Annotated in this window: 65 protein-coding genes and 2 tRNA genes (1 of these 67 running past the window's edge); 48 read left to right on the forward strand and 19 right to left on the reverse strand. The window is 35.1% G+C overall.

The annotated features are described in order from the left end of the window. Positions 1-165: 165 nt before the first annotated feature. The 3 genes from V6E76_RS02765 (at position 166) to V6E76_RS02775 (ending at position 3976) form a co-directional block, all read left to right on the forward strand. Complete coding sequence (locus V6E76_RS02765; protein WP_247348735.1) at positions 166-1260, forward strand: carbohydrate kinase; 1095 nt, start codon at positions 166-168, stop codon at positions 1258-1260. Then, on the forward strand, positions 1260-2171 hold the full coding sequence (locus tag V6E76_RS02770) for a pseudouridine-5'-phosphate glycosidase (protein ID WP_247348737.1): 912 nt from the start codon (positions 1260-1262) through the stop codon (positions 2169-2171). The genes V6E76_RS02765 and V6E76_RS02770 overlap by 1 nt, the downstream gene beginning before the upstream one ends. Before the next feature lie 92 nt (positions 2172-2263). Then, complete coding sequence (locus tag V6E76_RS02775; RefSeq protein ID WP_247348739.1) at positions 2264-3976, forward strand: alpha/beta fold hydrolase; 1713 nt, start codon at positions 2264-2266, stop codon at positions 3974-3976. Between the two features lie 61 nt (positions 3977-4037). Here the strand turns inward: V6E76_RS02775 and V6E76_RS02780 are convergent, their stop codons facing one another. Beyond that, entirely contained in the window at positions 4038-4469 is a 432-nt protein-coding gene (locus tag V6E76_RS02780) for a MarR family transcriptional regulator (protein WP_247348741.1), read from the reverse strand. Between the two features lie 100 nt (positions 4470-4569). On the opposite strand from V6E76_RS02780, the gene V6E76_RS02785 reads away from it, so the two are divergent. Next, on the forward strand, positions 4570-5973 hold the full coding sequence (locus tag V6E76_RS02785) for an MDR family MFS transporter (RefSeq protein WP_247348751.1): 1404 nt from the start codon (positions 4570-4572) through the stop codon (positions 5971-5973). A gap of 21 nt (positions 5974-5994) precedes the next feature. On the opposite strand, the gene V6E76_RS02790 is transcribed toward V6E76_RS02785, so the two are convergent. Then, entirely contained in the window at positions 5995-6789 is a 795-nt protein-coding gene (locus tag V6E76_RS02790; protein ID WP_247348753.1) for a PEX28-32 family peroxisomal membrane protein, read from the reverse strand. Positions 6790-7002: 213 nt separating this feature from the next. Here V6E76_RS02790 and V6E76_RS02795 point away from each other — a divergent pair, with 213 nt between their 5' ends. Beyond that, the gene (locus tag V6E76_RS02795) at positions 7003-7530 is read left to right on the forward strand and encodes a YceI family protein (RefSeq protein WP_247348756.1); all 528 of its coding nucleotides are present in this window, start codon (positions 7003-7005) and stop codon (positions 7528-7530) included. Positions 7531-7712: 182 nt separating this feature from the next. Beyond that, positions 7713-9047 carry an FAD-dependent oxidoreductase gene (locus tag V6E76_RS02800; RefSeq protein WP_499797707.1) on the forward strand — a complete coding sequence of 445 codons (1335 nt, stop codon included), beginning with the start codon at positions 7713-7715 and terminating at the stop codon, positions 9045-9047. Positions 9048-9118: 71 nt separating this feature from the next. Here the strand turns inward: V6E76_RS02800 and V6E76_RS02805 are convergent, their stop codons facing one another. After that, on the reverse strand, positions 9119-9670 hold the full coding sequence (locus V6E76_RS02805; RefSeq protein ID WP_247348760.1) for a Maf family protein: 552 nt from the start codon (positions 9668-9670) through the stop codon (positions 9119-9121). A gap of 151 nt (positions 9671-9821) precedes the next feature. On the opposite strand from V6E76_RS02805, the gene V6E76_RS02810 reads away from it, so the two are divergent. The 4 genes from V6E76_RS02810 (at position 9822) to nfsA (ending at position 12625) form a co-directional block, all read left to right on the forward strand. Then, positions 9822-10178 carry a DUF6176 family protein gene (locus V6E76_RS02810; protein WP_247348769.1) on the forward strand — a complete coding sequence of 119 codons (357 nt, stop codon included), beginning with the start codon at positions 9822-9824 and terminating at the stop codon, positions 10176-10178. A gap of 83 nt (positions 10179-10261) precedes the next feature. Next, positions 10262-11392, forward strand: coding sequence for a tRNA epoxyqueuosine(34) reductase QueG (gene queG / locus V6E76_RS02815; RefSeq protein ID WP_247348771.1), 1131 nt, complete (start codon positions 10262-10264; stop codon positions 11390-11392). A gap of 11 nt (positions 11393-11403) precedes the next feature. Continuing rightward, positions 11404-11874 (forward strand): tRNA (uridine(34)/cytosine(34)/5-carboxymethylaminomethyluridine(34)-2'-O)-methyltransferase TrmL, encoded by a 471-nt coding sequence (trmL, locus tag V6E76_RS02820; RefSeq protein WP_247349432.1) that lies wholly within the window; start codon positions 11404-11406, stop codon positions 11872-11874. Positions 11875-11887: 13 nt separating this feature from the next. Further along, entirely contained in the window at positions 11888-12625 is a 738-nt protein-coding gene (gene nfsA / locus V6E76_RS02825) for an oxygen-insensitive NADPH nitroreductase (RefSeq protein WP_247348773.1), read from the forward strand. Positions 12626-12661: 36 nt separating this feature from the next. On the opposite strand, the gene V6E76_RS02830 is transcribed toward nfsA, so the two are convergent. Beyond that, the gene (locus V6E76_RS02830) at positions 12662-13360 is read right to left on the reverse strand and encodes a ferredoxin reductase domain-containing protein (protein ID WP_247348775.1); all 699 of its coding nucleotides are present in this window, start codon (positions 13358-13360) and stop codon (positions 12662-12664) included. A gap of 470 nt (positions 13361-13830) precedes the next feature. Here V6E76_RS02830 and V6E76_RS02835 point away from each other — a divergent pair, with 470 nt between their 5' ends. The 5 genes from V6E76_RS02835 (at position 13831) to V6E76_RS02855 (ending at position 21719) form a co-directional block, all read left to right on the forward strand. After that, positions 13831-14409, forward strand: coding sequence for a sugar phosphate isomerase family (locus V6E76_RS02835; protein WP_247348777.1), 579 nt, complete (start codon positions 13831-13833; stop codon positions 14407-14409). A gap of 75 nt (positions 14410-14484) precedes the next feature. Then, positions 14485-15873, forward strand: a complete 1389-nt coding sequence (fumC, locus tag V6E76_RS02840; protein WP_247348779.1) for a class II fumarate hydratase — start codon at positions 14485-14487, stop codon at positions 15871-15873. A gap of 10 nt (positions 15874-15883) precedes the next feature. After that, on the forward strand, positions 15884-17410 hold the full coding sequence (gene ppx / locus V6E76_RS02845; RefSeq protein ID WP_247348781.1) for an exopolyphosphatase: 1527 nt from the start codon (positions 15884-15886) through the stop codon (positions 17408-17410). Positions 17411-17449: 39 nt separating this feature from the next. Beyond that, positions 17450-19573, forward strand: coding sequence for an RNA degradosome polyphosphate kinase (locus tag V6E76_RS02850; protein ID WP_247348783.1), 2124 nt, complete (start codon positions 17450-17452; stop codon positions 19571-19573). A gap of 292 nt (positions 19574-19865) precedes the next feature. Then, positions 19866-21719, forward strand: coding sequence for an acyltransferase family protein (locus V6E76_RS02855; protein ID WP_499797699.1), 1854 nt, complete (start codon positions 19866-19868; stop codon positions 21717-21719). A 308-nt stretch (positions 21720-22027) separates the two neighbouring features. Here the strand turns inward: V6E76_RS02855 and V6E76_RS02860 are convergent, their stop codons facing one another. The 3 genes from V6E76_RS02860 to V6E76_RS02870 are packed head-to-tail and all read right to left on the reverse strand — an operon-like array spanning position 22028 to position 23775. Then, positions 22028-22846 carry an RluA family pseudouridine synthase gene (locus V6E76_RS02860; RefSeq protein WP_247348795.1) on the reverse strand — a complete coding sequence of 273 codons (819 nt, stop codon included), beginning with the start codon at positions 22844-22846 and terminating at the stop codon, positions 22028-22030. Between the two features lies 1 nt (position 22847). Then, positions 22848-23351 (reverse strand): thioredoxin family protein, encoded by a 504-nt coding sequence (locus V6E76_RS02865; protein ID WP_247348797.1) that lies wholly within the window; start codon positions 23349-23351, stop codon positions 22848-22850. Between the two features lie 16 nt (positions 23352-23367). Continuing rightward, positions 23368-23775, reverse strand: a complete 408-nt coding sequence (locus tag V6E76_RS02870; protein ID WP_247348799.1) for a disulfide oxidoreductase — start codon at positions 23773-23775, stop codon at positions 23368-23370. 113 nt (positions 23776-23888) lie between these two features. Here V6E76_RS02870 and V6E76_RS02875 point away from each other — a divergent pair, with 113 nt between their 5' ends. The 9 genes from V6E76_RS02875 (at position 23889) to yhaM (ending at position 34607) form a co-directional block, all read left to right on the forward strand. Further along, positions 23889-24998 carry a GAF domain-containing sensor histidine kinase gene (locus V6E76_RS02875; RefSeq protein WP_247348801.1) on the forward strand — a complete coding sequence of 370 codons (1110 nt, stop codon included), beginning with the start codon at positions 23889-23891 and terminating at the stop codon, positions 24996-24998. 1 nt (position 24999) lies between these two features. Beyond that, positions 25000-25632: a response regulator transcription factor gene (locus V6E76_RS02880; RefSeq protein ID WP_247348803.1), complete on the forward strand. Its 633-nt coding sequence runs from the start codon at positions 25000-25002 to the stop codon at positions 25630-25632. Between the two features lie 161 nt (positions 25633-25793). Continuing rightward, a complete protein-coding gene (locus V6E76_RS02885; protein WP_247348806.1) occupies positions 25794-27116 on the forward strand; it encodes a dicarboxylate/amino acid:cation symporter in 1323 nt (440 codons plus the stop codon). 229 nt (positions 27117-27345) lie between these two features. Continuing rightward, on the forward strand, positions 27346-27792 hold the full coding sequence (locus V6E76_RS02890; protein ID WP_247348808.1) for a helix-turn-helix transcriptional regulator: 447 nt from the start codon (positions 27346-27348) through the stop codon (positions 27790-27792). Between the two features lie 122 nt (positions 27793-27914). Beyond that, entirely contained in the window at positions 27915-29045 is a 1131-nt protein-coding gene (locus V6E76_RS02895) for a DUF445 family protein (protein WP_247348810.1), read from the forward strand. A gap of 54 nt (positions 29046-29099) precedes the next feature. Beyond that, positions 29100-29450, forward strand: a complete 351-nt coding sequence (locus V6E76_RS02900; RefSeq protein WP_035856116.1) for a YlbF/YmcA family competence regulator — start codon at positions 29100-29102, stop codon at positions 29448-29450. 78 nt (positions 29451-29528) lie between these two features. Beyond that, a complete protein-coding gene (locus V6E76_RS02905) occupies positions 29529-30722 on the forward strand; it encodes a DNA repair exonuclease (protein ID WP_247348812.1) in 1194 nt (397 codons plus the stop codon). A gap of 7 nt (positions 30723-30729) precedes the next feature. Further along, positions 30730-33657, forward strand: a complete 2928-nt coding sequence (locus V6E76_RS02910) for an AAA family ATPase (protein WP_247348813.1) — start codon at positions 30730-30732, stop codon at positions 33655-33657. Between the two features lie 11 nt (positions 33658-33668). Beyond that, on the forward strand, positions 33669-34607 hold the full coding sequence (gene yhaM / locus V6E76_RS02915; RefSeq protein ID WP_247348814.1) for a 3'-5' exoribonuclease YhaM: 939 nt from the start codon (positions 33669-33671) through the stop codon (positions 34605-34607). A 65-nt stretch (positions 34608-34672) separates the two neighbouring features. On the opposite strand, the gene V6E76_RS02920 is transcribed toward yhaM, so the two are convergent. From V6E76_RS02920 to V6E76_RS02930, 3 genes are all read right to left on the reverse strand, one after another. After that, positions 34673-35809, reverse strand: a complete 1137-nt coding sequence (locus V6E76_RS02920; RefSeq protein ID WP_247348816.1) for a peptidylprolyl isomerase — start codon at positions 35807-35809, stop codon at positions 34673-34675. A 95-nt stretch (positions 35810-35904) separates the two neighbouring features. Further along, on the reverse strand, positions 35905-36288 hold the full coding sequence (locus tag V6E76_RS02925) for a YtxH domain-containing protein (RefSeq protein WP_247348818.1): 384 nt from the start codon (positions 36286-36288) through the stop codon (positions 35905-35907). A 46-nt stretch (positions 36289-36334) separates the two neighbouring features. Beyond that, positions 36335-36766, reverse strand: coding sequence for an HIT family protein (locus tag V6E76_RS02930; RefSeq protein WP_247348819.1), 432 nt, complete (start codon positions 36764-36766; stop codon positions 36335-36337). Positions 36767-36856: 90 nt separating this feature from the next. On the opposite strand from V6E76_RS02930, the gene V6E76_RS02935 reads away from it, so the two are divergent. Both V6E76_RS02935 and V6E76_RS02940 read left to right on the forward strand, forming a co-directional pair. Then, positions 36857-37594, forward strand: coding sequence for an ABC transporter ATP-binding protein (locus tag V6E76_RS02935; RefSeq protein ID WP_247348821.1), 738 nt, complete (start codon positions 36857-36859; stop codon positions 37592-37594). Further along, positions 37587-38789 carry an ABC transporter permease gene (locus tag V6E76_RS02940; protein WP_247348823.1) on the forward strand — a complete coding sequence of 401 codons (1203 nt, stop codon included), beginning with the start codon at positions 37587-37589 and terminating at the stop codon, positions 38787-38789. Before V6E76_RS02935 ends, V6E76_RS02940 begins: the two co-directional genes overlap by 8 nt. On the opposite strand, the gene V6E76_RS02945 is transcribed toward V6E76_RS02940, so the two are convergent. Further along, positions 38786-39328 carry a hypothetical protein gene (locus V6E76_RS02945; protein ID WP_499797700.1) on the reverse strand — a complete coding sequence of 181 codons (543 nt, stop codon included), beginning with the start codon at positions 39326-39328 and terminating at the stop codon, positions 38786-38788. The two genes, V6E76_RS02940 and V6E76_RS02945, sit on opposite strands and share 4 nt — an antisense overlap. A gap of 171 nt (positions 39329-39499) precedes the next feature. Between V6E76_RS02945 and hemE the strand changes: the two genes are divergently transcribed. The 4 genes from hemE to lplA all read left to right on the forward strand — a co-directional run bounded on the left by hemE (position 39500) and on the right by lplA (position 43907). Further along, positions 39500-40525 (forward strand): uroporphyrinogen decarboxylase, encoded by a 1026-nt coding sequence (gene hemE / locus V6E76_RS02950; protein WP_247348827.1) that lies wholly within the window; start codon positions 39500-39502, stop codon positions 40523-40525. A 7-nt stretch (positions 40526-40532) separates the two neighbouring features. Then, positions 40533-41447, forward strand: a complete 915-nt coding sequence (gene hemH / locus V6E76_RS02955; protein ID WP_247348830.1) for a ferrochelatase — start codon at positions 40533-40535, stop codon at positions 41445-41447. A gap of 24 nt (positions 41448-41471) precedes the next feature. Next, the gene (gene hemY / locus V6E76_RS02960; protein ID WP_205710595.1) at positions 41472-42845 is read left to right on the forward strand and encodes a protoporphyrinogen oxidase; all 1374 of its coding nucleotides are present in this window, start codon (positions 41472-41474) and stop codon (positions 42843-42845) included. A gap of 69 nt (positions 42846-42914) precedes the next feature. Continuing rightward, entirely contained in the window at positions 42915-43907 is a 993-nt protein-coding gene (lplA, locus tag V6E76_RS02965; protein WP_026866591.1) for a lipoate--protein ligase, read from the forward strand. A gap of 85 nt (positions 43908-43992) precedes the next feature. On the opposite strand, the gene V6E76_RS02970 is transcribed toward lplA, so the two are convergent. Then, positions 43993-44190 (reverse strand): IDEAL domain-containing protein, encoded by a 198-nt coding sequence (locus tag V6E76_RS02970; protein ID WP_026866592.1) that lies wholly within the window; start codon positions 44188-44190, stop codon positions 43993-43995. 194 nt (positions 44191-44384) lie between these two features. Here V6E76_RS02970 and V6E76_RS02975 point away from each other — a divergent pair, with 194 nt between their 5' ends. The 3 genes from V6E76_RS02975 (at position 44385) to V6E76_RS02985 (ending at position 45286) form a co-directional block, all read left to right on the forward strand. Beyond that, a complete protein-coding gene (locus V6E76_RS02975; protein ID WP_247348831.1) occupies positions 44385-44993 on the forward strand; it encodes a competence protein ComK in 609 nt (202 codons plus the stop codon). A gap of 126 nt (positions 44994-45119) precedes the next feature. Then, positions 45120-45194 (forward strand) — tRNA-Asn (locus V6E76_RS02980). Positions 45195-45198: 4 nt separating this feature from the next. Beyond that, positions 45199-45286, forward strand: a tRNA-Ser gene (locus V6E76_RS02985). A gap of 157 nt (positions 45287-45443) precedes the next feature. On the opposite strand, the gene V6E76_RS02990 is transcribed toward V6E76_RS02985, so the two are convergent. The 6 genes from V6E76_RS02990 to V6E76_RS03015 all read right to left on the reverse strand — a co-directional run bounded on the left by V6E76_RS02990 (position 45444) and on the right by V6E76_RS03015 (position 49486). Beyond that, the gene (locus V6E76_RS02990; protein ID WP_247348834.1) at positions 45444-46481 is read right to left on the reverse strand and encodes a site-specific integrase; all 1038 of its coding nucleotides are present in this window, start codon (positions 46479-46481) and stop codon (positions 45444-45446) included. Positions 46482-46491: 10 nt separating this feature from the next. After that, the gene (locus V6E76_RS02995) at positions 46492-46941 is read right to left on the reverse strand and encodes an ImmA/IrrE family metallo-endopeptidase (RefSeq protein WP_247348836.1); all 450 of its coding nucleotides are present in this window, start codon (positions 46939-46941) and stop codon (positions 46492-46494) included. Positions 46942-47206: 265 nt separating this feature from the next. Continuing rightward, positions 47207-47416, reverse strand: coding sequence for a hypothetical protein (locus V6E76_RS03000; RefSeq protein WP_247348838.1), 210 nt, complete (start codon positions 47414-47416; stop codon positions 47207-47209). Between the two features lie 148 nt (positions 47417-47564). Further along, positions 47565-48098, reverse strand: a complete 534-nt coding sequence (locus V6E76_RS03005; protein ID WP_247348840.1) for a hypothetical protein — start codon at positions 48096-48098, stop codon at positions 47565-47567. 8 nt (positions 48099-48106) lie between these two features. Beyond that, a complete protein-coding gene (locus V6E76_RS03010) occupies positions 48107-49096 on the reverse strand; it encodes an SAP domain-containing protein (RefSeq protein ID WP_247348842.1) in 990 nt (329 codons plus the stop codon). A gap of 42 nt (positions 49097-49138) precedes the next feature. Continuing rightward, positions 49139-49486, reverse strand: coding sequence for a helix-turn-helix domain-containing protein (locus tag V6E76_RS03015; protein WP_247348844.1), 348 nt, complete (start codon positions 49484-49486; stop codon positions 49139-49141). 139 nt (positions 49487-49625) lie between these two features. On the opposite strand from V6E76_RS03015, the gene V6E76_RS03020 reads away from it, so the two are divergent. From V6E76_RS03020 to V6E76_RS03030, 3 genes are read left to right on the forward strand one after another with little or no spacing between them, the layout of a single operon-like run. Continuing rightward, positions 49626-49850 carry a helix-turn-helix domain-containing protein gene (locus tag V6E76_RS03020; protein ID WP_247348855.1) on the forward strand — a complete coding sequence of 75 codons (225 nt, stop codon included), beginning with the start codon at positions 49626-49628 and terminating at the stop codon, positions 49848-49850. Positions 49851-49861: 11 nt separating this feature from the next. Further along, the gene (locus tag V6E76_RS03025) at positions 49862-50059 is read left to right on the forward strand and encodes a hypothetical protein (protein ID WP_247348877.1); all 198 of its coding nucleotides are present in this window, start codon (positions 49862-49864) and stop codon (positions 50057-50059) included. Continuing rightward, positions 50031-50165, forward strand: a complete 135-nt coding sequence (locus tag V6E76_RS03030) for a hypothetical protein (RefSeq protein ID WP_499797701.1) — start codon at positions 50031-50033, stop codon at positions 50163-50165. The genes V6E76_RS03025 and V6E76_RS03030 overlap by 29 nt, the downstream gene beginning before the upstream one ends. On the opposite strand, the gene V6E76_RS03035 is transcribed toward V6E76_RS03030, so the two are convergent. Continuing rightward, on the reverse strand, positions 50152-50370 hold the full coding sequence (locus V6E76_RS03035) for a hypothetical protein (RefSeq protein ID WP_247348879.1): 219 nt from the start codon (positions 50368-50370) through the stop codon (positions 50152-50154). The genes V6E76_RS03030 and V6E76_RS03035 overlap by 14 nt on opposite strands. Before the next feature lie 50 nt (positions 50371-50420). Between V6E76_RS03035 and V6E76_RS03040 the strand changes: the two genes are divergently transcribed. From V6E76_RS03040 to V6E76_RS03095, 12 genes are all read left to right on the forward strand, one after another. Further along, positions 50421-51155: a BRO family protein gene (locus V6E76_RS03040; RefSeq protein ID WP_247348889.1), complete on the forward strand. Its 735-nt coding sequence runs from the start codon at positions 50421-50423 to the stop codon at positions 51153-51155. A gap of 136 nt (positions 51156-51291) precedes the next feature. Next, positions 51292-51795, forward strand: a complete 504-nt coding sequence (locus tag V6E76_RS03045) for a helix-turn-helix transcriptional regulator (protein ID WP_247348891.1) — start codon at positions 51292-51294, stop codon at positions 51793-51795. 2 nt (positions 51796-51797) lie between these two features. Next, positions 51798-52070 carry a hypothetical protein gene (locus V6E76_RS03050; protein ID WP_247348893.1) on the forward strand — a complete coding sequence of 91 codons (273 nt, stop codon included), beginning with the start codon at positions 51798-51800 and terminating at the stop codon, positions 52068-52070. Positions 52071-52074: 4 nt separating this feature from the next. Further along, complete coding sequence (locus V6E76_RS03055; RefSeq protein ID WP_247348895.1) at positions 52075-52212, forward strand: hypothetical protein; 138 nt, start codon at positions 52075-52077, stop codon at positions 52210-52212. Further along, positions 52212-52454, forward strand: a complete 243-nt coding sequence (locus V6E76_RS03060; protein WP_247348897.1) for a hypothetical protein — start codon at positions 52212-52214, stop codon at positions 52452-52454. The genes V6E76_RS03055 and V6E76_RS03060 overlap by 1 nt, the downstream gene beginning before the upstream one ends. After that, positions 52441-52587: a hypothetical protein gene (locus V6E76_RS03065; RefSeq protein ID WP_247348899.1), complete on the forward strand. Its 147-nt coding sequence runs from the start codon at positions 52441-52443 to the stop codon at positions 52585-52587. The genes V6E76_RS03060 and V6E76_RS03065 overlap by 14 nt, the downstream gene beginning before the upstream one ends. Further along, a complete protein-coding gene (locus tag V6E76_RS03070; protein ID WP_247348910.1) occupies positions 52572-53519 on the forward strand; it encodes a lambda-exonuclease family protein in 948 nt (315 codons plus the stop codon). Before V6E76_RS03065 ends, V6E76_RS03070 begins: the two co-directional genes overlap by 16 nt. A 2-nt stretch (positions 53520-53521) precedes the next feature. Further along, entirely contained in the window at positions 53522-54349 is an 828-nt protein-coding gene (gene recT, locus V6E76_RS03075) for a recombination protein RecT (protein WP_247348923.1), read from the forward strand. Further along, the gene (gene ssb / locus V6E76_RS03080; protein WP_247348943.1) at positions 54339-54815 is read left to right on the forward strand and encodes a single-stranded DNA-binding protein; all 477 of its coding nucleotides are present in this window, start codon (positions 54339-54341) and stop codon (positions 54813-54815) included. The genes recT and ssb overlap by 11 nt, the downstream gene beginning before the upstream one ends. Positions 54816-54850: 35 nt before the next feature. Beyond that, positions 54851-55417, forward strand: a complete 567-nt coding sequence (locus V6E76_RS03085) for an NUMOD4 motif-containing HNH endonuclease (RefSeq protein WP_247348945.1) — start codon at positions 54851-54853, stop codon at positions 55415-55417. A gap of 21 nt (positions 55418-55438) precedes the next feature. Next, a complete protein-coding gene (locus tag V6E76_RS03090; RefSeq protein ID WP_247348957.1) occupies positions 55439-56200 on the forward strand; it encodes a DnaD domain protein in 762 nt (253 codons plus the stop codon). 13 nt (positions 56201-56213) lie between these two features. Next, positions 56214-56846 carry the 5' portion of an ATP-binding protein gene (locus V6E76_RS03095; protein ID WP_247348970.1) on the forward strand. The gene runs 132 nt beyond the window's last position, so the window shows 633 of its 765 coding nt (coding positions 1-633); it begins with the start codon at positions 56214-56216; its stop codon lies off the right edge, out of view.

Genomic DNA, 56846 nt, shown 5'->3' on the forward strand with positions numbered 1-56846 from the left:
TTTATTTTTTTGTATAGAATTTTTATAGTTAAGTGTTTTATTCTCAAATTATTCATTATTTTTGTTAATAAATCACATAATAAGTCTTTATTTATGTTAAAATAAGTTTTTATTGCTTATTTCATATATAATATAAGCAGTAAAAAGTGAGTTGGGAGGATTAGGATGCATCCTAAAGAGAATGACGTTTTAGAACATATAAAGAAAAACCCTTTTATTTCACAGAATGAGCTGAGTAAAAAGCTCGGTCTGACTAATGCTTCAGTTGCTACAATAATCTCAGACTTAGTTAAAAAGGAATTTATACAAGGTCAAGCATATGTGTTGAATACGGAATTTCCAATTGTTTGTGTCGGTGCTGCTAACGTGGACCGCAAATTTTTTGTTAATGAAGACTTGATTCACGGGACATCTAATCCTATACAGTCGACTCAATCAGTAGGTGGGGTTGCCCGTAATATTGGTGAGAATTTAGGACGATTGGGTGAAAATGTGGCATTGATTACAACGCGTGGTGATGATAATGAATGGCAGTCTATATATGATTTAACATCTCCATATATTAATCTAGATTTTGCTGAACATATCTCTGGCCAAAGCACAGGATGTTATACAGCACTCTTAAGCCGTGAAGGTGATATGGAGTATGGCTTGGCTGATATGGATATATATGATCATCTAACACCAGAAGTACTGATAAAACAAACATACATATTAAAACGTGCTAAATGCATCATAGCAGATTTAAACACACCGAAAGTAACGCTCGAATTTTTATGTGCTTATGCTGATAAATATGATTTAAATCTTGTACTAATTCCCGTTTCCGGTCCAAAAATGAACCGACTACCTGAGAAACTTCATTCAGTAGATTGGTTAATCGTAAATAGGGATGAAACTGAGGCACAGTTCAATATTAAAATTGATTCTGATGAGGCATTGATGGAGTCAGCAGCAAAGTGGACTAAATTAGGGATTAGCAATGTCATTGTGACAAATGGCGTCAAATCTATAGCTTACAGCAATGCGGATGGAGAAAGTAAAATTTATAGTATTACAGCTTCAGACAATGTTGTCGATGTAACAGGTGCTGGGGATTCATTTTCTAGTGCAATTGTCTTTGGCTGGTTGAAAGGCTATGAAATCGATGATATTGTCAAAATGGCAATGACGAATAGCCGTAAGACTATTGAAACACCTTTTACCGTCCGTCAGGATTTATCGGAAAAACAACTAATAAAAGACATGGAGGAATTATAATGAATCATTTAATCGACTTACATCCAGAAGTTAAAACAGCTTTAGAGAATAATCAACCTGTTATTGCTTTAGAATCTACAATTATTTCACACGGTATGCCTTACCCACAAAATATTGAAATGGCTAAAACTGTTGAAAATATTATTCGTGAAGGTGGCGCTGTGCCAGCGACAATTGCAATCATGGATGGTCGTATCAAAGTTGGTTTAGATGGAGAATCACTAGAGAAACTGGGTAACTCTGAAGGTGTTGCTAAGGTATCTCGTCGTGATTTAGCTGAAGTTGTTGCAACGAAAAGAATTGGTGCAACAACGGTTGCTTCTACAATGATCTGTGCAGAAATGGCTGGCATTAAATTCTTCGTAACTGGTGGTATCGGTGGGGTTCACCGTGGTGTTGAAGAGACTATGGATATCTCTGCTGACCTAGATGAACTTGGTAAGACAGATGTTGCAGTAATCTGTGCAGGTGCAAAATCTATCTTAGACTTAGATAGAACAATGGAATACCTTGAAACAAAAGGTGTACCTGTTATTGGTTACCAAACAGAAGTATTACCAGCTTTCTTCACACGTACTAGTGACATTAAATTAAACACAGTTACTGAAACAACTGAAGAGATTGCAAGCATCATCAAAGCAAAACATGACCTTGAACTTGAAGGTGGCGTAGTAATTGCGAATCCAATTCCAAAAGAAGATGAGTTAGATAAAGATTACATTGACGGTATTGTTGCTGCTGCAGTTAAAGAAGCTGAAGAGAACGGTATCGGTGGTAAAGATTCTACACCTTTCTTACTTGGTAAGATCGTTGAAAAAACTGAAGGTAAATCACTTGATGCAAACATCAAATTAGTTTACAACAACGCTAAAGTTGGCGCACAGATTGCTGTAGATTACTTCAATAAATAAAATGTCTTAAAAAAAGCCCTAATCCTTACATTATGTTAAGGTTTAGGGTATTTTTATATATAAGATACTATTTACTTAAAGAAGGTGTAGCTTTGACAGAATTTACAAAGTATCTCTCATTGAAGTTAGATGAAGAAAAGAAAAATCTATATTTTATAGCTGACTCTACTGGTAAAAGAGAGTTATATAGTTACAGTTTGTATGAACAGACACATAAACAAGTCACAGATGAAAATGAAAACGTGAAGAATTTCTGGTTTGTTGACGACGGCTTACTATATGCTGTGGACCACAATGGTAACGAGCGTGAACAACTCAAGTTTGTTAAAGGTAAGACTCAGATTGAGTTAACAAATGACGATGATTTTTATAATCATTATGGTGTGTTTCTAAAAGATCATCTTGTCTTTTTACGAAATCATAAAGATGGAAAAGACTTTGAACTGATGAAATATACTGATCAGTCGCTTGAAGTAATGGCAACTTTTACTAGACCAACAAGTATTGTGTCTAAATTTGATGATGAGCGTATTTTACTGAGTCAGTCTGTAAACAATATTGATAAGGATATTTATCTTTTTAACGTACATACAGGCGCTCTAGATAAACTGCCTCTGCCCGTAGGACGATTTTCAAACTATCGTTCATTAAATGATGAAAGTGCAGTATTTACTAGTGATTACTTAGAAGGTCACCTTAACTTATATTTACTTAATAAGAACACCTTTGAGTTTAAAAAACTGACGTATTTTCATTGGGATATAGAGAAGGTCCTTGTCTTAGGGGATAAGGAAAATGTCGTATTTGAGTTAAATAAGAATGGGTTTAGTAAGCTATTTAAATACAATATTAAAGATGACCTTTTAGAGTCTTTAGACTTTTATCGAGATGGTGTTGTGCACTCACTGCAAAATAAAGATGACAAACTTTATATGATATTTTCAAGCATGACCTCACCGCACAGTATTTACGAATATGACTTGATGAGAAATACAACTACAAAATTATTTGGTAATGAGGCTTTAGAAGAAACTATAGCAACAACATATCAGACTTATCCATCGTTTGATGGTTTGGATGTGCCTTATTATTTATATGAACATGTTGGGGAAAATATACCGACTGCCATACAAGTTCATGGCGGTCCAGAGTCTCAGGCACGTCCAGAGTTTAATGAGCTGTATTATAAACTTTATAAGGAAGGCTTCCAAGTTGCTGTACCGAATATAAGAGGGTCAACAGGTTACTCTAAGTTTTATATTGGTTTAGATAATCAAGAAAAACGCATGGATGCGGCAAAAGATGTCGTAGAGTTACGGTCGCATTTAGTTAACAAGCATCATGCAAATGAGAATAATATATTCGTCATGGGCCGAAGCTATGGTGGCTTTATGACCTTACTACTCATCACTCAGTTCCCTAAATTATGGAAAGGTGCAGTCGATATCGTGGGGATTTCTCATTTTACGACGCTACTTTCAAATACGCCTGCCTGGAGAAGAGAACAACGTTCTTATGAATATGGCTTCATTGGAGAACATGATGAATTTATGCAGTGTATTGCACCGCTGAATAATTCACAACAAATTCGCAGTCCTTTAAAGATATTCCATTCCCATCATGATGTCAGAGTGCCATTCTCAGAATCAGAACAAATGTATGAGAAAATGAAAGAAGAAGACAAGGATGTTGAGTTAGTTGTCTATGGAAATGAAGGGCATCAATACCTTTATACTGAAAATCAAGACGATATGAATGACAGAATACTTAAATTCTTTAAGGACTTAAGTAATGAAGGAAATTAATATATAAAAACCATGGATCATCTATGTTTTAGATGATCCATGGTTTTGTTGTATAAAGATCTTATTTATTTCCAATATCATTAAATTTTTTCAATAGATGGGCAAAGGTTTCTATATCATTGTCATCCCATTCATCTGTTACTTTTCTAAACCGTTCTTGTCTATAGTGATGCGCCTTGTTTAATGATTCAATACCTTTACTTGTCAATTGATAGTCATAGGAACGACCATCTTTTTTAGATTGTTTCTTCTCGAGTTTACCTTCTTCTTGGAGTTCGGCTGCTTGTCTACTTACTGTAGATATATCTAAGTGAAGTAGTGAAGCAATCTGCTTAACACCCATTGGTCCGGATTCTGAAATCAGTAGAAGGATTAAATAACTTGCTGATTTTAACTGCTGTTCTTTGTTTACATTAGCAGTTTGTTTTTTAATACGCCTCACCATCATGGCAAGTTGTAGTTCTAATTTTTCAAGCGACTTATTTTTTGTCAATTTATGTCAAACCTTTCTTATATATAGTATGAAGATTGACATGATATATAGTTGTATAATACAATTAATCCTGTTGCTTGTCCAGGAAAGAAGGAATATTATGCCAAATACACAAGAAAATAAAAAATATTTAACGACTCGTAATCGTACAATCCTGATGGCTGTACTGCTATCGGGTGCTTTTGCTGCGATACTGAATCAGACGCTACTCGCAACTGCCATTCCTCATATAATGGACGATTTGAATCTTGAGGCTGATGTTGCACAGTGGTTACAGTCAGTATTCATGCTAGTTAACGGTATTATGATACCCATAACAGCTTTTTTAATTAATAAATTCTCTACCCGAACTTTATTTTTTACTGCCTTATCCTTATTTGGTTTGGGTACTTTAATCTGTGGAATTTCACCAAATTTTTCAATTCTACTAACTGGTAGAATACTACAGGCTGCTGGTGCGGGTATCGTCATGCCTTTAATGCAAACGATCCTATTTCTAACTTACCCACGAGAAGAACGTGGTAAGGCAATGGGAATGTTTGGATTAGTCATTAGTTTCGCCCCGGCAATTGGTCCAACCTTATCAGGGTGGTTTGTTGAAATTTACCCATGGAGAGGCTTATTCTTAATGGTATTACCGATTGTTATTATTGATATAATCGTGGCCTACTTCATTTTAAGAAATGTGACAGAACAAACGGATCCTAAGTTAGATATGACTTCGATTATTTTATCAACATTAGGATTTGGTGGCTTACTTCTTGGATTCTCAGTTGCAGGTAATAGCGGTTGGCTAAGTCCGATTGTACTTCTACCGATTATTATTGGCGCAATCACTCTATTCTTATTTATTCGTAGACAAAATCACTTAGAAGAACCTGTGCTAGAATTTAGTGTCTTTAAGGATCATATTTTTACGCTGTCCACTGTAATCGGAATGATTGTCTTTATGTCAATGATTGGTGGGGCAGTTATACTACCGATTTATATGCAAACCATGCTTGGATTTTCTGCTATGGAGTCAGGTATGATGCTACTACCAGGTGCCTTAATCATGGGGATTATGAGTCCTATAACAGGGCGTTTATTCGATAAGTACGGTGCCCGGTGGCTCGGGGTAATTGGGCTTGCTGTAGTGACAGTGACAACGCTTATGTTCTCTGTTCTAAATGATCAGACGACATTTTGGTACTTAGCTATAGTCAATGCTTTTAGAATGCTCGGGGTTGCAATGGTGATGATGCCAGCAACAACAGCAGGTTTAAATCAATTGTCAGACCAACTAGTCCCGCATGGTACAGCAATGAATAATACGATGCGTCAAGTTGCAGGAGCAGTCGGAACGGCTATATTGGTTTCAATCATGACAAATACTCAGAATCCAGCAGAAGGTGTTTCAGGAATGATTCACGGAGTGAATATGTCATTCTTATTTGCAGCAATTTTATCTTTTATAGGATTCATATTGGCCTTTAGACTAAAAGGTAATAGTAAAAGTGGTTAGGAAATTTTCCTAACCGCTTTTTTATGCCTTATTTTGTTTGCTTCTAAAGTATTGGAAGAGAATTATTACGATGATACCAATGAACATAAAGTAATTAACTATAAAATCCGACATACCATTTAAATAATCGAATGGGTATATGATTCTACCAAAACTATAAATAATTAATACTATAAAAATTATTCTTGTAGCTGTTGTTTTCGAAGTAAGTAAAAAGTATAGTGACGCGACAAAAACCAAGACAAAAAATGAGAACAGTATGGATTCGAAAATTGATTCGTCATAGCTCGCAATTTTAAATGCACTTAAATATTCAGAGTTAACGAAGATCACTAATAGGTTTGTGATTATAAATAAAATTAGAAATATCAAGGTCGAGAACATTTGATTATTACCGCGACTCGATGCCTGATGCTTAATGCCGTGATTCAAGAACGGTACCATGATGAATATCAAAATCAAACCAATAACTAAAGTAAACGATAGGGTGATGGCACCTGTTATAACTGTGATAGCTGTATATAAAACAGCGAAATAAAAGAGTAGGACAGAGAAGTCCACCCAGTAATTGCCACGTGTTTTCGGGAGTTTTTTAGCTTCTTTTTTTGCAAGATCAGTTGTTTTTTGACCGTAGTAATCGATATAGTCTTGATTGTGCTTACGCATTTCAGCTGCTAAATTATAAAGTTTTTCATATTTAGCATCTTCTGTGATATGTAATTTATCCAGTTCTTTGTTTAAAGAATCAAATGCAGTCTGATCATCATTAGACAGCATATTGTATATGTCAGAATAAAGTGTTTTGTAGTTAGTCATAGTGTCCCCTTTTAGAAAAGATATTAAATATAATTATAACAAATGTTTAAGGTTGTGATGTATGGATATAGTTAGTTATGAAGGAAGTAAAAAATTACTTAATTATTTATAGTTTCATACTTGCTTTTTGTAACTAAGTATATTATTATAATCATTGTGATACTTCGAATTTGAAACAATTAATTTAAATATACTATTGGAGGAGATTTAAAAATGGCTAAATTTGTAGCAGATACTGCCCACTCAGAATTAGAGTTCATTGTAAAACACATGATGGTAACAAAAGTAAGAGGTTCATTTGGAGAATGGTCAATTGATGTAGAAGTTGACGATATTGAAGATCTTTCAACTGCAGTAATTAAAGGTGAAGCAAACGTTGCAACAATCGACACTGGTGTTGAAGACCGTGACGCTCACTTACGTTCTGGAGACTTCTTTGAAACTGAAGAGTTCCCTAAAATGACTTTCGAATCAACTAAAATTGAAGGTTCTGAATCACAATACCAAGTAACAGGTAACTTAACTATTAAAGACGTAACTAAAGAAATCACAGTACCACTAACTTACAACGGTCACGGCGTAAGTCCATTTGGTCCAACTGTTTACGGTTTTGAAACAAACTTCTCAATTAACCGTGAGGACTTCGGTTTAACTTGGAACCAAACTCTAGAAACTGGTGGCGTACTTGTTTCTAAAGACGTTAAAATCAATGCTGAATTACAATTTAACCCTGCTGAATAAGAAAATATTTTTCTAAACCACATAAAGTAATGACTCGGTACCTCCTAAGTTTGCAGATGAAGTAATTTTCTGTAAACTTAGGAGATTTTTAAATTTTGATAATATTTTTCAGCTTTTTAAACTTTGTTTATGCTATGGAGTTAAGTGGTATATATAACTGTTTAATTTTAATTGTTAAGGAGATGCTAGATTTGTCACATTATGATGCATTAATCATAGGTTTTGGTAAAGCCGGAAAAACTTTAGCTGGAGCTTTGTCTAGCAAGGATTGGAAAGTAGCACTAGTCGAAGAGGATCCAAATATGTATGGTGGCACATGTATCAATGTTGCTTGTATTCCAACTAAACTCCTAATGCATGATGCTTTAGAAGGTAAGAAATACAGTGCAGCGATTGAACGAAAATTTAATACTATAGAGAAGTTAAATAAGAAAAACTACCACTCAGTTGCAGATTTAGACAACGCTGAAGTCATTGACGGTAGAGCAAAATTTGTAAATGAAAAGGAAATAGAAGTCAGCAAAAAAGATGGCGGAACTGAATCAATAACTGCCGATAAAATCTTCATTAACACTGGTGCAACAAGTGTTGTACCACCTTTAGATGACGATATGGATTCTGACAAAATATATACAAGTACCAGTCTACTAAATGAGGAAAAGTTACCTGAAACTTTAACCATTGTAGGTGGGGGGTATATCGGTCTAGAATTTGCAACGATGTACAACGCTTTTGGATCCACTGTTAACGTTATCGTACCAGACGATGGCATTTTAAAAAATGAAGACAAGGAAATTAGAGATGAAATCACTAAAGATATGCAAGAAAGTGGCATTAACTTTATCTTTGGTAAGAAGGCTGAGAAGGTGACTGATAATGGTTCAGATATCACAGTATCATTATCAGGTGGTGAAGCAGTATCCTCGAACGCTGTCTTATTTGCTACAGGTCGTAAAGCGAATACAGAAGGTTTAGGGTTAGAAAATACTAAAATTGATACAGATGATAGAGGCGCTATCGTTGTTGATGAACATCTACAAACCACTGTTGATAATGTTTATGCAGTCGGCGATGTTAAAGGTGGCATGCAGTTCACTTATACTTCACTAGATGACTTCAGAGTAGTAAAAAGTCATCTCTTAGAAGATGGTTCTTATACCAGCGACGACAGAAAAAATATCCAATATACTATGTTTATTGACCCACCGTTCTCTAGAGTCGGCTATACTCTAGATGAAGCAAAAGAAGCGGGATTCAATGCACAAGAGAAAAGCATGCCGATGAGTGGACACCCTAGATCTCATATAAATAATGAATTAAGAGGTATATTTAAAGCGGTTGTAGATACTGAATCCGGAGAGATTTTAGGTGCACATCTATACGGTGTGAACTCAGAAGAATTAATCAATATGGTTAAGCTGGCTATGGATCATGATATTCCATATGGTTTCCTAAGAGACATGATGTACAACCATCCAGGAATGTCAGAAGCGTTTAATAATCTATTTGATATCTAGACTTCAATATATAAATTAATTTAAATAAACTGTGTGGAATTCATCATATAATTCCACACAGTTTTAATTTCTTAAATATATTTTGAAAGAAAACGATATACTTCACCGAGTGGCAGGCCAACAATTGTGTTGTAATCACCTTGAATAGATTGAACAAATTGTACCCCCAATGCCTGTATACCATATGCACCAGCCTTATCTACATATTCGCCACTGTCTAAATATCGTTTGATTTCGTCAGAAGTTAATGTATAAAAAGTAACTTCAGTTTTTGAAATAATAATTTCTTCAAAGTCTCTTGACTTTAAGATTGCAGCGGAGTACACTTCATGAGTGTTGCCAGATAATGTTTCAAGCATGTTCCGAGCATCATTACGATCCTTCGGCTTTTCAAAAATTTCATTTTGATAGCTGACGATTGTATCTGCAGTGATATTGATTGTTTGGTCATGAATGGGTAAAGCTGTCGCTTTTAGTTTAGCAGTTTCGATAACTTTAGTGGCTGGATCTGTCGTAGTAATTTGTTTCTCATCAACATCTGGATCGACCACATCGAATTGGAGATTAAGTTGATTGAGTAGCGCTTGTCTTCTTGGGGATTTGGAACCGAGTACAAGTTTCATGAGAAAACCTCCAGTAAATTCTTGATATCCGTTGCACTAAATTATACAGTAGGTATAATAAATGCAAAATACTTATAAAATCATTCTATTATGGATTTTAAATACATAGGTTCAAACCTAATTATATTGATGATTGAAGAGGGGAGCAATAATGAAAGTTGAATTGACGAAGTACAGAGTTAAAGAAGGTAAAAGTGAATTAGTTGATGAGTGGATTGACTACATGCACAACCACATGGACGATGTGCTTATGAATTTAGAAGGCGAAAAGATGTTCGTAGAGACAATTTTTCGTGAAGCATTTAACGATGTTGAGTACCTGTATTGGTACAGTGTTCAAGAAGAAACTTCTGACATTCAAATTTCTGAGTCAGACCTTGATAAGAAGCATATTGAGTATTGGGAACAATGCATTGATAAAACATTCAGACCAGAAGATATGAAAGCAGAAATTGTAATGATTCCTGAGCGTATCAGAGAAGCAATGCATTACGACAAGAATAAGTAGATGAAGTCAGGGTAAAGCACCCTGGCTTTATTTTCTGTTGTTAATTAGAAATACGTTATAATAATTAGGATAGGGGTGATTCTATGGACCGTCATGAATTTAAACAAAAGGTGATTGATTATGCTAAAACAATAGGAATCGATGACATTGGTTTTACTACAGCAGAGCCTTTTACTGAGTTCAAAGCGAAACTTATCGACTACTACAAAAATGGCTATGAATCCGGTTTTGAAACAGGCACCATTGAGGAGCGAGCAAATCCCAAGCTAAGTTTACCGTCAGCTCAAAGTATTGTGTCGATTGCTGTCGGGTATCCTAATCGTTTAAGAAATGCGCCTAAGTCAAAGAAGGGTGAGCGTCGTGGGATCTTTGCCCGTGCTTCTTGGGGTATGGATTATCATACCTTGCTAAGATCTCGACTCGATAAGTTGCAAGCTTTCATTCAAGAACTTGATCCAGCAGTTGAGTGCAAATCTATGGTGGACACTGGCGTATTGAGTGACAGAGAAGTAGCGAGAAGAAGCGGACTTGGATTTATCGGAAAGAATGGTTTTGTAATTAATCCGAAACTTGGTACATACTCATATCTAGGTGAAATGATTGTATCTTTTCCTTTTCCTGCAGATGAAGAACTTCTAGATTCATGTGGGGATTGTAACATTTGTGTCGACCGTTGTCCGACAGGTGCACTCGTAGGAGATGGACAACTCGATTCTAAAAAATGTATCTCTTTCTTAACACAGACAAAAGGATTCATGCCAGTTGAGTATAGAGGTGTTATTGGTAATAGAATATATGGTTGTGATACATGCCAACAAGTTTGTCCTAGAAACCGTGGTATTAATACTGAGCACCATGAGGACATCGTCTTAGAACCGGAAATATTGAAACCAGAGCTCACTAGTTTATTAAAGATATCTAATAGAGATTTTAAAGAAACATATGGGCATCTTGCTGGCGTTTGGAGAGGAAAAAAACCGATTCAACGAAATGCAATTCTAGCCCTTGCCCACTATAAGGAAACAGATGCAGTTGACTTGCTTAAAGATGTTGCAGAAAGCGATCCGAGACCAGTAATCAAAGGAACGGCTTACTGGGCAATTGGACAAATTGAAGGTAATCAAGCATTAGAATATATTAATGAAAGATACAAGGAAGAATCTGACGAAAATGTAAAAAGAGAAATGCTCTTAGGTATCCAAGAAGCAGTTTAGGAAGAAGGAAAATTATGAATCATGTTGTGTTATACCAACCAGAAATTCCACAAAATACAGGCAATATAGCAAGGACGTGTGTTGCCACAGGCACACCTTTACATTTAATCAAGCCATACGGTTTTAGTCTAGAAGATAAGTACGTTAAGCGTGCAGGTTTAGACTACTGGAAAGATTTAGAACTATATGAGTATGATTCAATTGAAGAATTTTTTGAAAAAAATGAAGGCAAGTACTATATGATCTCTAAGTTTGGTGAGCAAACCTTTAGTGATATGGATTATTCTGATTTTGACAAATCGCATTATTTTATATTCGGTAAAGAAACGAAAGGTTTACCAGATTGGTTAAAAGATGAATACAAAGATTCATTGATGAGAGTACCGATGACAGACAAAGTACGTTCATTGAATCTCGCGAATACAGTCGGTATACTCGTTTATGAAGCACTAAGACAACAAAATTATCCAAACTTAAAGTAGGAGGTAGTCATCTATGAATGAAGTCATTAATTTGATTAATAATCACCGTTCGTTAAGAAAATTTTCAGATACCAAACTGACCGAAGATGAAATTAAAACCTTAGTTGGTGCAGCACAAAGCGCCAGCACTTCATCTTACGTTCAAGCTTATTCTATTGTTGGTGTAATGGATATTGAGAAGAAAAAAGCATTAAAAGATATTAGTACCCAAAGTTATGTCGAAGACAATGGTCATCTCTTTGTTTTTGTCGTTGATTTTTATCGTCATAAGGAACTTGCTAAAAAAGCAAATAAAGAAATATCTTACGATAAAACAGAAAATCTTATCGTAGGCGTGGTTGATGCATCGCTTGCGGCTCAAAATATGGCACTTGCTGCAGAAAGCATGGGCTTAGGAATTTGCTATATTGGTTCACTACGTAACGATGTAGAAAAGGTATCAGAGATTCTCGAGCTGCCTGAAGGGACTTTCCCACTGTTTGGCATGGTAACAGGACATCCTGAATCAGAAGGATCACAAAAAGAGAGATTACCATTTGAAGCGGTATACCATGAGAATACTTATAATAAAATTGATGAAGTTGAAGACGATATTGAAGCGTATGATCAGCGTATTAGTGACTACTATCGAAGTCGTACGAACAATGAACGAGCGGATAAGTGGAGTGACCAAGTCCTAAATATGCTAAGTAAAAAACAAAGACTTGATGTGGATGCGTTCTTAAAAGAACAAGGATTTTTAGGTCAATAAGTCAAAAAGAGAGCTCAGATCAATGAGCTCTCTTTTTTATATAAATGTTTCTCTTTGTCCAGGGTGTTTATCGAGAATCACTTGGTCTTTTGGAATACCATTTTTAAGTAGTATTTCGATGTTTTGTTTTAGAAATTCATCACTACCTACAACGTAGAATAGACCTTCTTTATCAGACATTAATTTGTCTGCTTCAATGTAATAATCATCGCGATTGTCTACAAATTGTGAAGAGATATTTTCAACTTCTTCATTATTGAAAATATCAGTAAAGAGATAATGACCTGTAGAATCAACGTTTAAGGATTGAATGCTATTGACGTTAGATTGATCTTGTAAAAATTTAAGTGCTAAGGGACGTAAAGTTGCTAAACCAGCACCAGCTGAGAGCATGTAGATTTTTTTATTCTCGCGTTTTAAAGGTACGTTTGTATGTGTTTTAAAAATAGCTGCTTTTCCACCGATAGGCATTTCATTTAACGTACGTTTGAAAATAGAGGGGTTTTCGTTAATACGTGTCGTTATACCAATATCTTTTTCATCGTTTGTTGTTGAAATGGACATATGTCTAATTAGACTACGATCTGGTTTCTCACCTGCATTAAAACCTTCAAAAGCTAGGTGAATATGTGCGCCTTCTTCCCAGTTATAATCACTAGGGCACTCAAAAACAAAAGTTTTAACTGTAGGGGATTCGTCGATAACCCTCTTAAGTGTCGTCCAATAAATTTGCATAGAATGTAACTCCTCATCATTATGTTAGCTCCATTATACATATTATTGATAAGGATTCTCAATTAATAGGATTTAAAGATTTAGAATAAAAAGAAAAACAGCCAAGTTTGAACACTTGGCTGTTAGTAATATAGCATTGCTATTTAACTATTCTCTAATTTTTGTTTCCCCGTCATCCTTGTAGCCCCATGTAGTTTCGCGGCCAGCAGTAAGAATTGAAGTTAGGAAAGCAATACAAACCATCAGAATTAAAAATGCTTTCATTGTAGATTTGCCCCCATTACTTTTACTTGAATTATCTTTATTATAAACTAAAATGACAAGATTAAAAAGGACAACTTGAAAAAAAGAAGTTTTATCGTGTAAATCAAATAATATTGTATAGAATAGGTTATATTGTTTTGATTTTGGGGTAAGATAATTTTAAATGACCTTATTTTTGAAGCTGAACATTACTGGAGGAAATTAAAATGGCAATGAATTTTAAAATATTTGAATCTAAAGAAGTCGCAGATTTGTTTTTAGCAGATCTAATCAGAAAACAAATCCACAATAATCCTGAAAGTATTTTAGCATTAGATACTAATGAAGAATTATCGAGAAGCTATGAAAAACTAGTTGGTGAACTACGAAATCACCCTGCAGATTTATCTGAAATTCAACTCTATGCAGTGGGTAAAGATGGCTTAGAGGTATTTAAAAAATTAGATTTACCTTCTTCACAAATTGATGAAGGTGGTACAGCTGATGATTTAGATAGTATAGGTAAGAAAAAAGTTAATGTTGCTGTCTTAAATTTGAATGATAATAAGAAAGTCGGCTTTAACAATGATAATGAAGACTTATTTAAGGCTAAAGAACTGTTCGTTTATGCCTCAGGTTCAAATTCAAGTGATGCAGTCAGAGCTTTATATGAAGCGGCACTTGATGGTGGTAGTAGTTTAAGTGAAATTAAGAATCACCGCATGGTGACAGTTGTGATTGATATAGATGCAGCTGCTGATTTAGATAGTGATATCGTCGATTACTACACATATAAATTTGCATAATATATTTGTTAATGAATCCTTTTGAAATATAGTATAAACTAGTAACTGAATACTATATTTCGGGGGGATTTTTTTATGTCATTTAGAATTGAGCACGATACAATCGGTGAAATTAAAGTACCAGCAGATAAATACTGGGCAGCACAAACAGAAAGAAGTCGTCAGAACTTTCCAGTAGGTAAAGAAAAGATGCCGATAGAAGTGATCGTTGCTTTTGCTCATTTGAAAAAAGCGGCAGCAATTTCTAATAATAAACTAGGAAAATTATCAGATTCTAAAAAGGATGCAATTGTTCATGCTTGTGATCGTGTGATTGCACGTGAGTTAGACGAGCACTTCCCACTTGTTGTATGGCAAACAGGTAGCGGTACACAAAGTAATATGAACGTAAATGAGGTAGTGAGTTATGTTGCTAATGAATACCTAAAAGAAAAAGGTATTGATGAAGTCGTACACCCAAATGATGATGTGAACAAATCACAATCTTCTAATGATACGTATCCTACAGCAATGTACGTTGCCTTATTACAGGCAGTAGAGAGTCAACTCGTACCTGCTCTAGCTAAACTTCATGGCACATTCGTTTCTAAACAAGAGCAGTTCAAGGATATAATTAAAATTGGGCGTACTCATCTTCAAGATGCGACACCACTGACATTAGGTCAAGAGATTTCAGGTTGGTCTTACATGTTAGAAAAATCGACAGAACTTATCAATCAATCTAAAAAGCAACTCACTAATCTTGCGATTGGTGGTACTGCTGTTGGTACTGGAATTAATGCACATCCAGAATTCGGTAAAATGGTTGCGGAACAACTGGAAAAACAAACTGGTCTACCATTTGTTTCTTCACCAAATAAATTCCATGCACTGACATCATACGATGAAGTCGTTTATGTTCATGGTGCCCTAAAGGCGCTTGCAGGAGATTTAATGAAGATTGCGAACGATGTAAGATGGTTAGCCTCTGGACCACGAGCAGGACTTGCTGAAATTGAAATACCTGCAAATGAACCTGGTTCTTCAATCATGCCAGGTAAAGTAAACCCAACACAGTCAGAAATGTTAACGATGGTTGTTGCACAAGTATTTGGTAATGATACCGCAGTATCATTTGGTGCGTCACAAGGTAACTTCGAGTTGAACGTCTTTAAACCGGTTATTCTTTTCAATACCTTACAATCAATTTATTTACTTGCAGATGGTATGAATAGTTTCAATGACAACTGTGCAGTAGGCATTGAGCCGATTAATGAGAATATCGATAAGTACTTAAATAACTCATTGATGCTTGTAACAGCTTTAAATCCACATATCGGTTATGAAAATGCTGCGAAAATTGCTAAAAATGCACATGCAAAAGGGATTACACTTAAAGAATCTGCCATTGAATCAGGCTTATTGACTGAGGAACAATTTGATGAGTGGATTCGACCTGAAGATATGATTCAGTCTAAAGAGTAGGGGTTTTTCGATGAAGAAAATCAGCTTAATTGATATCGGATCAAATACGATTCGTTTAGTTATATTTGAATATACTGAAGAACACGGTTTAAGAGAAGAAAGAAATATTAAAACACCTGCGCGTCTTGCCCAATATATTGGTGAAGATGGGAACATGCCAGAAGAAGGTATCCTCGTACTTATGAAAGTCTTAAAAAGCTTTAAGCAAATTTCAGATAAGTACAATATTGATGAAATTTACCCTGTTGCTACTGCTGCAATTCGTCAGTCAGAGAACAGAGATGAAATCGTCGAACGCATAAATACGGAGCTTGGTCTCGATGTAAAAATCATCACAGGTGATGAGGAGGCGACCTTCGGATATGAAGCTGCTGTTCATACTATCAGCTATTATGATGCAGTGACGATTGATATAGGTGGGGGAAGTACAGAGTTAACCTATTACGAAGATAAGAATTTAATTTATAAAACGAGCTTACCATTTGGTGCGGTTACCTTGAGTCGTGATTTCTTCACTGATAAAGATCACAATGACAAGAAGGCAATCAAAGAAGCTAAGAAATTCATCGAAGAACAGTTTAAAAAAGTAAATTGGTTACTGGACCGAAATGTACCGATTGTTGCGATTGGTGGGAGTGCGAGAAATATTGCTCGCATTCACCAGTCGATGACATCATACCCAATCGCTGGTGTACATGGTTATACAATGACGAAAAGTAATTTAAATGATGTCTATAAGTTATTAAAAAACACTGAGACTGATGATATGGATGATATTGATGGGTTGAGTAAGGATAGAGCAGATTTGATTTTACCTGCGAACCTTGTTTTCAGTTCATTATTAGATATTGTTGATTCAAATGAATTTAAGTTTAGTAGAAAAGGGCTAAGAGAGGGTATGGCAATGAAAATCATTAGCCGAGATTACCCAGTTGCCTTTAACAAATATAGAGTATTTGATGATTCTATCAACCAATTAACCAATGATTTTAATATTGATGAAAATGATTCGAAGAAACGAACTGAGATAGTGGATCGTCTCTACCATCAGTTAGAGCGCTATGACATTTTGAACTTATCTAGAACAACTAAAATGATTATGAAACAAGCTGCGAGCATTTATTATCTTGGTGATTTTATTGATAGAGATGCTTCCAGTCAACATACTTATTATTTGATATCCAATTCAAATATCAACGGCATCACTCATAAAAATCGTGTCCGATTAGCCTTAATCGCAAGTTTCAAGAATAAATCCTTACTTGATTTTTACGCTAAGGAAACAGGATGGTTCGACGACGATGAAATGAGTGAAATTCAGTCACTTGGTTCGCTTGTTAAATTCTCAAACGCTCTAAATATTTCTAACACTGGCATTGTAGATAGTCTCCGACTGACTAAGACAGATGATGGTTATACACTGACTGTTAAATACAATGGGGACCCTATTGCCGAAGAGTATTATGCACTTAGACAAAAGAAACATTTTGAGAAGATAATTGGTGAAAAATTATGGATTGAATTTACAGAATCTTAATATTCATGCGCTATAATAATCGAGGTTAGGAGGATACAAATGACTTATAAATTAAACGATAAATCATATTATAATAACAGAGAGCTCAGCTGGTTGAGATTTAATTATAGAGTATTAGCAGAAGCAAGTGATTTACGTAATCCTCTTCTCGAAAGACTTAAATTTGTCGCAATTACAAGTTCCAACCTCGATGAATTTTTTATGGTTAGGGTGGCTGGGCTTAAAGACCAAGTGAAAATGAATTATGCAGAACCTGATACGAAAACTGGGATGACACCTGAAGAACAGCTTCAAGGTATCGGTGAATTAAACCGTGAAAATTGCCGAATTCAATATGAAACTTATCACAGTTTAATTGGTGAATTAGAGAAATTGAATGTTTTTATAAAGCGGCCGTCTGAGCTTTCAAAAGCACTTCAAACACAGTTGGAGCAGTTGTTTGATGATCAGATATTACCGTCTTTAACACCACTAGGTATCGATGCATATCGACCTTTTCCAAAACTAATGAACAAAAAAATAAACTTATTTGTCGATCTTTCTAATGAAGTCGGTAAACAGACAGCGATTGTTCAGTTGCCTACTGTCATAAGACGTTATTTTGAGTTGCATGAAGATAATAAGACTTATTTTGTCTTGGCTGAGGATATCATTAATGAATATGTTCATAAACTATTTAATGGCTATAAAATTGAAAGAACTTTTCCGTTTCGAATTACTAGAAATGCTGACTTGACGATTCATGAAGAGGGTGCCGCTGACCTATTAATTGAAATTGAACGTTTCTTAAAAGAACGAACAAAAGGTGCGGCAGTACGTCTAGAGATTGATCGTAGTAGAGATGAAACAATTAACGGTTCTTTCTTAGAAGAACAGTTATCATTACATCCTGAGGATGTATATCGATTTGATGGACCATTAGATTTAACATTCCTATTTGAACTGGTTAGTGACCTGAAGAATCGTTTCCCGAATCTGGTATTTAAACCATTCTTCCCACAGCCAGCTAAGTTTTTAGGGAATAGAAATGTATATGAAACAACATTGAAAGAGGATATTTTCTTCCATCACCCTTATGAATCATTCAAACCGATTGTTGAATTCGTTCAAGAGGCGGCGAATGATAAGGATGTGCTTGCTATTAAACAGACACTATACCGTGTTTCGAGTGATTCACCGATTATCGAATCATTAAAGCTCGCTGCGGAGAACGGTAAGCAAGTGACTGTATTAGTTGAATTAAAGGCAAGGTTTGATGAGGAAAATAATGTCCACTGGGCGAAAGAATTGGAAGATGCGGGTTGTCATGTTATTTACGGCATGAATTACTTAAAAACGCATAGTAAAATTACTTTAGTTGTTAAAAAAGTGAATAAAAAAATTGTTAAGTTTGTACATTTAGGAACGGGTAACTATAACGATTCGACAGCGAAATTGTACACGGATATGGGGATTATTACGACTGACCCAAATATTGGTGATGATGCTGTAAACTTCTTTAACTACTTAAGTGGATACTCATTAAAACCAGAGTATAAAGAATTACATGTTGCACCATTTGAAATAAGGGATTTATTCTCTGAGCGAATCGACCGGGAAATTGAGAGTCACAAAACTCATGGTAATGGTTATATATATGCCAAAATGAACTCTTTAACAGATAAGAAAATTATTGATAAGTTGCTAGAAGCTTCTCAAGAAGGCGTAAAAATTGATCTTGTTATTCGTGGTATATGTTGCTTGAAACCCGGTATAGAAGGTGTCAGTGATAACATTACTGTAATCAGTATTGTTGGACGCTTTCTTGAACACTCAAGAATATATTACTTCTATAATAATGGAGAGAGAGACATGTATCTCTCATCTGCAGATATTATGACAAGAAACATGATTAAACGTGTAGAAATACTGTTCCCGATTAATGATCCAAGAATAGTGGATGAACTACTTGAAATCAATGAACTTTATTTACGTGATAATACAAAAGCTCGTAGACAACTTTCAGATGGTACTTATGAGTATGTGAAGAATGACTTACCTCCATTAAGTGTCCAAGAAGAGTTGATGAAACGTGCCATTGAACATGGTGAAGAGAAGAAAACGGAAATGTTAGATGAGAGTAGTAATATACTACAACGTATCAAGAGTCGTTTTAGAAAATAGGATATATATTGAAAGCATGCCCCTGGAATTTCCAGGGGCATTTTATTTCAATGTTGAATGAATAATTAATAGTTAATATACAATTTTCAAATAAAAGGGAAAGAATTTAAAAGTAGAATTGGTAAATTTTATGTTATTATAAATAAGTTATTTTTATTATTTAAGGACGTGAATGGATTGTCGTCAGACTTTTTACAAATGGAAAAGAAATTTAGACCCGAAATAGAAGGTCTTAGATTTGTTGCAGCACTGCTTGTGGCCATTTACCATATTTGGCTTGGTAGAGTTTCAGGTGGGGGTAGATGTATTCTTTATAATTTCTGGGTATTTGATTACCGCATCCATTATTTCTAAGATCAATAAGGACGGGTTTTTATCGTTTAGTAAATTTTTTGGAGGGTTGTTGAAGCGGCTGTTACCTAATGCTACTGTCGTATTGTTGGTTGTGGGTATTGCAACATTTTTCTTGGTCCCTGGCTCCTTAGTCGTTAAAACAATAAAAGAGTTACTCGCTTCTTTATTTTACTATCAAAATTTACAGTTAGCATTTTCTAATACAGATTATTTGAATTCAGAACAAGCGAAGACACCAATTGAACACTTTTGGGCAATGTCGATACAAGGACAATTTTATATCATGTGGTTCATTATCTTTACGGTTATCGTTTTAATATGGAGAAAGAAAACAGGATTAAATATACATACAACACTAAATAGTGTATTCGCAATAATATTTATAATTTCACTCACATATTCTATTTATGCAACAAATGATAACCAAGCCTTTGCTTACTTTAATCCCTTAGCTCGTAGCTGGCAGTTTGCTTTGGGTGGTTTAGTATATTTAAATTTACATAAATTGAAGTTACCCATGATTGTTTCCAATGTTTTAGGATGGTTTGGTTTATTAGGATTACTTGTTACTGGGCTTATCTTTGATGTATCAACAATGTTCCCAGGTTATGTTGCACTTTGGCCTATGATCTGTGCAGTTTTAATCTTGTTATCCGGTAATCAAGTATCATCGTATGGCGTCGAAAGGTTATTAAGTCAACCGGCATTAATGAAACTCGGTGGAATATCGTTTGGTATTTATTTGTGGCACTGGGTAATTTTATCGTTCTATAATTACAGTGTATATGAAGAAATGACTATTGTGACTGGGATACTCATTATTGTAGCTTCAATTATATTGAGTTTATTGTCTACAAAATTTATAGAAACTCCAATGAGAAAGCGTACAGGTAAAAGTGCGTTTATTAGAGTGGGAATGCTTGCAGTGTTAACATTCGGTGTAATTGGTTTACTTGCTATAGATCATAAAGCTAACGGACAAGATGTTGATGAGACGGTAATACCGAGTCAAGTATACCCAGGAGCAAGTGCAGACCCAACATTTATAAGTGAAGAAGACCCAGTACCTTCAGTTGAAACCGTCAAAGATGATATGTCAGATGCCTATAGTGATGGTGTCATGATATATGAGGGGGCTGATTTAAAACCTAAAGCCTACGGGCAAATTGAAAATTATGATTATCACATTTTACTTGTGGGAGGTTCACATTCCAGCCATTGGCTTGGTGCGCTTCAACAAATTGCTGAGACAGAAAAAATAAAAATAACGCACTTAGGTAAGGCGAATGCAAGATTTACTATGGGGGAGCAAATAGAACAAGTTTCAATGGACTGGATGAGTAATGTCAATAAATACTTAGAAGAAAATAGTGAATCATTTGACTTACTATTTACATCTGCTGATGTGGGGAATGTTGAGGAAGTAGACGTACCCGAAGGTTTCATTGATGAGTTTGAATTTGTCCAAAATTTAGGACTTCAGGTATTTGCTGTGAGAGATAATCCTAGATTGACCATAAATGCAATCGAAGCCTATGAAAGAGATACTTCTGCCCACTACGATGTATCACAACACTTACCAGAAAGAAATTGGGATGAAGTGACAGATACAGGTGCTGTCGTTTACGATTACAGTGAAAATATTGCTCCAGGAAAAGTATTCACACCAGTTCGAGGCAATGTCTTTGTATATTTCGACTCTAGTCATATGACGAATTCATTTTCTAGAACATTGGGACCAGTGATCAAAGACGACCTGATGAGAGAATTAGAGAACGTTAAAGGTGAATAAGTTACTTGGAAGATCAACGGTGAGATGGTGTTGACCTTCTGATGAGTTGGGAGTCCAACGGTAAAATGGTGTTGACCTTCTGATGAGTTGGGAGTCCAACGGTGAGATGGTGTTGACCTTCTGATGAGTTGGGAGTCCAACGGTGAGATGGTGTTGACCTTCTGAGATGTTTGGAGATCAACGCCAAACTGGTGTTGACCTTCTAAGGTGTTTGGAGGTCAACGCCAAATTGACGTTGACCTTCACTCCCCCAATTGAATAGGTACTAAAATATAAGAAAGACGACTGACATGTATCAGTCGTCTATTTTAGTCTTCAACCATTGTTACATTAACTTTCTCTCGACTTAAGGGATTGGTAAATGAAACCTGGTAACCGTAGAGATGCATATATGGTGAAGTTGGTCCACCGTATAGTTTGTCACCGATAATCGGAGCGTTTAAATGTTTAAGATGTGCTCGAATTTGATGGGTTCTGCCTGTTTCTAATTCGACAGTTAATTCTTCATAGTGCTTTAACTTTTTCACTTCTATGATGTGAGTGATTGCGGTTTTACCTTCACGAGTCACATGGTAAAGATTGGTATGTGGTTTACGTCCGAGCGGTGCAATAACTGTTTGTTTATTGATTTTACTACCGAGTTTCACATGTGCTTTATAAATGCGTTCGATTTCATTTTTCGCTAATATATAGTCCAATATTTTCTTCATGTATGCATTTTTTGCAAATAGTACGATACCACTTGTATCAACATCAAGCCGATGAACTGGTTCAACATAGGGACTAATTGTTGATGAAATAACGTCATTCACTAATGTATTATGTTCACCTGGATCATTAGGGTGTACTTTTTGACCAGCAGGTTTTTGAGCGACTAGAAGGTTGTCATCTTCAAAAATAATCTTTGCCTGCTGACCACTTTCCTTATAATTACTCTCATGATTAAAGTCTGGTAAATCCACTAGATCTCCAGCGACAACTGTATCTGTCAGCTTTCGATCTTCATTATTTACTTTTATGTCTTTAGACATGCGTAGCCAATGCAATTCTTTTTTAGGCACATGACACTCAGTCAGGACAGATTCAATTGATTGACCATTGAACTTTTCTTGAAGTATAAATTTCATATTATTCGCCTGTTGCAGCAGTCATGAACTCTTCAAAGCCTTCAGTAGATCCTGGGTTACCTTCTAGGCGCTCAACTTCTTCTCCATCTTCAAAGTAAATTAAAGTTGGTGTCGCGTTGATACCATATGTTTCCCAAGCTTGGTCGTATTCTAATACGTTAAGTTGTGTGACTTCATTGTCAATATTATCAAGTGCATCAGTTAACATCGGAGTTGCTTCCTGACAGTGTACACATGTTGGACTCCAGAAATAAACGAATTCACCTTCTCCAGAATTAACGATTTCCTCTACCTCTGCTGGTGTTTTGTTTGCTTGGTAATCTTCGTTATCTAGAGTGTCAATTGTTGGACCGCTTAACTCGTCTGGTTCTTTATCAGTGTATGGGTAGTAGCCACTCTCACTTAAAGATTCTGGATCGCTCGACTGATTACTTACTACAACGAAAACGGCAATAAATATTACTACAATAAGGGCAATAATCCCGTAAAATACTTTGTTTCCCATTTAATAATTCTCCTCTTTAATCTTTTTTAATAAAGAATGATAAAATAAAAATAATGATAAATGCTGTCAGTGCAAGTAGGGGAATGGTAATAAATCCACCCCAATTTATATATTGTACTGTACATGAAACACCCATACAAGCGTTGGCGCTCTCACCAAGTGCGGGGATTTTTTGTAGGCCATAATGGTATGTAGAGACTAATATACCAATTCCACTCATCACTCTTGCGTATAGTCTAACATTATTATCTTCCTGGATAACTCCAATTAGTGACAAGATTACAATTGGATACATAAGTATACGTTGATACCAACACATTTCACACGGTTCATACAGACGAATCTCACTAAAATACAGTGATCCGAGTGTGGCGAACAATGAAACGATGAAAATTAGTTGGGTGAACAACTTGTTGTTTTTCATTGTTAGTCAATCCCTTCGTTATTTTTTTGTAACCTACTGTTATATTATAAGTGATAATAATTATCTCAAGTGTAACAAATTTCTTACAATATCTTATCTGTGTGGTGAACATTATGAAAAGTAAACTTCAATTATTAAAAGATATCGCGGAGTTTCTAAATGCAGAGACACATCGTCAGTCCATGATAGATGGTGCTTTGAAACTACTCATTGATCATTCTATATTTGAAACTGGGTGGATCTTTTTTATTAATGAGCGAGGCGTGCATGAACTTAGCGCACATTATCAATTACCACCTTCGTTAGAATACGATGATAATCGTTATTTATGTCAGGACAAGTGCTGGTGTGTCAATAAATTTAATAAGAACGAACTATCTAAGGCAACCAATATAGTCGCTTGTTCTAGATTGGAAAGAGCCGCTCGTGAAAGACCGTATGAGAATAGTGATTTCACCCATCATGCTACAGTACCATTAATGTCTGGGGATGAAACCTTCGGTCTTTTAAACGTTGCGACACCATCGACCAAAGAGTTTCAAAAAGATGAACTCGACTTATTAGAATCAGTTGCATTTCAGTTAGGCTCTTCCTTAAAGCGTTTGGATTTAACCGTCAGAGAAAGAGAGAACATGATTATTCAAGAGCGTCAACGACTCGCAAGAGAACTGCATGACTCAGTTAACCAAATGTTATTTTCTATTGGTATTACATCGCATGCAGCTCAAGCTATAAAAGACACAAAACAATCTTCTATGGCTTTTACTCGAATAGAAGATACTGCTAAATACGCTATGGAAGAGATGAAAGCATTAATTTGGCAACTTAAACCGATTGGTTTAGAAAATGGTATTATTGAAGCAATTAAAAATTACGGGAAGATTTTGCAGCTTGAAGTCCATGTATCTGTAAGTGGTTTTTACAATGTTCCAGATAAAATGGAGATAGAAATTTACAGAATCATTCAAGAAGGTATGAATAATGTAAGAAAACATGCAAAAACAAGCGCTGTAAAAATTTTAATTTCTAATGATGAATCATGTATAGATATATCCATTCAAGATGACGGACAAGGATTTGATCCGTCAACGACCGATCAATTTAGTCATGGATTGTCTAATATGAAGGAACGGACAATGAATATGCAGGGACAGTTTGATATAAGAACAAGTGAAGGTCAAGGGACCGTTATAAATATTAATATACCGAAAGGAAGTCGCTAGTATGTACAACATTATTTTAACTGACGACCATCAGGTTGTAAGAGAAGGTATGAAGTTTCTCTTATCTACTACTGAGGATTTAAAGGTCATCAACGATTTTGATAGTGGTGAAGATACGCTAAATTTTTTATCGACCACTGAAGAGAAAATTGATCTTGCACTCATCGATTTAGTCATGCCTGAAATGGATGGTATCGGGCTAACCACTCAACTAAAAGAAAAATACAAAAACATAAAAGTGCTCGTCTTATCTAGTTACACGAGTGAGGAATACATTCGCCCAGTGTTTAGGGCTGGGGCAGATGGCTATATTATTAAGGAAATGGATATCGATGAACTTACCAATTCTATTAGAGATGTCATTGAAGGTAAGCGGGTCGTTCATCCGGATATATTGAAGATTATAGATGAAGGTGGCGTTTTACCACATGAAAAAAATGTCTTATCACGTCGTGAGATGGAAGTGCTAAAGGAAATCGTCAACGGTTTGTCTAATAAAGAAATATCAGAGACATTATTTGTGAGTGAAAAGACTGTAAAAACACATGTGAGTCATATTCTGAATAAGTTGGAAGTCTCAGATAGAACACAAGCGGCAATTTATGCAATAAAATTTAATATTATCGAATTTTAGTTGCATAAATTTTAAAAAACTTTACTTTGTGTAAACGCTTAACCATGCATGTTTAAAAGACTTGTAAATATATATTAACAATAATTCTATAGACAAATCATCGTTATAGACAGTATACTTGAATACATATTCAGAGAATATAGATAAAGGGGGATATACACTTGAAGATTGGTAACAAATTAACAATTTATATTGTAATCGCTTTAATAGCAGGTATAGCTGTAGGTTCAATTTTCAATACCATGGTAGACCAAGGTTGGGTCTTATGGATTGATCAGTACATATTCAATGTACTTGGGCAATTATTCTTAAATCTAATATTTATGGTCGTTGTGCCTGTAGTATTCATTTCAATTACACTGGGTGTTGTTAGTGTAGGTGATCCTAAACTACTTGGAGCAATCGGTGTTAAAACGTTAATATTTTATTTAACTACAACTGCAATAGCAATTACGATTGCGATGGGAATTGCTTTAATTTTACAACCAGGGGAAGGTCAATCGAATTTACTTCAGTCTGATGAAGTGACAGAATATCGTGAGACAGAACTTGAAGGTGGAGATACTGAATTAGCGATGGAACAAACGTTTGACCAAACGCTAATCAATATTATTCCAGATAATATCTTTATGGCAATGGCAGAGCAAGATATGTTACAAATCATAGCTTTCGCGATTTTCATAGGTGTTGGTTTAATTGCTGTTAAGGAAAAAGCTAGTGGAATCGTTAAATTATTTGAACAAGCTAACGAAGTCATCATGTGGATTGTCTTAGCAATCATGAAATACTTCGCAGCACTTGGTGCTTTTGGTCTAGTAGCAACAGCATTTACTCATGCTGGTTTTGGTGCGATTCAACAGCTCGGAATGTATTTCTTATGTGTATTACTTGCCTTGTTTATTCACTTTGCAGTTGTCTATGGTTCTGCAGTAACTTTCTTAGCGAAGAAAAGCTTTGTTTGGTTCATTAAAAACTTTACTCCAGCTATGACTGTTGCCTTTAGTACTTCATCATCATCTGCTGTACTACCGGTTTCTTTAGAAACGGCTCAGAATAGACTGAAAGTCAGAAAGAGTATTTCCGCATTCGTTCAACCTTTAGGTGCAACGATTAATATGGATGGTACAGCCATAATGCAAGGGGTTGCGACAGTATTTATTGCACAATTGTCTGGTGTTGATTTAACAATCATGCAGATGGTAACAGTGGTAATTATCGCAACAATTGCAAGTATCGGTACAGCTGGTGTTCCTGGTGTAGGACTTGTAATGCTTGCCATGGTACTAACTGCTGTTGGACTTGATCCAGCTGCCATTGGTATCATCTTAGGGATTGATAGATTACTTGATATGACACGTACAACAGTGAACATCACAGGAGATGCGACAGTGGCTATGATCATTGACCATCAACAAGATGTTAAAGAAGGTAAGTTCATCAAGGGTAAACATAAATACGTCGACGGTGAAATCGTTGAAAAATAATTAGTTGTGGTGGGGCGTCTTCGGACGCCTCACTTTTTTGTATGTTATCAGATTATAACGATTTTATTTTAATCGATGATAATCTCGTTATAATAGTGAATAATTAGTGAATTCTTTCCCAAAGCTCTTTTAATTGTAATAATTATCATTTAAAATATTGAATAGACAAAAAGTGATATGATAGGTGGTTAATATAAGTTAATCGCAGTGAGATGAAGGGACGATCTAAATGGATAAGCAAGAATTCACACAAATTCTACAGTCGAAGTTCAAAATAGTTAGAACGGAGGCTGGTTACACCCAAGATGCTATGAGCCATACAATTGGATTATCCAAAAAGACACTAGTACAAATAGAAAAAGAACGCATCGTACCTAACTGGACGACGAGTGTGTCACTCTGTGCACTATTTAGAAATAGTGAAGTATTAACCAATACGTTCGGTGGAGATCCTTTAGAATTAGTACAAGTGTTATCCAGAGGTTCAGCAATTTACCCTAACTACAATAAAGGGAATATCTATTGGGAAACGTTAGAAACAAACAAAGGATACAAATTAGAATTCAACAAAACGAATTCAATTTACCGTGTAATTAGTGATAAGAACCAACCCCTACATGCTTCATATATCGAGAGAGAAATGAGAACGTATTTTGAGCGTGTAAGTAACAGATAATATACTTTATTATGAAGCCTAAAGACTAGATGATGTGTCCTTAGGCTTCTTTTTAATGCTTTTCCTTTAAATTGTATCTAAAGTTGTATATAGTTATTAAGGCGAATAAGAGGTGAAATTCAATGAATCCAATTTTACAAATTGCAATAATGATAATAACAGGGGCTTTAATAGGTGGTTTTACAAATACACTCGCAATTAAAATGTTATTTAGACCATATGAGGCAAAATATTTATTCGGTAAGAGACTGCCATTTACGCCGGGTGTCATTCCTTTACGACGTGACGAAGCATCGACGAAACTCGGTGAAATTGTTACTGGTCACTTATTAACACCAGAAGTTTTTAGGGATAAATTACAAAGCCCTGAAACGAATAATTTAATTATGCATTTCATCGATCGTCAGATTGAAACGATTGAACAAGAAAAGCTAACCCCATCATACTTTTTAGAACGTCTGTCTGATGGATTGACTGACAAGTTACTTCACTTTTTTAATGAAGAAATTAAATCGAAAGTACAAGTAGAAGGACAAAAACTATACCAAAGAGAAGTGGGTAGTTTGATTCCTGATGATGCGCTAGCGTCCTTAGATCAAAAAGTGGATCACCTTGCTTATGATATCAACAACAAGATCAGTAGCTATTTGTCGAGTGAAAAAGGTTATAAAGACATATTTACTATGGTAGATGAATTTATAGAGAATAGGGGACGAATAGCAAAAGGGCTTAAATACTTTATGACTAAAGAGGCTCTAGCTCTAAGAGTCCAAGATGAGCTACTTAAACTTATCAGTCAGGATAAGATGATTGATATAGAGAAAAAAGTGATTTTAGATGAGTATGAGAAATTTAAAAATAATCGCTTAGATGATGTAGTCTCAATCCAAGATAGGGACAAAATTCTCAATAGCATTGTTGAAGTCCTACAAGAAAAAATAGATATTAGGGAGATTTTAAATACACCAATTGTCAACTTTAATCCTGAATTGTTTGAACGCTTTAAGGAAAAGGGTAAATACAAATTGAAAGACGACTTCATTGCCTATTCATCTAAAAATATGACGAAGATCATCAACAAGCTTCAGCTTGCTGACGTGATTAAGAAACAAATTGATAGCTTTGAGTTAAGTAAACTTGAGTCATTAGTGATGGATGTAGCAAATAAGGAATTTAAAATGATTATGCTACTGGGTTATTTACTCGGGGGTATTGTCGGATTGTTCCAAGGCATGTTAGTATTGTTTTTCTAATTGCATAATTTGTGTTAATGTAAAATTATCAAACTAAAAGGAGCTTTTTTTCAAATGACTAATGTATATGATCAGGCGAACGCACTAGAGAGTGCTTTACGTCAATCAGAAGAATTCCAACAAATGCAGGAACTTTATTCTAAAGTAAACGAGAATGAAGAATCTAAAAAACTTTTTGATGAGTTTAGAGAATTACAAATGACTCTACAACAAAAACAAATGCAAGGTGAAGAACTTCTTGAAGAAGACATTCAAAAAGCTCAGAGCTCAGCTCAAGAAATTGAGAACGATGAAAACATTAAAGGTTTAATGGAAGCAGAACAAAAAATGAGTCAGCTTATCCAAGACTTAAACCGTGTAATTATGAAACCTATTGAAGAGTTGTACGAAATCAACAATCAATAAATTAATTATAAATGAGAGGCCTTACGGCCTCTCATTTTTGTTATAATGTTGGAGAACAGATTTTTCGCCTAAGAAAGGATGAATCCAGTGGTAAAATTTATCCATGCAGCTGATCTGCATTTAGATAGTCCATTTAAATCACGGACAAAAATGCCCGCTAGTATACTAGAAATACTCATGGAAAGCACATATAAAAGTGTCACGCGTATGGTTGATTTTGCAATCTCAGAACGCGTTGATTTTATACTTATTTCAGGAGACGTTTTTGATCAGTCTAATCGTTCTTTAAAATCGGAAATATTCTTAAAAAATCAATTTAATAGATTGAAAGATAAGGGAATATTTGTCTATATGATTCACGGAAACCATGATCCATTATCTTCAGGTTTTAAAACAAACTGGCCGGAAAATGTTGCGGTCTTTAAAGAGAATGTTGAAACGTATGAAATGATGAGTAATAAGGGTGAACGTGTTTACTTACATGGGTTCTCTTATCTGTTGGATGAGTCTTATGAGAATAAGTTAGATGAGTATCCAACGAATACAGATAATAGAGGAATTCATATTGGACTCTTACACGGTACTTATGCGAAGACCGACAATGATGTTAAACGTTATACAGAGTTTAATTTAGAAGCTTTAAATAATAAACTTTATCACTACTGGGCACTTGGTCACATTCATGTACGTCAACAGTTATCAGATCTGCCACTGATTCACTATTCGGGTAATATCCAAGGTCGTCATAAAAATGAAACAGGCGAAAAGGGATTTTTACTAGTTCAAGGTGATGACGTTCGTTTATCGACTGAATTTGTACCTGTACAAGAAGTTGTCTTTAATAATTTTGAACTTAAGGTAGATACACTAAAAAAAGAGAAACTCTATCAAAAAATTGTTGAGTTTAAACAAGGGTTAAGAGAAAAAAATAAATATATTATCAATCTCACACTCAATTATGATGGGGAAGAAGAAATGTCATTAATGGACTTCAATGAACTTATTGAACTGCTCCAAGAAGACGAAGTCAATATTGATCAGTTTGTGTGGATTGATAACATTGAGGTCACTTATAATAATGCTGAGCAAATTGCTTTATTAAATGACATTAAGAAAAGTTATTCAAATAACGAAGAACTCTTTAGAGAAGCAGTAAATACGATGTATATGGATCCTAATATTAATCGATATCTTCCACCAATTGGTGAGATTTCTCAAGATGAACTGCTTAAAATGGGTGAAGATCGCCTGAAAATGTTAATGAGGAAGTAGTGAGCATATGAAAATACTTTCGGTAAATATATATGGATACGGAAAATTAATAAAGCAAGAATACAATACAAACCAGGATTTTCTTCAAGTATTCGGTGAGAATGAAGCGGGTAAGTCTACGATGATGTCCTTTATTCATTCAGTGCTTTTTGGTTTCCCTACTAAAAAAGAACAAGAACCCCGTCGTGAGCCACGCATGCATAATTTATATGGTGGGAAACTGACGGTTCAGTTTAACGATGAGGAAGAACCTGTTGAAATAGAACGTCTTAAAGGTAAAGTTCAAGGCGACGTCAAAGTGTATTTTAAGGACGGCACGATGAGAGGTGAGGAGTGGTTAGCTAAAAAGCTCAACTACATCGATAAGAGAACCTATCGCTCAATCTTCTCCTTTGATGTTCTAGGGTTACAAGATATTCATAAAAATATGACTGAGGATAAACTTCAAGAATATCTTTTAAGAGCAGGTGCACTAGGTTCTCATGAATATGATGAGATGCTTGGCGCTATCGATAAAGAACTCAAAACACTCTATAAGCGTAACGGTATTAATCCTACTATCAATGTAGAATTAGAACACTTAAAGGAACTTAACGAAAAAATCCGTTCTGTTGAAAAGCAGGAGGATCGCTATAAATATTTAGTCGGAGAACAAGTTAAGACGCTTGAAAACTTAAATGCTAAAAAACATGCACTAAATCAATTGGATATGGTACGTAAACAGAAGATGAAAGAAGTTATGTACCATAAAGATATTAAAGATTGGAAGCAGTTAGAAAGTAAATTAGATATAGAGCCGGTAAACTTCCCTGAACGCGGAATTGAGCGATACGAGTCTCTGAGAAATCATATTAAGCAATCTGCAAGGGATATTGGTTTACGTCAGGAAAAACTTAAAACTTTAATCGATGAAATTCAACATGTAGAATTACCAGATAAGTCGGTAATGGAATATTTAGACCGATTACAAAAAGAAGAGCCTGAAATCAGACAACAAAACTTAGAAGTTGTCCGACTATCCAATTCAATTTCTAATTTAGAAGACAGTATCCTGAATAATCAAAGGGATATTGGCTGGCAAGAAGAGCACTTAGATGTGGATGATTCTAATATTGTCAGAGAAACCGTACAATCACTCTTATCTAAATATGACGAGATCATGCTGGAAGAACAGTATTTGATCCGAGAAATTGATCATTTAAATGGTGATATCAAACAATTGGATGCTGAAATTGAAGCGTCTGAGTCAATCCAAATAGATGATCAGAGAATGGCAAAAAAACGCGAGTTATTAGATAAGGAATTTGAACTCGTTGAGAAAAAACGCATGTATCAACTGATAGAAAAAGATTACGAGCGTGAAAAACGAGAAAGAGACCGCGTAAAAAATTGGCAGGCAGCTTTAATAATTGCTATCAGCTTAGTCGCAATTATTATCGGTGTTACTTTTATTATTAATGATAGTTATTTATATGGCGGTCTGAGTTTAGCTATAGGTGCAGCTGCCTTATTTATACTGGTTATCACAAACAATCGGGAACAGGATACCTTGAAAACAGATTACCAAGATGAGGTAATGAACCTGCAACAAGAAATTGAATCACTTAAGCAAAATTACGATATTGCCTTTGATATTGAGGAGGCTAAAGATTTAAGACAAGAACTAAAATCGTTACGTGCAAAACGTAGTTCTTTTGAAGTGAAACTTGGTGACTTAAATGAGACATTATCCGTCAATGAAGCAAATCAAGATCATCTAAATACTCAACTTTTAAGTGTTAAAAATGACTTGAAAGTAAACCCAGATATCGAAGCGAAATATATCGTTGATGCGATATTTACAATTAGAGATATTAAACAAAAACGCCGTCAAATAGATAAGGAAAAAAGCCAACTAAATGATATAAACAATGCACTCAATGATTTTGATCAAAGGGTGAGCGAAGAAGTCAGTAATTTAGGCATTCATTATTCTAAAAATGCTGTTTTCCATGAAGCAAATCAACTGGCGAACAAGTTAAGTGCAGATGAATCTAAATATTATCGTTTACGAGAACAGGCAGACTTACTTGAGAATGAAATTTCGGTCCTAGAAGAACGCAATCGTACGTCTCAAAGAGAGCTCAATGAACTCTTAGATTATGTTGAAGCGGATGACGAAGAAGAGTATTATTACTATGCTAGGAAGCATGAAGAATATACAGCTGATGTAAATCGCTTTAAGGTGCTTAGTGAAAAACTTGACGAAGAGCACTTTGACTACGATCTTAGAAATGACTTATCTAATCGACTCTTGGCTGATCTTAAAAATGATGAAGATGAAATTAATCAGCAGATAGATGTTGTCTCTGAACAAATCCGAAGTGAACAACAAACATTAGTTGAATTAAATAATGAAATTAAAGTCCTTGAAAGTGATGGTAAACTCAGTGAACTAAATCATTTATATGGTATGCAAGAAAGTGTAGTACAAAGCCTTTCTGAAGAGTTTATGTCACTGACGTATATTAAGATTTTAATTGAAACTCATATCAAAGCAATTAAAGATGAACGTCTACCAATCGTTATCGAAGAAGCGAGAGAGACATTTGAGTTTGTAACCAAGGGTCGTTACATCAATGTGATTTACAATGAAGAAGGTATCTTCGTAAAACATAAAAATGGACAGATATTCCATCCATTGGAACTGTCACAGTCAACTAAAGAGATGCTTTATATCAGCTTGAGACTTAGTCTTATTAGAGCCTTGAAGGGCTACTATCAATTGCCAATTATTATTGATGATGCATTCGTACATTTCGATAGTGAGAGAACGAAGACGATATTAGATTACTTCAGAACAAAAACGAATGATCAAGTGCTTTACTTCACTTGTAATTTAAATACAAGTATTCCGTCAGCACAGACGATTCGACTAAAGGAAAAAAATAAGTAGGAGGATCAAGAATGAATAATATATCATCGTTAAAAGCTGGCGACTCAGTAGATACATTCTTTTTAATTAAAAGAGCCCAGCAAGGTGTAACGACACAAGGTAAACCGTACATGACGATTATTCTCCAAGACAGAACAGGTGAAGTGGAAGCTAAACACTGGAATGTTACACCAGATGAGATTGAAGTATTATTACCTGAAACTTTGATTAAAGTTAAAGGAGATATTATCGATTATAGAGGGAAAAAGCAGATGAAAATTGCAAATTTCCGACTAGCAACACCAGAAGATGGACTTCAACCTAAAGATTTCGTTGAAAAAGCACCTATCGATGGTGATGAACTATACGATAAAATCTTAGACTACTGTTTGAAAATAGAAAATGGTAGTCTACAGAGAATTACACGTCAGTTATTAACGAAGTATAGGAAAGAATTCTCTGTATTCCCGGCAGCTATGAGCAATCATCACGATTTCGTATCCGGCTTAGCTTACCATGTTTACTACATGCTGAGAGTCGCTGATTCATTGTGTGATATATACCCAACACTAAACCGAAGCCTATTGTTCTCAGGTATTATTTTACATGATATTGGCAAGGTTAAAGAATTGTCTGGACCAATTGGAACAACGTATACTAATGAAGGTAATTTAATTGGTCATATTGTCATAGCTGTTGAAGAAATAAATAAAATTGCAGAACAGCTCAATATTGAGGGTGAAGAAGTGATGTTATTAAAACATTTAATCCTGAGCCATCACGGCAAACTAGAATACGGTTCACCTAAGATGCCAATGATTAAAGAAGCAGAAATTCTTCATTTCATTGATAATATTGATGCGAGAATTATGATGATGGATAAGCATATCAATAAAGCTGATAAAGGTAGCTTTACAGATAGAATCTTCCCATTAGAATCACGTAACTTCTATAATCCAGAGAGCTTTTAAAATATAATTAACGAAAATTAAAAAAAATGTTAGTCAATCAGAGAGATTGACTAACATCTTTTTATCTATTCAGCGTCCTCAGAAGACTCACTATCTTCGCCTGATTCAGCATTTTCACCGGACTCACTTTCACTTCCTTCTTCATTTTCTTTACTAGGTTCTCCAGTATTTTCTTCTTCCGCTGCTGGATCTTCAGTTTGAGCGTTTTCCAGTGCTTCATTCGCATTTAAGAATGTATCTTCAATATATGTTTGAATTTCTTCATTTTCAAACTCTACTTCATATTCTTCTAGAAGATCTTCATATGCTTTTAATGCTTGTTGTGGATCTTCTTGAATGCTCTGGTTAACAAGTTGCGCCTTAATTGTGTTTAATTCTTCTTTTGGTGTATCTTCCAGTGTGGCATCTTCACGAAGTATAATGTGGTAACCAAACTGTGATTCGACCGGTTCTGAAATCTCACCAGCTTCTAAATCAAATAGGGCAGTTTCAAATTCTTCAACCATTTGTCCTTCTGGTACATAACCAAGGTCACCACCATTTTGTGCACTGCCTGTATCATCTGAGTTTTCTTGAGCAAGCTCTTTGAAATCAGCACCTTCATCTAATTGAGCTTTCAGGTCATCTGCTTTTTGTTTTGCTTCTTCTTTAGTTAAAGTTTCTTCCGCGTTTTCTTCACCTTCTGCGGGTGCTTCGCCTTCTTCACCGAATGAAACGAGAATGTGAGATGCTTTTCTGACATTTTCAAATGCTTCTTCATCAGTGATTTCTAAGTAATCAGCAAAGTATAAATCGTTGTAGGCGTTAGAAATACGTTGTTGTTTATAAGAATCTACTGTCATCCCTGGTTGAGATTGTTGTAACATCATGGAAAAGTTCTCTTCTCCACCGTATTGTTCAATTTCTTCTTCTACCTGACTCGTTAATTCTTCTCTATCAATTTCTTCTGAGTACTTATCAGAAAGGATTTGGTCTAATACTAATTGGAAAGTCTGATTTGCGACTTGATTCGTACCAATTTGGTTTAATACATCGTCTGTAGTAATATCACCAGCTTTACTTGAAGCTAGAACATCTCCGTATTCAACTTCACCCTGGTCTGTATTTTCTTCAGATTCATTACTTTCACTGCTATCATTACTACAAGCAGCTAGACTGACCAAGCCAATCCCTAAAATAAAAGGTGCTAATTTCTTCTTCATCTCAAATTCTCCTCCTAGTTGCATATACAAGAAATAATATAACACACAAAAAAGGCAGCATACAAACGTAAGCTGCCTGATGTTTAAATAGTCTGTTATTTTTCTTCAGTTTCAGATTGATCTTTCTTACTTGGTGGGCCTTCTAAAGCACCATCTACACGGTTTTGAACATTTTCAATATTAGTCTGTAAACGTTCAATATTAGGGTTGATGTCTGCTTGGAAATTAGAAATCATCGTTTTGACTTCATCTCCAAGTGTTGAGAAAACCTCACTTGATTCACGTTTTGTTTTAAGGAAGGCATTTTTGATTTCATCACCTTCGATTTTTAACTGATTAAGACCTGACTGTAAATCATTAGAGCCAGATGCTAATGAATTTTGTAAAGCTTTACCGGACTTAGGAGCGTTTAAGAATGCAATAAGTAAACCTCCAGTTAATCCAACAGTAAAGCCGACTCCGATATTTTTAAGTTTCATATTATACACCTCTCATTGTTAATTACTTACCCAGTCTCAGCGATAGTTATGCATTTAATGAATTTTTAATTGCTTCTGCTACTTCACTACGAACATCGGTTGTGTTCTCTTCTTCTGGTAGGTCGACCCACTTATAGCCAAAACCATCATGTGTTTCTTTATATCTAGGAATGATATGGAAGTGTAGATGGAAGACTGATTGTGATGCATAAGCACCATTGTTTTGAGCAACGTTAAGTCCGTCAGGGTTAAACGCCTCTTTGACTGCATTAGCCACTTTTGTAACAACCTTGATTACTTTTGCACCTGTTTCATCATCTAGGTCGTAAATATTTTCTATTACTTTTTTAGGTACGACAAGTGTGTGCCCCTTAGCAACTGGAAAGGCATCCATAAATGCAATGACATCATCGTCTTCATAAATAATATTTGCTGGTATTTCTCTGTCGATAATTTTTTCAAAAATAGTCTTAGTCATCTCAATATCCTCCATAGCTCTCTTTATGATATAGTTTTACTTAAATATCAGTATACAAATAATTAGAACGATTTAAAAGGAAGTCAAACAATGGTCTTAAATATAAAAAATCTAACAGGTGGTTATTCAAAGGAACCTGTCATTCATGATATATCATTAGATATAAAACGTGGGGAAATCATTGGTCTCATTGGTTTAAATGGTGCCGGTAAAAGTACCACAATTAAACATATCTTAGGTCTATTAAGACCGCATTCCGGATCAATAAAGGTCATGGAACACCGACTAGAAGAAGATGTAGAGGCTTACCGGAGACATCTAGGTTATATTCCAGAAACTCCAATACTCTACGAAGAGTTAACACTTAAAGAGCACATCAATATGACAGCGATGGCTTATGGCCTTACACCTGAACAAGTTGAAGAAAGAAAGGGTCCGCTCTTAAAAAGATTTAGGCTAGATGATAAGGAAGATACATTCCCTAGTCATTTCTCTAAAGGGATGAAACAAAAAGTTATGCTCATCTGTGCTTTCATTGCTGAACCAGATTTATATATTATAGATGAGCCATTCTTAGGGCTAGACCCATTAGGAATTGAATCACTTATTGAACTCATGATTTCTGAAAGAGAAGAAAACCGATCGATTTTAATGAGTACACATATTTTATCGACAGCTGAACGATACTGTGATCGATATATCATAATAGATAAAGGTCGTAAAATTGCCGATGGTAATCTAGAGGAGTTAAGAGCGTTAACTCAATTGCCGAACGGCACGCTTGACGATGTCTATATCAAACTCACTGGTGGTAATCACCATGAGTAAAGCGTTATTTGAAGGACGAATGACCGAAGATATCAAATTAAGGAGCTATTATGGAAAGTTTATATTTAACAGTCACTTTTTAGTATTTTTAATGATTGCTGCAGGTGTCATATTATATACCTTACTCGGCTTGAGAGAAACTTTAAGTCCAGGGATACACATTGATTTAATCTGTGCGATTGTACTTTCCATTTTTATAAACCCAAAATATAGAAGTTTATTAAAAGAAGCAGACATGTTGTTCTTACCACCTTATGAAAAGCATATGACTGCCTATTTTAAACGGGCAGATATTTACAGTTTGTCACTCGGTATTGTTCCGCCAATTGCAGTGTCTATTGCAGTAATGATTCTCTTAACAATTGGTCATGACCTAAGTCATATTATCCTCTTTTTCTTAGTTGCATTGATCTTGTACTTCAATACGTTTTCGATTAAAAAATTAGCAGTTAATACTGAGTTGAAAAAGTGGATGGTAAATTTAAGTTTATTCGCATTAAACTTTGTTAGCTTATTTTTAATTCAACAGCATTCATTGTTCATTATTTTAGCACTCGCTATCGTTGCCCTTAGTCAAGTCAGTGTGAGAAAAATACGTTTTAAGACCTTATCATGGTTGAATTATACAGTCTATGAACAAGAGGAGTCACACGCTTATTTCCAAGTGGTCAGCATGTTTACGAATGTAAAACAAATTGATAAGAGCTTTAAACGACGCGCATATTTGGATGTATTGTTACCAGATATGAAGGGTGAAAAGTTCAATAAGAAAAATATGTATGAGTACCTATTTTACCGTTCTTTTCTAAGAGATCATGATCTACCTATGATTGTGCTTAGAATTATCATCTTATTTTTTATCATTATGTTTTGGATTTCAAACTTTTATATTTCACTCGTATTTTCACTGTTCGGCATTTATATTATCGTCTTGCAGATGTCTCAAATTTATACGAATCAAGCTTATCTTTTATGGCCAAAAATATGGCCAGTAAATCGTTCATACATTCAAGATAGTTACATTAGGTATTCTCATAAAATTGTTCTACTGATATCTTTAATCTTCACATTAATGTTTATTATTGTAGAACCTGAGTATTTTTATATAGGACTATTATTCCCTTTATGGGGTTATGTGTTGAACAAATTCTTATCAAAATCAATTTACAAAAAAGAAGAAGAACTGAGTGATTAATCACTCAGTTCTTCTTCTTTTTCTTCGTCTGTGAAGATATTTTCATTAATTGTATAGTAGGTTTTAGATGATAAGAAATCTCCAAAGAGCGACTCTTCTGTACGGAATTTTTTAAGTGCCTCTGTTGTTAGGTATTGTTCGTGAACATCCGTATATTTAAAGTCATCGTAAATAGATAAGTCTGCCCATTTAATTAGTATCATATAAGTTTCTTTTTTCTCATTGACTCCAACACGATATGCAAGCACGCCATTTATGTCAGCTAATGCTTTCGCTAAATCTAAAACATGTGCACGGAGTGAGTGGAATCCATCTCCTGCAGAAGGGATATAATACATTGTCATCGGTCCATCTGCATCGAGATCACCCATATTTTCAAAAATCTCATATGTCATTTTAGTGGAGAATACTGAGTCTTCATTATTATCTTCATAGTACAAAATAGCATCAGTACCTCTTGAGCTAATGGATGTTTGGTCATATTTCTCATGAAGAGATGTTAAATAATCTAATGTGCCTGTTGTTAAATGCAAATACAATTTCTTCACCTCATAAAGTCTTATTAATTTTTATATACCTGCTCAATAGTGACTTTAAACATAGTCACAAATAGAACGAATTTTTGACAACTTCGAGCTAAATAATAATAGTTCTAATGAATGTGATAAAATACTATAGTGTATAAAAAAATATTAATAGGGGGAAACACTGTGTTTAATGATACTATCATTCGGGCAGCGCGCGGCGAGAAAACAGAGCATACGCCGGTTTGGTTTATGAGACAGGTTGGGCGTTCACAGCCAGAATATAATAAAGTGAAAGAGAAGTATTCACTGATTGAAATTACTAAACAACCTGAACTCACTGCCTATCTGACTGCGACACCAGTAGACAACTATAATGTTGATGCTGCGGTACTTTATAAGGACATCATCACGCCACTTGCACCAATTGGAATTGATGTGGATATTAAAGCTGGTATTGGTCCAGTAATAGAGAATCCGATTCGAACAATTCAAGATGTAGAAAAACTAGGAGAGCTAGACCCCTTTAAAGACTTAGATTATGTATATAAGGCGATCCAAATTCTAACTCAAGAAAAGTTAAATGTCCCTTTAATTGGCTTCTGCGGTGCACCGTTTACTGTAGCGAGCTATATGATTGAGGGCGGTCCATCAAAAAATTATCACAAAACTAAAACAATGATGTATACACAGCCAGAGCTGTGGTTTAAATTGATGGATAAGCTAGTTGAAACAAGCATTACTTACTTAACAGCACAGATTAAAGCAGGTGCTGGCATTATTCAGATATTTGATTCATGGGGTGGTGCCCTTAATAAAGCTGACTATAACTACTATCTTGCACCGGGTATGAAACGTATTATTAAGGCAGTAAAAGCACAAAATGTGCCAGTTATCATTTTTGGAGTCGGTGCAAGTCACCTAGCTACAGAATGGGACAAATTAGGTAGTGACGTGCTTGGACTCGACTGGAGAATGTCAATTACTGAAGCACGTGAACTTGGAATTACTAAAGCTTTACAAGGAAACTTAGATCCAGCGATTCTCTTATCCGACTGGAATATTATTGAAGAACGTGCCAAGAAAATTGTTGAAGAAGGGCAAAGAACAGGGCACATCTTCAACCTTGGACATGGGGTATTCCCAGAAGTGAATCCAGAAGTACTAAAACGTTTAACTGAACTAGTACACACATTTAGTAAAGGACTGTGATTTTAAAATGAGTGAAAAAAAAGCATTATTAGTTATGGCGTACGGAACGCCTTACAAAGAATCGGATATTGAACCATACTATACGCATATTAGACATGGTAGAAAACCAAGTGAAGAAGCTTTACAAGACTTAAAGGATCGCTATGAAGCAATCGGTGGTATTTCTCCTTTAGCAGATACAACAGAACGCCAAGCAAATGCATTAGTAGAAGTACTGAACAAACAAAGTGATGATGAGTACGAGCTGTTTATTGGCTTAAAACATATTCATCCTTTCATTGAAGATAGTGTAAAAGAAATTAGTGAACGTGGAATTAAAGAAATTCATACGGTTGTTTTAGCACCGCATTATTCTAATTTCTCAGTCGGTTCTTATAATAAACGTGCCAAAGAAGAAGCTGAAAAATATGGTATGACGGTTAAATCTGTCGAATCATTTTACGAGCAAACACCATTTATAGATTTCTGGGTGGATGCTTTAGAAGGTACGTTTAAAGAAATTCCTGAAGAAGAACAGAGTAAAACTGCAATTGTTGTGAGTGCACACAGTTTACCTGAGAAAATTAAAGAACATAATGATCCGTATCCAGACCAATTAGTAGAGACTAAGAACTTATTAAAAGCACGATTTAATAAAGGTCATTACTTTGTAGGTTGGCAGTCTGAAGGGAACACGCCTGATCCTTGGTTAGGGCCAGATGTTCAAGACCTTACTCGTGAATTACACAAAGAACATGGATTCGAACATTTTGTTTATTTACCACTCGGTTTTGTATGTGAACATTTAGAAGTACTTTATGATAATGACTATGAATGTAAGGTCGTAACTGATGAAATCGGTGCAACTTACCATAGACCGACAATGCCGAATACAGATGAACGCTTTATTCAAGCGATGGTAAACAAACTCGTTAAACTTTAATTTAGATAGTCAGGATGTGTAATAATGAAAAAAGTTGCCATAATCGGTGCAGGTATAACAGGCCTCTCTGCAATGTATTATCTTTTAGAAGAAAGTAATGATTGTCAGGTAGAGTTATATGAGGCGTCGAATCGAGCGGGTGGTAAAGTCAATACACATATAAAAGATGGCTACACAATTGAATTAGGACCAGAGTCTTACCTGGCTAGAAAAACAGTAATGACTGAACTAGCAGAGAAACTAGGGCTTCATACGACATTAGTAAGGAATCAGACAGGTCAAGCATATATCTATGCTAAAAATCAATTGTACCCTGTACCTAAGGGAACTATGTTAGGTGTTCCTTTAGAATTTAAATCTTTACTTGATACGGACTTAGTTTCTTGGCCGGGTAAATTAAGAGCGACGATGGATTACTTTAAAACCGCCTTACCTTTATATAAAGATATTTCTGTTGGTGAATTCTTCAGAGCTCGGCTTGGGAATGAAGTTTTAGAAAATATGATTGAGCCACTCTTATCTGGTGTTTACAGTACTGACATTGATCAATTGAGTTTAATGTCGACTTATCCAAATTTTAAAAAGACTGAATCGTATTACGGTAGTTTGATGAAGGGGCTTAATTTAGAGCGAAGAAATAAACCACAAGCACCGAAAACGAAAGTCGGGCAATTCTTGCAGTTTTCAGGTGGCTTACAGTCCTTTATCGACCGCATGGTAGAAGTAAACGAGGAACAGGGCGGTAAAATTCATTTCAATAGTGATGTTGAGGCAATCACTAAAAATGATCATGGCTATACCTTGACTGTTAACGGTGAAACAAGTGATTATGATGAAGTCATCGTTACAACACCGCACTTCCAGTATAAGCGATGGTTTGATGATAAGGAATTTGAGTACTTTAATCACATGCCGGCAACGAGTGTTGCAACTGTAGTCATGGCCTTCGATGAATCTCAAGTTCAAAATGCTATTGACGGTACAGGCTTCGTTATCAGTCGTAACATGGACACTGTAATTACTGCTTGTACTTGGACGAATAAAAAATGGGCACATTCCACACCTAAAGGTAAGGCTTTATTAAGAGCTTATGTTGGACGACCAGGTGACTACATTGTTCATGAACGCTCGGATGCAGATATTGCTAGATTGGCTAGAGAAGATCTAGATAAGATTATGGATATAAAAGGTGAAGCGGAGTTTGAAATAGTGACGCGGATGCCATATTCCATGCCAAACTATATTGTTGGCCATAGGCGAATGATCGATGATATACAGTCTTATGTTAGTCAAACCTATCCAGGTTTACATTTAATCGGTGCTTCCCACTATGCAGTAGGGCTACCGGATTGTGTTCAGACTGCTAAAGATACTGCAGAGAAAATAATGAAAAAGTAATGTGATTTTATGGCCTGTTTCTATTATAATTAGTAACAGGTCATTTATTTTAAACAGGGGGAAATACAAATGAAATTTATTTCAAATAATGACATCACAGATCCTATGATTAACCTGGCAATGGAGGAGTACATTTTAAGAGAAATTCCAACAGATGATTCTTATTTTCTTTTTTACGTGAACCAACCTTCTATTATCATTGGTAAAAATCAAAATACCATAGAAGAAATTAATGTACCTTATATAGAGGAACATGGTATCAAAGTTGTCCGTAGAGTTTCAGGTGGTGGGGCAGTATACCATGATGAAGGTAACTTGAATTTTAGTTTTATTACTGAGGATGATGGAGATAGTTTCCATAACTTTAAGAAGTTCACCCAGCCGATTGTAGATGCTTTAAATGATATGGGTGTTAAAGCTGAATTATCTGGTCGTAATGATATAGAAATTGAAGGTGGCAAAAAGGTATCAGGGAATGCGATGTTCACACAAAAAGGTCGTATGTTCTCACATGGTACTTTGATGCTTGAGAGTGATATTTCAGAGGTACAAAATGCCTTGAAAGTAAACCCTAAAAAGATTCAGTCTAAGGGCGTAAAATCTGTTAGCGCTAGAGTAGGGAATATCAATGATTACTTAGAAGAGAAAATCGATATTGAAGAATTTAAGAAGAGAATTTTATCGAACATATTTGGTGGCTTAGAAAATGTTGAAGAATATAAGCTAACAGATGAAGACTGGGAAAAAATTAATAAATTGTCCAAAGAGAAATATCAAACTTGGGAATGGAACTATGGTAAAAACCCTAAGTATAATTATGATAATTCTCATAAGTACGACGCTGGATTATTAGATGTACGTTTAGAGGTAAATGGTGGACGTATTGAGCATGCCAAAATCTTTGGAGACTTCTTTGGTGTAGGGGAAGTCATCGATATTGAAAATCGATTAATTGGTGTTGAACATAATAGAGCAGCAATTGATCAGGCCTTGTCTGATATTGATATCAGTCATTATTTAGGACGTATTACTAGAGATGAATTTTTAGACTTAGTTTCTTAAAAGTATTTAGTACTGTAGAGTGGGAATATATATGATAAAAGCACCAAATTCTCATTAGAGAATTTGGTGCTTATTTATGTAAATTCTATAGTTGTTTCATTAAAGTTGTATACTTATTAAATTTTTCTTCGTCTTTTTCTATAAGTGATTCTTCGATTTTACGGGAATATAAGTCGTAATTAAAACGGTACATTGATTCTTGTAAAACCAAGTCTGCTGATAAATCATTTATAGTATTAAGAAAGCCTCTTAATTGATTGGCTGGATATACAGGTCTCCCCATAATTGATAACCCCTCTCGATTACTAACTTAATTAAAGTATACACACCATTCTCAATTAGGTCAATGATAATGAGAATCGTAAAAGCAAATTTTCTGACAAGTATGTGATAAGTTAATATAACAGTATTTAATAATAGTTAACAAAATTTAAAATATATGTTATATTATTTTTAAGTAAATAATTTGGAGGTCCCATGACAAGACAACACTACACTATAAATGATAACACTATGTATGTAGTTGCGAAGGAAGATGGCCGTTATGTTGAAAGTACAATCTGTGAGCTATATGGTGATCCTATTAAATGTCTTAGAAGTCCAAATAAAGTGATTGAATATAACTGTAAACTCCATTCTCAAAGCTATTCAGCTAGAAAAGAGTTGTCTAGAAGTTTGACTGAGATCAGGTCTAAGCACCCGATAATTATCGATTTATTTGCATCATATATTTATTTTTGTACACATTCAGATAGGGTGCAGTCTAACAGTTGGTTCAATTTAAAGTACATACAAAATTATTATCCCTATAGAGGACAAACCTTAGTCAAGTTTGAAAATAATGAGGAATTAGTAGTGGATATTTCATATGCTTCTTATAATAAGCAATATTTAAATGCAGTGAAATTATATTATAAATTCAATCTTGAGAAGGAGAAATATTATAAGAAAAATCAAAAGCGTGATGCATCGTTATATAGACATCAATCAAAAGAAGAAGATGATATGTTATATATTAATGAAGCTGCCAAGGCAACTTATATCAAATTGATGAGAAGCATAGATGAAATTAATACAATTAATTGAGTTTGAAGTTATAGTTAATACATTCAACAAAATTGTAAACTTTTCTTATTTAATATTAATTTATTGTTGATATTGTTTAGCTGAGTTGTTATAATAAATATTGTTCGTTTGAAAGATACATAATATTCCACAGTAGCTCAGTGGTAGAGCTATCGGCTGTTAACCGATCGGTCGTAGGTTCGAGTCCTACCTGTGGAGCCATTATGGAGATGTACTCAAGTGGCTGAAGAGGCGCCCCTGCTAAGGGTGTAGGTCGCGAAAGCGGCGCGAGAGTTCAAATCTCTCCATCTCCGTTCATTAAATACTTAAACCCCGTTAAATCATCGTTAAACGTTGATATGACGGGGTTTTGTTATATTTACATGAATGATTAGAAGTGATTAAAGATGAGTAGAGTAGTCAACAAATTGACAACATTGTCGTTGACAAGCAGGTTCTGACAATCGCCTGTCAACTTATGTCGTTTGGCATCGTGTTTAATATGTTTAAAGCATTACTTTCATCATTCTCATACGTTTCTTCAAAAATATGATTGTACACATCTAATGTAATTCGAATACTTTTGTGTCCTAATCGTTTACTAATGTAATGAATAGATACTCCATGATTGTAAAGATAACTACAATGAGTATGTCTTAGTGCATTTATTGTAATCTCTTTATCGATGCCAAGATACTCCCTTGCACGACTGAACATATCATTCGCAGTCCTGTATGCAATATTAAAGATATATTCTTGCTGATCTAATTCCAGTGCTTCTATCTCATGTTTAATATGTGCCATATCATTGCTTGCCAGTGTAATAGTCCTTGGTGATGCTTCAGTCTTTGTACCATTTAAAAATAGTTTGTTGTTCTCAAAGTCGAAGTATTCATATTTAATGGTGTTGACTTCACTAAAGCGACCACCTGTCACGTGTGAGATGAACAATAGCAATGCACTTTTCGCACGTTTATTCCTAAAGTATTCTTTAGTATCTACATATTGTTGCAGTTGCATATACTTATATTCTTCTTTTTTGGGTGCTACTGTACCCCAAATCTTCGCTCTATACGTTGGATTACGTGGAATCAGTCCATTGTAGACCGCATCTTCTAGACATGCTCTTACTTGTTGGTGCATCTTCAACACACTATTCTTAGTCAAACCTTCTGCGTAGTGATTGATAAATGACTGGTACTGATCTTGGTCTAAATCCTTTAGCCGCATATTTGGTGGAAAGTAATCTTCCATTTTCTTTAACGTACTGATAAAACGGTTGTATGATTTATCTGATACGATATTCAGCTTATATGTGTCTACCCAACGCTCATAGTAATCAAATAGAGATTCATTTGAGCTACTATCTACACCATGAGCTACATCAGTTATTATTTTCTGTATACGTGCTTGTGCTTCCTTCTTAGTCGCAAAACCTTGTTTTCTATACCGTTTGCCTTGATAACTAAAATTGTATCCCCACTTACCATTTACCTTCTTAGGTTCCATTGTATCCCTCCTAAAACTGTATTCCAGACACTTTAGAATGATTTACGAGCATATCTATCCTTTTAAGTGCAACGTCCTCACAAACGCCAAAATACGCCATTAAATCCGTTGCCTGATAGAGTCTGTTTTTGGTGATTAACTTTTCTGGCATCTGTAAGAGTAGTCCAAACTTTTCGGCTTCTGCTTCTTGATATTCGTTGTAGGCTTTCGGCATATTGTGTTGATGTGTGGCATGTAAAAACATGTGTCCTGCTTCGTGGCAGAACGCTTTGAACATCTCATGCTTTTTATCAAATTTAAGTCCGATAATATCGACACCTGACTTCTGTACATAAAAGTTGGATTGGTGGTTGTAGAGTATGTGTACATCAAACATGTATGCTAGGTGTTCTATATTTAAATCATGTACATCTAATATGGATAAATCCACGATGTCATTTACTTTCTGTTCGATTCTCATGTCAAAACCCCTTTATTTTAGAACGTATGTTCGGTTTAAAGTTTAAAAAATTACTGACCACATATGGATACTAGTGGTCAGCTAGTGTGCTATTATGAAATTATAGGATGCTGGGCGCTCGTGGATAGGTTATTGTTTTTCTACTCACTATCTATGCGTTGCACTTTCTGATTACTTTTATGAAATTCATCAGCTTAGCTCAAGGTTGCCATATCAATATGACTTAGGTTTCCCTTGAATTCACCCAGTACTCAGCTTATTATTACTAATAAGCAGGGCATTTATTACCATGTGGTGACGCGAAGTTTTCTATTGAGTTTAACTCAAAGTTTCTTAACGTAGATTCAGCACGTTCGACAAAGTTGTCAAAGTTAATTCCAGCGTTATCTTTCATTGCATCAATCCCTTTCGTCAGTTGGTCAACTTGGAGAGTTTGATCCAATGACTCAGGGCTAATCAATTTTGTTACCGCCACGGTTTTTTATCCGTGGCTTCTTTGTGTTTCCACAAAGCTCAGCATATGTGTTCATCCTATAACTGACCACTGTATAACCAATGGTCAGTTGGTTGTTACTTATTAGCTATTTGACTTAGTAGGTTAATTATTTCTTCATTCTGATCAATTAATTCATTTTTAAATTCTGTATATGTTCTCTAATCAATTTCACTGTTCTCATAGAAGTCTTAAATGTTAATTTTCTGCTACCAATATATATTTTAAGAATATTAAGTTCATCTTCGACGGCAGATATTTTATCAATCGGCATAACTTCTAACGTCATTCTTTTACCCAATGATATAAAATGAACATTTTTACTATCTATTATAAGTAGCCCGTTACATATCGGAGTCCATTTAGTAAGCATAGTTAGTTCATACTTAACCTGTGTTATTTCATCTAGAAACATTACAGGATTAGCTGGACTAGAATGTTTATCATAGTAATGTTTAAACTCAGCAGTATTGATGTATCTCTTATTAGAAGATTTATGGATAAGTCTGTCTTTGTGAATATAGAAGCTTTTAGAGATTCGTCTATCCAATTCTTGATTTTCTTCAAAACTATCTAATGATTCTAATTCATCTGTTTGTTCATGCTTTTCTTCAACATTATTATGAGAAGTAGTATTTCCTGTAACAAACTTTTTCCAATCCATAAATACACCTACTTAAATATATTCTTTATGAATCTTTTAAATCCTGATTCAACTGTATCGATTTTGTTTACTTGGTTGGTATTATTGTGATTTTCTTCTTCAGGATTTGGATAATATTCATTTTCGATTTCATGACGTAGAATCCTCTCTGATTCTTCTTGATCTTTAAAGTAATGGAACACAAAATTAGAAACTAATTTTCTATCTTCATCACTATATGGCAGATAATCAGTATGTGAATACATGTCTTTAGCAACATTTACTGAGTTCAGTTGGCTGGTATGAAAGAGTTTATTATAAGTTTGGATATTTTTATCGTGTATTCTAAAAAGATAATCTAAGTTATCAATTTGAATACTATTTTTCCCGTACTTTACCAACATACCTCTATAAGATTCGATATTCTGCATAATTTGGATCATAACGCTACAATTTAAATAATAGTATCCATCATAAATATTATTCAATTCTTTTAAATAGTAATCAGAAATCCTACTTGAAAGCATTTTTGAGTCGTGTTTATTTACTTCGTCTAACTTGATTTTGTATTTTTCAATCATAGTACCAAGTATTATCTCGTCTTTATTTTTACCAGGAGAAGATTGATAATACTTAAAAAGCTCGAAAATACTTATATAATTACTGTTGTGCCCGTACTCTATAAAATCAGTAGAATTATAAAAGTCTTGATAATCATTAGAAACATATAGTACTGGTTCTAAATTAAGTACCTCAATGTCTATTTCACTTTGATTTTCTTTAATTCTATTAATTAAATCATCTTTTTTACCACTCAACTTCAAATCATAAGATTTAAGTATATGTTTTAACTCTGGCACTTTCTTTTTACGTAGACTCTCATTTAAGTCATTATTTAAATTTAGAACATTTTTATCTAAAAGCCCATTTAACAAAGTTTTGGCTGGCACCAAATATTCCTCTTGCCATAATGAATACTTGGTTGCATCTGTCGGAGTTCTTCCTACTGCATAATGCATATATAGCGTTTCTACAGCATTAAGTTTCTCGATATGCTACACCTACTTATCTTTATTCTTTTGTTTATATGCTAAAAATTCTATTTTTTCATTAATCTCTTTTATTAATTCCTGCTTAACTTTTTCAGGCAAAGCATCAAATGCTTCCTTATCCTCAAACATGAATACATCGAATTCGTCTGCGCTATGTTGTTTTGGTTCTCTTCCTAATAATTCGTCTATTGTCACATCAAAAACATCAGCTAATTTACTTAACATTGCTGAATCAGGGTTTCTGGTACCTTTTTCATACGCAGTATATGCAGGTCTAGTAACTCCAATTTTATCTGCTACTTGTTGCTGTGTGTAATTAAAACGATTTCTATATTTCTTAAGATTACTAGAAAGCATAATATCCCTCCTGATAAAGCAATTATAATGTAACAATATGAAACTTTAAATAGCTTGTAACTAAACGAAACTTTTAGTTGACAATGTAACATAACGATACTATAATGAATGTAACGAAACGAAACAAGGAGGTGATGAAATGGAAAGAGAGTGGTTGATACAAAAGAGAAATAAACTTAATCTAACTCAACAAGAAGTAGCTGATCTCAGCAATGTTAGTAGACCATACTACACGATGCTTGAACAAGGCATTAGAAATCCATCAGTAGCTTCATCTAAGGCTATCGCAAAAACACTAGGATTTAACTGGACTTATTTTTTTGAAGAAAAAAGTAACGAAACGAAACAATTGAAAGCGAATTAAGGAGGGATGACATGAAAAAACTATTAGTAGTAGCAACCATTCTCTCAGTGATTGCAGTCACATCAAGAATGGCGGCTAGTTTGTCACACATCGAAAAAATGATAAAGCGTTGGTACAAAGCTGATTTCGAAATGAACAATAAAACATCGATCAATTTAAATCTCAGAGGAGGTGTAAACAATGAAGAAAAATATGGTAGAAACTATTGAAGTTTTATTGAAAGAAATTCAAGAAGGTAGAGACCCGCAATTGGTTGAAGCAACTGCGAATCTCATTAAAGAAATTAATCAGTACTTAGAAACTAACCCAGAGTAGGCATATCACCTGAACGAGGTTTTGCAACTTTTAAATAGTCGATTCTGCTCTTATTAATTGAGTAGGTATTAGAAGCAGTTTTTACCACCAAAGTTTCATCGTTCTCATCTAGAAATGTTTGTACTTTTAAACTTTGACCGTTCACATAAACATAAACATTACCTTTTGCTTCTAAACCAGCATTAATATCATCACCGTAATTCATCATTATCACCACCTTTCTAAGGTGAGTATAACAAAGAAAGGAATTAACAAATGAATCAATTACAAGTATTTAATTTCGAAGAAAATAATGTAAGAACTTTGACTATCGAAGATGAACCATATTTTGTCGGAAAAGATGTAGCGAAAGTTTTAGGTTACAAGGATACAAGTGATGCTTTAAAAAGACATGTTGATACAGAAGATAAGCTGAGTAGGGGAATCACCGACTCAGGTCAAATGAGAAAAACATACATCATCAATGAATCTGGATTATATGCTCTTATTTTTGGTAGCCAACTAGAATCTGCAAAACGTTTTAAAAAGTGGGTAACTTCTGAAGTTTTACCACAAATCAGAAAGACAGGGAAGTATGAAGAACCTAAAAGTCCAATGGAAATGTTGGAACTTCAATTTAAAGCACTTAAAGAAACTTCTGAAAGAGTAGAAACAGTTGAGAAAGATGTCACTTATTTAAAAGAAGAAGTAAAGCTTGAAGCAGGGGAGTATTCCTATATTTCACGACAAGTAAACAGAACAGTAGCTAATACAATCAATGCTTTTGCACTAGCGAACACTAAAGAAGTTAGATCAGCACTATTTAAAGATATAAATCACGGTGTGAATGATGTAGCTGGTATCAAGACTAGAACTCAACTAAGACAAAAACACTTTAATTTAGTACTAGATTTCATCAATCAGTGGACACCATCTACAGCAACGTTAATGAAAACAAGACAAATAACTCTAGAGCTAGCTGAATCCGAAGAGGAACGGACAGCTGAATAGAAGGTAGTAAGACTAGCGACCAACTAGCCTTACCAATGAGTTATCAGTTATGCGACTAACTTAATTAACTCTAAATAGAGTATAACGACTAATCAAATCAACAATCAATCATAAATAAATGACTGGAGGACAATTCATGGCGAATGTAATTGCAAGTTATAGAAAAAGAAACAACTTAACACAACAGGATGTAGCGAATGAGCTACACGTTGATAAATCGTATATAAGCAGAGTAGAAAGCGGACAGAAACCACTCACACAGATGATGTACAGTGCAGCACTGAATAATACGACAGATGCTCAGATGTTGAATGACGTGGCTTATGAGATGACAGAAGGTTACGCACAACCCACCGCATCAGACAGAGTGTATGACGGTCACAGGCTCGCTTTTGTATACCGCATTGAACGTGAGATTGAAGAATTTATGAGCGTACTCAAGGCAAATCGTTTAGACAAACATCCCGAACATACAACTGATCAGGAACTCGAAGGACTCAAACTCATGATAGCTGAACTACAAGACGTGCTGTTTGAAGGCACTAGCTTTGTAAATTGCTTAATCAATGATTACGGACTCACACCGCAACAGCTTAATGCGAATCGAGATGCACGTCTGAAGATGCAAAGGAGGATATAAACATGGCGATAACAGTAGTAGAAGTTGATGAGCTTAAACCTGTGATTGCAGAGATTGTTCAGTCCATCGTTAGCCAAAAACAAGATGAACGACTATTCATAACACCAAAAGAATTTGCGGAAGAAATTGGACTCACAATGCAGTACTTCAAAGACCACTTGCTATATGAAGAAAAGTTCCAAAAAGCAGTGATTCAGAAAGATAGAAAAATCTATATCAAAAGAGAACTCGGTAGGCAGTTAGCAGTCGATATTCTTGATAAATACAGGAGGTAACGAGATGAAAAAAGAATTGATTTACTCACTCATACTAGCGGTCGTGTTTGTAGGTGCAATGTTAATCAAAACGCATTATGTAGACCCTGTAGCAGATGAAGCTTACGCAGAAATATACGGCACAGAGGAAGTGGGATTCTAATGTTTGCAACTAATCAATTCTTAGCAGAAGAAAATGGGAACTTAAACGTTGAATTGGAAAATTCGCAAGAAGAAATCAGTAGTCTTAGCGATGAACTACATGAACTTGAACATGATTTTGAAGATGTACAAGGCAAGGTCAAATATGCACAGAAGAAACTATTAAAACTCCATACACAAGGTGATGTGTCAAATCGAGCGTACCTTGTGTTAAAGAAGGTGTTAGACGATGCAGAGTACTAAAGTAACAGTCGAAAATTTAGCGAATGAAGTCCCTAAGTGCATGAAAAAACGACCGGTTGGCAGACCAGTCGTTAAGAAAAAATACTATAACAATATTTTAACACAGGAAGTGAAATCATGGCAGAACTCTTAAACGTTAAAGACTTAACACATGAGGAATGGTTAGATGCTCGTAACACAGGCATTGGTGGTTCAGATGCTGGAACAATTCTTGGAGTGAACAAATGGAAGTCAAAAGCTCAGTTGTTCCTTGAAAAGACCAATCCTGAACTTAGACAAGAAATCGATAACGATTATATCCATTTCGGGAACATTCTTGAAAATGTAGTCGCTAAAGAATTTGAAAGGCGTACTGGTAAAAAGGTTAGACGAGATAACCGTATGTTAAGACATCCTAAGCACGACTTTATGTTAGCAAACCTAGATAGAGTGGTCGTTGGAGAGAAAGCACTGCTCGAATGCAAGACGACTTCTCAATACAACAAAGAACTGTGGGAAGGCGATGATGTGCCTGCACAGTATTTATGTCAGGTGCAACATTATATGGCTGTTACAGGCTACGAGAAAGCCTATATCGCAGTATTGATTGGTGGAAATAACTTTGTTTGGAAAGAGATTGAACGGGATGACGAACTGATCCATATCATTATTGAAGCTGAATATGATTTTTGGCACAACAACGTATTAGCGAATGTAATACCTGAAATCGATGGTAGCGGTGCAATGACAAGTTTCATCAATCATATGTATTCAGATATAGATGATGAACAAGTTGAGCTTACGGAAGATGCAGATACGTTAATCCGTGCGATTGAATCATGCAAGTCATCAATTAAAGAAACTAAGGAACTTCAATCTAAGTATGAGAATCAACTCAAAGATACTTTGAAACACAGCACTAAAGGTGCATCTCAGAATTACATCGTGACGTGGAAGCCACAGACTAGACGAACACTCGATAAGAAAGCGCTCGAAGAAGAATACGGTAAAGACACCCTAGAAAAATACACAAAAGAAACTGAATCTAGAATCCTAAGAATCAAACAAATCAAGGAGGAAAAATAATCATGGCAACAAATGAATCTTTAAAAAATCAGGTAGCAACTCAAAAACAAAACGAAGTGGCGAACAACAATAAACCAAAGACAATCGGTGATTACATTGACCAAATGGCTCCAGCAATGGCACAAGCATTACCGCAACACATGAGTATAGAACGCATGACCAGAATGGCAACAACGGTTATTAGAACGACACCAGCACTTAAAGAAGCAGATGTATCAAGTTTACTTGGTGCAGTGATGCAATCAGCACAACTTGGACTTGAGCCTGGACCAATGGGCCACTGCTACTTCTTACCATTTAGAAACAACAAAAAAGGTACAACTGATGTGACGTTCATCATTGGTTACAGAGGAATGATTGACCTTGCAAGACGATCAGGTCACATCCAATCAATTTATGCTCATGCAGTTTATGAAAATGATGAATTCGAGTATCAGCTTGGCTTACACAGCGATTTAAAACATGTGCCTGCTGAATCTGATAGAGGTCAGTTCAAAGGTGCTTATGCAGTCGCTCATTTTAAAGATGGTGGTTATCAATTTGAATATATGCCTAAGTCAGAGATTGAAAAACGTAGAGCAAGAAGTAAAGCTGCTAACAGCAAATACAGTCCGTGGGCGACTGATTATGAAGAAATGGCTAAGAAAACAGTTATTCGTTACATGTGGAAATACCTACCTGTATCCGTCGAGATGCAGCAAGCAGTATCACACGACGAAGGAGTAGGTAAGAATATCAAAGACATCACACCTGATGACGACAGCTATGTAGATATGCCTGAAATCGTAGCGGATTACCCACAAGAAGAAGGTGCAACAGATGCTCAATAGAGTTGTATTAGTAGGCAGATTGACTAAAGACCCTGAATTAAGGGTCAGTCAATCAGATATAGCAGTTGCAAACTTCAATTTGGCAGTAAATAGACGATTCTCAGATCAGAATGGTGAGCGTGGTGCAGATTTTATCAATATCGTTTGCTTTAGAAAGCAAGCAGAGAATGTGAATCAGTATTTATCAAAAGGCAGTCAATGTGCTATAGATGGCAGAATACAAACTCGTAATTACGAGAATAAAGACGGACAAAGAGTATATGTAACTGAAGTAGTTGCTGAATCGGTGCAATTCCTGGACTCAAAGAGTGAGAATTCAAAACCAAATAATAATCAACAAAACTATAGCAAACAAGCAAGGGAAACTACAGGTAGCAAGCCTTCATATGAAGATAATCCGTTCCAGAACAATCAAGGACCAGTAAATATACAGGATGATGATCTCCCTTTTGATTTAGGGGCGTAAAAGCCCCTTCTAATATATGAAATAAGGTGATGTAAATGATGGAGATTTGGAAAGATGTTGTAGGCTACGAAGGACTTTACGAGGTTAGCAATCACGGTAGGGTTAGAACTCATAAAGATAAAACAACTTACTCATCATTGCACGGAATCAGGAAATGGAAGCAAAGAATACTGAAGGAGAAAAACCCTAATGGAAGAGATGTTAGAGTCTCTCTTTGGAAAAATAAAACAGATAAATCATATTTAGTTCACAGATTAGTGGCATTAGCTTTTATCCCTGAAATACCAGGTAAACGAAGCATAAATCATATAGACGGTAACCCTAGAAATAATCACGTAAGTAATCTTGAGTGGTGTGATCATAGAGAAAATAATAATCACGCTTTCGATAACAATCTTATGACTAGTAATAAAAATGTTTTCCTTCTAAATACAGAAACTGGAGAATCTCATTATTTTAGATCCCTGAGTAAGGCTAGTCAATTTTTAGGAAGAAAACCTGGTTATCTTAGTGGGAAATTGAAAAAGGGTGCGATATACGTAGACCAATTTAAAGTGTTCATTGCTCTTCGACCAGATGAGTATGAAAGATACATTGGTTAGTTTTAAGAAAGGATGAACTCAATGGCACAACGCAGAATGTTCAGTAAAAGAATAACTGAAACAGACACATTTTTAGACATGCCGATGTCTACACAATGCTTATATTTTCACTTAAATATGAGTGCAGATGATGATGGATTTATCGGAAATGTCAAAACGATAAAACGAATGGTTGGTGCAAGTGATGATGATTTAAAAATACTTTTAAGCAAAGAATTTTTGATTCCATTTGAAAGTGGAGTCGTCGTTATTAAGGATTGGAAGATTCATAACTATATTCGTTCGGATCGTTACAACGAAACAGTCTATCAAGAAGAAAAACAACAGTTAAAGCAGCTTAAGAACGGGAGTTACGAGATTGGTATGACACATGGTATACCAAAGGTGCACCAACGGGATACACAGGTAAGGTTAGGTAAGGATAGGTTAGGTAAGGATAGGTTAGAGGAAGAAGAGCGAAAACCATCTTCGGCTGCTACCCTCTTAGAAAATTATTTTGGATCTATTAGCCAATTCATGATGGAAGATGTTGAATACTACAAAAAATACTTCGATGAATTTGAAAGTGTACTTGAACTAACTATCGATATATCTAGACAACGTGGTGTAAAGAACTGGAAATACAACAAGAGCATCTTAAATGACTGGAAAGGTCATAACTTAAAAACTGTTGAAGATATCAAACATCATGAGAATAGAAGTAAAGTCAATAAGTATAAAAATCAAGTCACACACGAACTACCACCAGAGCAAGAAGAACAGTATAAAAAATTAGGTTTCTAGGAGGTTAGATTAAATGGAATTAGCGCAGTACATGCAGTACGCCAAAATGAAGGACTCAAAAGTTGAGTTTACTGGTGAAAATTGCGAGACCTGTAAACGACCGTTAAAGAAACTTACGAAGTATTTTCAAGATGGTACAGAAGAAACCACAATCACTGGTTGTATATGTAAAGCGACTGAAAAAGTAAATGCAATACAGAATGACTTGAACACTAAGAAGTTTATCAATGCATCTGTGATTGATATTGAGTATCAAAATGCACAGTTTGAGGATTTAAAAGTTGATACAGACCAACAAGCGAAAGCGATTGAAGTTGCTAAAGACTATATTAATAACTTTGACGATAAGCTAAAAAATGGTCGTGGACTAGTAATACAAGGCTCATTCGGAACTGGCAAGACCTATCTGTCAGCAATTATCAGAAACGCATTGATAAAAGAGAACTACAAAGTACTTTTCATCAAGTTTGCGGATTACTTCGACATGATGGTGACCACATCAAAAGATACAGACGGTAAAACGGATGGCATTTATTACATGGCTAAAGATGCTGATCTATTAATACTCGATGAAGTCAACGCTGAACAGAACAACTGGGAAGCAAAAGAGCTGTACAAGATTACTGATGCTCGTATGAATAAGAGC

The organism is Jeotgalicoccus huakuii, from assembly GCF_036665975.1.
In the GTDB taxonomy this organism is placed as follows: domain Bacteria; phylum Bacillota; class Bacilli; order Staphylococcales; family Salinicoccaceae; genus Jeotgalicoccus; species Jeotgalicoccus marinus.

Bases quoted from the DNA above. Each gene is read 5' to 3' on its own strand.
- V6E76_RS02765 (WP_247348735.1), top strand. From the start codon at position 166: ATGCATCCTAAAGAGAATGACGTTTTAGAACATATAAAGAAAAACCCT.
- V6E76_RS02770 (WP_247348737.1), top strand. From the start codon at position 1,260: ATGAATCATTTAATCGACTTACATCCAGAAGTTAAAACAGCTTTAGAG.
- V6E76_RS02785 (WP_247348751.1), top strand. From the start codon at position 4,570: ATGCCAAATACACAAGAAAATAAAAAATATTTAACGACTCGTAATCGT.
- V6E76_RS02790 (WP_247348753.1), bottom strand. From the start codon at position 6,789: ATGACTAACTACAAAACACTTTATTCTGACATATACAATATGCTGTCT.
- V6E76_RS02795 (WP_247348756.1), top strand. From the start codon at position 7,003: ATGGCTAAATTTGTAGCAGATACTGCCCACTCAGAATTAGAGTTCATT.
- V6E76_RS02800 (WP_499797707.1), top strand. From the start codon at position 7,713: ATGCTAGATTTGTCACATTATGATGCATTAATCATAGGTTTTGGTAAA.
- V6E76_RS02805 (WP_247348760.1), bottom strand. From the start codon at position 9,670: ATGAAACTTGTACTCGGTTCCAAATCCCCAAGAAGACAAGCGCTACTC.
- V6E76_RS02810 (WP_247348769.1), top strand. From the start codon at position 9,822: ATGAAAGTTGAATTGACGAAGTACAGAGTTAAAGAAGGTAAAAGTGAA.
- queG (WP_247348771.1), top strand. From the start codon at position 10,262: ATGGACCGTCATGAATTTAAACAAAAGGTGATTGATTATGCTAAAACA.
- nfsA (WP_247348773.1), top strand. From the start codon at position 11,888: ATGAATGAAGTCATTAATTTGATTAATAATCACCGTTCGTTAAGAAAA.
- V6E76_RS02830 (WP_247348775.1), bottom strand. From the start codon at position 13,360: ATGCAAATTTATTGGACGACACTTAAGAGGGTTATCGACGAATCCCCT.
- V6E76_RS02835 (WP_247348777.1), top strand. From the start codon at position 13,831: ATGGCAATGAATTTTAAAATATTTGAATCTAAAGAAGTCGCAGATTTG.
- fumC (WP_247348779.1), top strand. From the start codon at position 14,485: ATGTCATTTAGAATTGAGCACGATACAATCGGTGAAATTAAAGTACCA.
- ppx (WP_247348781.1), top strand. From the start codon at position 15,884: ATGAAGAAAATCAGCTTAATTGATATCGGATCAAATACGATTCGTTTA.
- V6E76_RS02850 (WP_247348783.1), top strand. From the start codon at position 17,450: ATGACTTATAAATTAAACGATAAATCATATTATAATAACAGAGAGCTC.
- V6E76_RS02860 (WP_247348795.1), bottom strand. From the start codon at position 22,846: ATGAAATTTATACTTCAAGAAAAGTTCAATGGTCAATCAATTGAATCT.
- V6E76_RS02865 (WP_247348797.1), bottom strand. From the start codon at position 23,351: ATGGGAAACAAAGTATTTTACGGGATTATTGCCCTTATTGTAGTAATA.
- V6E76_RS02870 (WP_247348799.1), bottom strand. From the start codon at position 23,775: ATGAAAAACAACAAGTTGTTCACCCAACTAATTTTCATCGTTTCATTG.
- V6E76_RS02875 (WP_247348801.1), top strand. From the start codon at position 23,889: ATGAAAAGTAAACTTCAATTATTAAAAGATATCGCGGAGTTTCTAAAT.
- V6E76_RS02880 (WP_247348803.1), top strand. From the start codon at position 25,000: ATGTACAACATTATTTTAACTGACGACCATCAGGTTGTAAGAGAAGGT.
- V6E76_RS02890 (WP_247348808.1), top strand. From the start codon at position 27,346: ATGGATAAGCAAGAATTCACACAAATTCTACAGTCGAAGTTCAAAATA.
- V6E76_RS02895 (WP_247348810.1), top strand. From the start codon at position 27,915: ATGAATCCAATTTTACAAATTGCAATAATGATAATAACAGGGGCTTTA.
- V6E76_RS02900 (WP_035856116.1), top strand. From the start codon at position 29,100: ATGACTAATGTATATGATCAGGCGAACGCACTAGAGAGTGCTTTACGT.
- V6E76_RS02905 (WP_247348812.1), top strand. From the start codon at position 29,529: ATGAATCCAGTGGTAAAATTTATCCATGCAGCTGATCTGCATTTAGAT.
- V6E76_RS02910 (WP_247348813.1), top strand. From the start codon at position 30,730: ATGAAAATACTTTCGGTAAATATATATGGATACGGAAAATTAATAAAG.
- yhaM (WP_247348814.1), top strand. From the start codon at position 33,669: ATGAATAATATATCATCGTTAAAAGCTGGCGACTCAGTAGATACATTC.
- V6E76_RS02920 (WP_247348816.1), bottom strand. From the start codon at position 35,809: ATGAAGAAGAAATTAGCACCTTTTATTTTAGGGATTGGCTTGGTCAGT.
- V6E76_RS02925 (WP_247348818.1), bottom strand. From the start codon at position 36,288: ATGAAACTTAAAAATATCGGAGTCGGCTTTACTGTTGGATTAACTGGA.
- V6E76_RS02930 (WP_247348819.1), bottom strand. From the start codon at position 36,766: ATGACTAAGACTATTTTTGAAAAAATTATCGACAGAGAAATACCAGCA.
- V6E76_RS02935 (WP_247348821.1), top strand. From the start codon at position 36,857: ATGGTCTTAAATATAAAAAATCTAACAGGTGGTTATTCAAAGGAACCT.
- V6E76_RS02940 (WP_247348823.1), top strand. From the start codon at position 37,587: ATGAGTAAAGCGTTATTTGAAGGACGAATGACCGAAGATATCAAATTA.
- hemH (WP_247348830.1), top strand. From the start codon at position 40,533: ATGAGTGAAAAAAAAGCATTATTAGTTATGGCGTACGGAACGCCTTAC.
- hemY (WP_205710595.1), top strand. From the start codon at position 41,472: ATGAAAAAAGTTGCCATAATCGGTGCAGGTATAACAGGCCTCTCTGCA.
- lplA (WP_026866591.1), top strand. From the start codon at position 42,915: ATGAAATTTATTTCAAATAATGACATCACAGATCCTATGATTAACCTG.
- V6E76_RS02970 (WP_026866592.1), bottom strand. From the start codon at position 44,190: ATGGGGAGACCTGTATATCCAGCCAATCAATTAAGAGGCTTTCTTAAT.
- V6E76_RS02975 (WP_247348831.1), top strand. From the start codon at position 44,385: ATGACAAGACAACACTACACTATAAATGATAACACTATGTATGTAGTT.
- V6E76_RS02990 (WP_247348834.1), bottom strand. From the start codon at position 46,481: ATGGAACCTAAGAAGGTAAATGGTAAGTGGGGATACAATTTTAGTTAT.
- V6E76_RS02995 (WP_247348836.1), bottom strand. From the start codon at position 46,941: ATGAGAATCGAACAGAAAGTAAATGACATCGTGGATTTATCCATATTA.
- V6E76_RS03005 (WP_247348840.1), bottom strand. From the start codon at position 48,098: ATGGATTGGAAAAAGTTTGTTACAGGAAATACTACTTCTCATAATAAT.
- V6E76_RS03010 (WP_247348842.1), bottom strand. From the start codon at position 49,096: ATGCATTATGCAGTAGGAAGAACTCCGACAGATGCAACCAAGTATTCA.
- V6E76_RS03015 (WP_247348844.1), bottom strand. From the start codon at position 49,486: ATGCTTTCTAGTAATCTTAAGAAATATAGAAATCGTTTTAATTACACA.
- V6E76_RS03020 (WP_247348855.1), top strand. From the start codon at position 49,626: ATGGAAAGAGAGTGGTTGATACAAAAGAGAAATAAACTTAATCTAACT.
- V6E76_RS03025 (WP_247348877.1), top strand. From the start codon at position 49,862: ATGAAAAAACTATTAGTAGTAGCAACCATTCTCTCAGTGATTGCAGTC.
- V6E76_RS03030 (WP_499797701.1), top strand. From the start codon at position 50,031: ATGAAGAAAAATATGGTAGAAACTATTGAAGTTTTATTGAAAGAAATT.
- V6E76_RS03035 (WP_247348879.1), bottom strand. From the start codon at position 50,370: ATGAATTACGGTGATGATATTAATGCTGGTTTAGAAGCAAAAGGTAAT.
- V6E76_RS03040 (WP_247348889.1), top strand. From the start codon at position 50,421: ATGAATCAATTACAAGTATTTAATTTCGAAGAAAATAATGTAAGAACT.
- V6E76_RS03045 (WP_247348891.1), top strand. From the start codon at position 51,292: ATGGCGAATGTAATTGCAAGTTATAGAAAAAGAAACAACTTAACACAA.
- V6E76_RS03050 (WP_247348893.1), top strand. From the start codon at position 51,798: ATGGCGATAACAGTAGTAGAAGTTGATGAGCTTAAACCTGTGATTGCA.
- V6E76_RS03055 (WP_247348895.1), top strand. From the start codon at position 52,075: ATGAAAAAAGAATTGATTTACTCACTCATACTAGCGGTCGTGTTTGTA.
- V6E76_RS03060 (WP_247348897.1), top strand. From the start codon at position 52,212: ATGTTTGCAACTAATCAATTCTTAGCAGAAGAAAATGGGAACTTAAAC.
- V6E76_RS03065 (WP_247348899.1), top strand. From the start codon at position 52,441: ATGCAGAGTACTAAAGTAACAGTCGAAAATTTAGCGAATGAAGTCCCT.
- V6E76_RS03070 (WP_247348910.1), top strand. From the start codon at position 52,572: ATGGCAGAACTCTTAAACGTTAAAGACTTAACACATGAGGAATGGTTA.
- recT (WP_247348923.1), top strand. From the start codon at position 53,522: ATGGCAACAAATGAATCTTTAAAAAATCAGGTAGCAACTCAAAAACAA.
- ssb (WP_247348943.1), top strand. From the start codon at position 54,339: ATGCTCAATAGAGTTGTATTAGTAGGCAGATTGACTAAAGACCCTGAA.
- V6E76_RS03085 (WP_247348945.1), top strand. From the start codon at position 54,851: ATGATGGAGATTTGGAAAGATGTTGTAGGCTACGAAGGACTTTACGAG.
- V6E76_RS03090 (WP_247348957.1), top strand. From the start codon at position 55,439: ATGGCACAACGCAGAATGTTCAGTAAAAGAATAACTGAAACAGACACA.